Source organism: Mesorhizobium sp. ISC15 (genome assembly GCF_037162615.1).
Classification (GTDB): domain Bacteria; phylum Pseudomonadota; class Alphaproteobacteria; order Rhizobiales; family Rhizobiaceae; genus Mesorhizobium; species Mesorhizobium mediterraneum.
Map to the genome: position 1 here is coordinate 2,117,457 of NZ_JAVSPX010000001.1, position 56,032 is coordinate 2,173,488.

The window sequence follows — 56,032 nt, forward strand, 5'->3', positions numbered from 1 at the left end:
GCTGAAAAGCCCGCCGTCCCTGCCGCGCCGCCGGCCGATGTTGCGCTCCTCACCGAAATTCGCGATCTCCTCGCCAGGAAATAGCGCAGGGGCAAGATCTCTGGACCAAAACCCCGGTCGTTTTCGGCCGGGGTTTTCTATTTTCGCCTGTCGCAAAACACGCTAGCAGTCCAGAAGACGAAAACGGATCTATCCATGACCCTGATCGAGAATTTGCGCGCCGAGGCCCGGGCTGCGCCGGAAAGCGGCATTGTCGCCGTCATGAACCGCGGCCGCGACCGCGACGGCATGATCCCGCTCTGGGCCGGCGAGGGCGACCTGCCGACGCCCACCTTCATCACAGATGCCGCTTCCCGGGCGCTTGCCGGCGGCGAGACCTTCTATACCTGGCAAAAAGGCATCCCCGAGCTGAGGCAGGCGCTCGCCCGCTATTACGTCAGGCATTTCGGCAAGAGTTTCGCCGAGGAAGAATTCATCGTCACCGGTTCGGGCATGCACGCTATCCAGCTGGCGCTCGACGCGGTCGCCGGCAATGGCGACGAGGTCGTCTATCTGTCGCCGGCCTGGCCCAACTTCGCCGCTGCCGCCAGCCTAGCGGGCGCCATCCCGGTCGCTGTCACGCTCGACCAGTCCGGCAATGGCTGGTCCTGCGACGTCGACAAGATCGAGGCGGCGATCACGCCAAGGACGAAGGCGCTGTTCGTCAACACACCGTCCAACCCGACCGGCTGGACCGCCGACAGGGAGACGCTGCAGGCGATCCTCGACCTTGCCCGCGAAAGGGGCCTGTGGATCATCGCCGACGAGATCTATTCGCTGTTCCACTACGGCGATAGTCGCGCGCCTTCCTTCATCGACATCATGGCCGACGAGGATCGCATCCTGTTCGTCAACAGTTTTTCCAAGAACTGGGCGATGACCGGCTGGCGCGTCGGCTGGATCAAGACCCATCCTTCGCTGCAGCAGGTGTTCGAAAATCTGGTCCAGTATTCGACCTCGGGCGTTGCCCAGTTCATGCAGCGCGGCGCGGTCGTCGCCCTCGACGAAGGTGACGCCTTCATCGTCGAGCAGGTGGAGCGGGCGAGGGCGGCGCGTGACCTGGTCTGCGGCATCCTGGCTGCGACCGGCAGGGCACGCTTCACCGTGCCGCAAGGCGCGTTCTATCTGTTCTTCGCGATCGACGGCATCACCGATTCACGCGCCGCCGCCTTCGACATCGTCGATCGCGCCAGTGTCGGCCTGGCGCCCGGAACCGCCTTCGGCCCCGGCGGCGAGGCCTTCCTCAGGCTGTGCTTCCACCGCCGCCTCGACCAGCTCGAGGAAGCCGCGCACCGGCTGGCGAAGTGGATGAAGACTGCTTGAGGTTTGTTGAGGTTCGCGCCAGGTCGGACAGCGCGAACCGTTGCACTCCTTGGCCAACGCAATGGCATGGATCCTAGGGTCTGCGCCGCGGCGCCTCGCTCCTTGCTACGCCCTAGGATGACGAAGGGTGTGTCGCTTTTCGCCAATCTCCGAAGTCGCGATTGCCGTCAGCCACAACGCTTCTCGGTATTCGCTGTGCCAGTCGCCGCTGGTCTCCAACCTTTTGCGATTAGCCGCTGGCCACCATGCCTTCGTCATCCTAGGGCGTAGCAGTCGCGAAGCGACGTCGCGTAGACCCTAGGATCCATGCCGCGACCACTGAGCGTCGCAACACTGAAGAATAAGGCGGCACCGATGGGCAGCTACCACAATGATGCCCACGGCGGCGGAGGTCACCCGCCGGACTTCGGCACCAGCAACGGAATGACGCGGTCGCTTTCCCTCACGGCCGGCCGGCCCGCCGAGCCATAGGGTATGCCCAAAGCATCCCAGGTCTCGACGAGAGCATCCTGAAGTTCCGCGATCAGATGATCCGAATGGAACGGCGTCGGAGTGATGCGCAGCCGTTCGGTGCCGCGCGGCACGGTCGGGTAGTTGATCGGCTGGATATAGATGCCGTGGACGCCGAGCAGGCGGTCGCTGGCCATCTTGCAGAGCTCGGGATCGCCGACGAGCAGCGGCACGATGTGGGTGGCGGAGTCCATCACCGGCAGGCCGGCGGCGGTAAGAACCTGCTTGGTCCGCGTCGCCTGACGCAGTTGCGCGTCGCGTTCGGCCTGCGAGCGCTTCAGATGGCGGATCGAAGTGGTCGCCGCGGCGGCGATGGCCGGCGGCAGCGCCGTGGTGAAGATGAAGCCCGGCGCGTAGGAGCGCACGGCATCGATCACGGCACTTGTGCCGGTGATATAGCCGCCGAGCGTGCCGAACGCCTTGGCCAGCGTGCCTTCGATGATGTCGATACGGTCGGCCAGCCCTTCACGCTCGGTGATGCCGCCGCCGCGCGGTCCATACATGCCAACGGCGTGGACCTCGTCGATATAGGTCATGGCATTGTAGCGCTCGGCAAGATCGACGATCTGCCTGATCGGCGCGATATCGCCGTCCATCGAATAGACGCTCTCGAAGACGATCAGCTTGGCGCGCTCGCGGCCCGCCGCCTGCAGCAGGCTTTCGAGATGGGCAACGTCATTGTGGCGGAAGATCTTCTTCTCGGCGCCCGAACGCCGCACGCCCTCGATCATCGAGGCGTGGTTTAGTTCGTCCGAGACGATCAGGCAGTTGGGCAGGAGCCGCGCAATAGTCGAGATCGAGGCTTCGTTGGAGACAAAGCCGGAGGTGAAGACGAGTGCGGCTTCCTTGTCGTGCAGGTCGGCCAGTTCCAGTTCAAGCTCGACCAGCGGGTTGCTGGTGCCGGAGATGTTGCGGGTGCCACCGGCGCCAGATCCCATCTTGCCGGCGGCATTCTGCATCGCCGCGATGACGTCTGGATGCTGGCCCATGCCGAGATAGTCGTTGGAGCACCAGACGGTGATTTCCTGGGCGCGGCCGTTGGCGCGCCAGATGGCGCGCGGGAATTTCCCCACGATGCGCTCGAGGTCGGCGAAGATGCGGTAGCGACGCTCTGCATGGAGCTGGTCGATCGCGTCTTCGAAGAAACGCTGATAGTTCATTTCGGCTTCCCAATTTTTGCGTGGGATCATAATCATTGCCCTATTCGGCGTCCACTTGGCCTTTTTGGTCAAAATGCCACGCCCCAAGCCTGTTCCTAACGGCCACGGATCATGGCCTATTCCCTTGATGTGGATCAATTTTGTTTCAGGACGATGCCATGCGCCGATGAGACTGGTTACCGCAGACACTAATGGTACTAATGGCCTAGTGGCAGCCTTTCCAGTAAGGGGGTGTTGAGACAGTTTCCGATAAATCTTGAGCAGCGAGGACGCGGATGACGGTTTTGGTGACAGGCGGCGCCGGCTATATCGGCAGCCACATGGTCTGGGAGCTGCTGGACGCGGGCGAAAGCGTCGTCGTCCTCGACCGGCTTTCGACCGGCTTCGAGTGGGCGGTGGCGCCCGAGGCAAAGCTCGTCGTCGGCGATGTCGCCGACAAGGATCTGGTCGGCGGGATCATTCGCGACAACAAGGTCGACGCGATCATCCATTTCGCCGGCTCCATCGTGGTTCCCGAATCGGTCGCCGACCCGCTCGGCTATTACGAGAACAACACCTGCAAGACCCGCACGCTGATCGAGACCGCGGTGCGCGAAGGCGTGCCCAATTTCATCTTTTCCTCGACCGCCGCCGTCTATGGCGGCGCCGGGCTGGAACCGGTGCGCGAGGATGCCCGACTTGCGCCGGAATCACCCTACGGCCTGTCCAAGCTGATGAGCGAATGGATGCTGCGTGACGCCGCAATCGCCCATGGCTTGCGCTATACGGCGTTGCGCTATTTCAACGTCGCCGGCGCCGATCCGAAGGGCCGCACCGGCCAGTCGACGCCGGGCGCCACGCATCTGATCAAGGTCGCCGCCGAGACGGCGCTCGGCAAGCGTTCCTTCATGCAGGTGTTCGGCACCGACTATCCGACACCGGACGGCACCTGCATGCGCGACTACATCCATGTCAGCGATCTGGCGGCAGCGCATCGGCTGGCGCTGGAACGGCTGCGCGCCGGCGGGGCAAGCCTCGTCGCCAATTGCGGCTACAGCCACGGCTATTCAGTGCTTGAAGTCATCGACAGCGTTCGCCGCGTCTTCGGCCACGATTTCGAGGTGCGGATGGGCGAGCGCCGTCCGGGTGACGCCGCGGCGGTGGTTGCCAATTCGGAGCTGGCGCGCCGCGAACTCGGCTGGACCCCGGAACGTGACGACCTCGATCTGATTGTCGCCGACGCGCTCGCCTGGGAGCGCATCCTGACCGGCAAGAATTCGGCGCGGAGCTGAGACCAAGTTCTTAGGCTCGAAAGCTCTACGCAGAAGCGCTATTGAAGGAGCTGCGCGGCGAGGCGTGGACGCATTTGGTCGCGTGTGACCTTTGGGAGGCGGCATGAGAATATTGGTGCTCGGAGCTGGCGTCGTCGGCACCGCGGCCGCCTACTATCTGGCGAGCGACGGCCACGAGGTGACGGTGATCGAGCGCCACCCAGCGGCGGCGCGCGGCACCAGCCAATCGAATGCCGGGCTAATGTCGCCAGGCGACGCCACCGCCTGGGCCTCGCCCGCCGCGCTGAAGACGTTCCTGCGCGCGCTTTACAACCATGATCTCGGCATCAAGGTGCGGCTGCGCTTCGATCCCTATTTCTTTGCCTGGAGTCTGCGCTTCCTGCGCCAGTGCACGCAAGCGCGCTTGCGCGCCAACACCGACATCAAGCTGCGCCTTGCGCTCTATTCGCGCGACTGCATCAACGCCATCTCGGCCGACACCGGCATTCACTATGACGAGCGCAAGAAGGGCATTCTCTATTTCTTCCGCTCGCAGCAGAGTTTTGATAGCGGCACCGACAATTACCGCTATCTCGCCCAACACGGTCTGCCGATCGAGATCGTCGGCCGCGATCGGCTGGTCGAGCTCGAGCCCGGCCTTGCCGGGGCCAAGGACAGAATAGCCGGCGGCGTCTATTCGCCGATCGACCAGACCGGCGATTCCAGCCAATTCACCCAAAACCTCGCTGCCTATGCCGCCGAGAAACTCGGCGTTCAATTTCTCTACGGCACGTCAGTCGAAGGCCTCGACATCGAAGGCGATCGGATACGTGCGGTGATGACCTCGACCGGCCCGGTCGCCGGCGACGCCGTGGTCATATCGATGGGACCGGAAAGCGGGCTGCTCGGTCGCCGTTACGGCATCGATCTGCCGGTCTATCCGGTCAAGGGTTACACCGCGACCGTGCCGCTGGAGGACGAGAGCAAGGGGCCGACCATGGGCGGCGCCGATGAGGATCAGCTCATTGGCTATTCGCGGCTGGGCAATCGGCTGCGGCTTGCTTCGACCGCCGAATTCACCGGCTTCGACCGCACCCACAAGCCGAGCGATTTCGCCGCCATGTTCAGGACCGGCAAGGAGCTTTTCCCGGGTGCCTTCGATGAGAAAAAGGCCGAGCTCTGGGCCGGCTTGCGACCGATGATGCCGAACTCGGTGCCGGTCATCGGCCGGGCGCGCTACAGCAACCTCTATCTCGATACCGGCCACGGCCATGTCGGCTGGACCATGGCCTGCGGCTCCGGAAAATTCCTCGCCGATCTGGTCGCCGGCCGTAACCCGGAGATCGACCCGCAAGGGCTGGTCTACAGGGGCTAAAATGTCGGGACCGCAAGTCGCCATCGACCTTGGCCGCATCGAGCGCAATGCGCGCACCATCGTCGACCGCTGCGCCCTGTCCGGCATCAAGGTCTTCGGCGTCACCAAGGGCACTTGCGGTATGCCGCAGGTAGCTCGCGCCATGCTGCGCGGCGGCGTCGCCGGCATCGCCGAATCGCGCTTCGAAAACATCCGCCGGCTGCGCGACAGCGGCATCAATGCGCCGATCATGCTGCTGCGCAGCCCGCCGATGGCGCGCATCGAGGAGGTGGTGCGCACCGTCGACATCAGCCTGCAGTCTGAACTCGCCACCATCCGCGAGCTATCGCGCATCGCCGAGCGCATGGGCCGCGTTCACGACATCTTGCTGATGATCGATCTCGGCGATCTCAGGGAAGGCATCTGGCCGAACGATCTCGTGCCCACTGTCGAGCAGATACTAGCGCTCAGGGGCGTGCGTATCGCCGGCATCGGCACCAATCTTGGCTGCTTCGGCGCCATCATGCCGACCGAGGAAAATCTCGGGCAACTCGTCGCCCACGCCTACAAGACCGAGCGGCTGTCCAGTACAAGGCTCGACTGGATTTCCGGCGGAGCGTCATCGTCGCTGAAGCTGCTGCTGGAAGGCAAGCTGCCCGCCGGCATCAACAATCTGCGCGTCGGCGAGGCGATATTGCAAGGCGGCGTCGAAACCTTCCGCGACACGCCGTGGGCCGAACTCGAACCCGATGCCTGCCGCCTGACCAGCGACATCATCGAGGTCAAGTTAAAGCCGTCGCGGCCGATCGGCCAATCCGGCTACGACGCTTTCGGCAACCAGCCAGTGTTTCCCGACGAGGGCGACAGGTTGCGTGCCATCGCCAATATCGGCCGCGAGGACGTGTTGATCGAAGGGCTCACCCCGATCGCCAAGGGTGTGCGGGTGCTCGGCGCCTCCAGTGACCATCTGCTGCTCGACGTGACCGACGCCGAGCCGCCACCCGCCGTCGGCGACCGTGTCGCCTTCCGTATGAGCTATGGCGCCATGCTGCTGGCGATGACCTCGGAATATGTCGAAAAGGCCCCGATGCACGACGTCGAGGATTTTTCCGGCCGCAAGATGGTGTCGATATCAGCCGAACCGGCTGCCGCCGGCATACTGGCCCGGGAAGCGACCGGCGCCCGGCTGGAGGCAATGAATTTCGATGTGGTCGAACTGGCCGATATCGAGCGGCCACCGTCCGGCCTGATCCGGCTCACCGCCGGCAGTGATCGGCGCGTCGCCCACAGAGCGCTGACGACGACCGCGCGGGCGACACACTCCTTCGGTTTGATCTGGATCGACTCCATCGCCGCCTTGATGCCCGAGGACGAGGACGGCATCGACCTGCCGGAAGGTTCGGTGCTGGCGCGGGCGCTCGGCCTCGATCACAAGCCCGGCGCGCTGCAGCCGCAGCTGTCGCCGGAAAATGTCGTCATAGTCGGTTTGCGCCATGCCGATCCGGCCGAGGCTCGGGTACTGAAGGATTCGCGCGTCTCTGCCTTCACCATGACGGATATCGACGCCATGGGCATGCGCGACCTGATGCACGAGGCGATCCGCATCGCCACCTCCGGCACGCAGGGCTTCCATGTCAGCTATTCGCCTGAGGTGACCGAATTCGCCGGTTGGGCGGCTGGCTCCGGCGGCATCACTGTGCGCGAAACGCATCAGGCGATGGAGGCGATCGCGCTGTCCGGCGGGCTGTTGTCGATGGATGTTTCCGGCCTGACCGCCGATTTGGAATCGCGGATTGCGACAGACACCGTCAACTTCGTCATGTCGGCTTTCGGCAAGCGGATTTTGTGATCAGCCTCGCGCCTCGACCGCCGCACGCCACGAGCGCGCATAGTTTGCCCAGGCTGGACCGGCTGGCGGTTCGATCCTTTCGCCTTTGCCTTGGACCGTTCTTTGGTCGGACGCCAGCAAGGCAGCGCCGATACTGGTGCCGGTCGCTGCCTCGGACGCAATGACGGCACGCGCCGTTGCTGCCGCCAGCATGCTGACAAAAAGCCGGTTGCTGGCGAATGGGCCTTCGACGATAGCAGGGCCGTCGGCGCCGATCAGATCGAGGCACGTCGCGGTCATCAGCGCCAGGTAGAAAGAGATGGCGGCAAAGCGCTGGCCGCTGTTGATGCCGTCGGCGTTGAGCCATGCGGCAGTGTGGTGCGGAAACGGCCCCGAACCCTGTTGCGTTGCCGGCAGCAGCAGAGCTGTCCTGGCGAACACCGCTTCAACATCCTCTTCGCTCCAGTCTTCCGGTTGGCCTTCGGTCAGCAGCGAAAACTCGCGGCCGCCCATGAAGCGCGCCGACGGCACCGGATCGCCGAGCGCGTTGACGTTGACCAATGTGTCACGCGCCGGGTCGAGCGTGACTTTGTTGCCGCCGACGGCCATCGACACCACCCAAGTGCCGGTCGAGACGACGGAGAAAGGCGGTCTATCCGACAGGAGATGCGGCAGCAGCGATGCGTTGGAATCGTGCAGGCCGCAAAACACCGGCGTTTGCGCGTCGAGCCCGGCTAGCTTGGCAAGCGCGGGCAGGATCGGGCCGAGCCAATCCTTCGCCGGCCGCACCGGCGCCATCAGCCGGCGCCATTCCATCCGGTCAACCAGCGATGAAAAATCCGCTTTCCACGGGCTCCACAGATCGGTGTGGCAGCCGAGCGAGGTCACCTCGTTGGCAGCGACACCGGTCAGGCGCAACGCCCAATATTGCGGATACATCAGCATCGCGGCGGTCTTGGCGAACTCCGCGGGGAAGCGCTTCTGCTGCCAGAAGAATTGCGCGCCGAGATTGAGGCCGACCGGCAGGCGCGGCGTGCCCGTCTCCGTGAAGGCGGGACGGACCGCGTCATAGTCCTCGGCGAGGGTGTCTGGTCCGGCGAATTCATAGTCGAGCACCGGCAGCGCCAGCTCACCGGCAGCGTCCACCAGCACGCCCGTCGCGCCATGGGTGGTGATCGATATCGCGTCGATGCGCTGTTCGCGATTAATCCCGGCGAGGCTGTCGAGGATGAACGACCACAGCAGCGCGACATCGTGGTGCGGGTAGGAGGGACCGTCAGTGACGGGCGCGTTCGCCATGCGGCGCAGCGCGACTTCGCGCATGTCGGCGAGATCGACCAGCGCCACCTTGGCGTTGGTCTTGCCGATGTCGATGACGGCGACGTGGCGGGTCATTCCATATGGAACATTGTTTCCAGCGGCACCGCCACCGGCTCGTTATCAGGCTTGGTCTCCATGATGTCGGCCATCTCGGCCCACCAGCGTTGCATCACCGGGTGCTTCGGCAATTCGTCCATGCCGTGGGCGTCGAGCCGCCACAGCACGCCGAATAAGGTGTTGGTCTCTTCGTCGAGATGGATCGAGTAGTCGGAAACGCCGGCCTGTTTGAGCAGGGCGACCAGCGACGGCCAGATGTCGTCGTGGCGCCTTTTGTATTCGGCCTTCATGCCGGGATTGAGCTTCATCTTGAACGCGTATTTCTCGGGCATCAGGTGAAGCGCTCCCGCCGCACGCGCCGCCAGACGATCGGCAGCGCGATGACGATGATCAGCAGCAGCCCGATGAAGATCGACATGACGATGCCGGGCACGTTGAGCAGGCCGAGGCCGAAGGTGACCAGCCCCATGATGAAGGCGGCCAGCACCACGCCCACTATACTGCCGGCGCCGCCCAGGATGCTGACGCCGCCGAGCACCACCATGGTGATGACCTCCAGTTCGTAGCCTTGCGCGATCGACGGCCGGGTCGAGCCGAGGCGCGAGGTGATCAGCACCGAGGCGATGCCCGCCATCAGGCCGGTCAGGCAAAACAGGATGAATTTGATGCGGCCGACGCGCACGCCGGAAAACTGCGCCGCAACCGGGTTGTTGCCGATGGCGAAGACGCGGCGGCCGAAGCTCGTCCGGTGCAGCAGGAACCAGTAGATGACGGCCGCGACGAGGAAGAGCGTCAGTTCGAACGACACCACCCACCAGACATAGCCCTGGCCGAAAAAGGCGAAGCTCGAGGGATAGCCCTTGTAGGCCTGGTCGCCGAGGACGATGAAGGCGACGCCGCGAAACAGGCTCATCGTGCCGATGGTGACGACGATCGACGGCAAACCCAGCCTTGTGACGAGCAGCCCGTTGAAGGCGCCGCAGCCGAGCCCGACCAGGATGCCGATCGCCACCAGCACCGGCGTGCCGGCGCCGGCCTGCACCGCCATGCCCATCATCGTCGAAGCCAGCGCAATGATGGCGGCGACCGACAGGTCGATCTCGCCGGAAATGATCAGCAGCGCCATGGCAAGCGCGATCAGCGCCTTTTCGGTGAAGTTGAAGGTCAGGTCCGACAGCGACCACGCGTCGAGAAAATAGGGCGAGGCGAAGCTGTTAACGGCGAAGATGGCGACCGCCACCGCGACCAGCAGTGCCTCCCATGAGAAGATCGCCGAAGTGAATGGCTTGTCGAGCCGGTCGGGAATGTGGCGTGGGGCTGGGGTGTCGGTCATGCCGCTTCCGCCTTTTTGAGGATGATGCGGCCTTGCCGGCGTTCGCCGCGCGCGTTGAGCACCACGGCCAGGATGATGGCGCTGCCCGAAATCGCCATCTGCCAGAACGGCGAGATGTTGATAACCGGCAGTGCGTTGGAGATGATGCCGAGGAACAGCGCACCGAGAACCGCGCCGCCGACCGAGCCGATGCCGCCGGCGATCGAGATGCCGCCGATGACGCAGGCTGCGATGATGTTGAGCTCGTAGCCGTTGGCGACCTCGACCGAGGCGATTACGTAGCGCGAGATCCAGAGATAACCGCAGAGACCGGCGGCCATCCCCGAAATGCAGAAGACGACGAACTTGGTCCGGCCGACATCGATGCCGGCATAGACCGATGCCGTCGGGTTGACGCCGATGGCGTAGATCGAGCGGCCGAGCGCGGTGCGCGTCATCAAGAGAAAGAACAGGGCAATGACCAGTATGGCGATCCACGACAGGACGGGAATGCCGAGGAAGGCCGCGCGCTGCAGGCCGATGAAATCAGGGCTCATCTGATCGGCATTGACCCAGGCGCCGCCTGAAATGACGAAGGTGGCCCCGCGATAGATGGTGAGCGTCCCGAGTGTCACCACGATCGAGGGAATGTTCAGCCGCCATACCAGCAGGCCATTGATGGCGCCCAGCACCAGGCCGACCAGCAGTGCGATGACGATCAGCAGCGGGATCGGGATTGCGGGATGCGCGGCGTTCAGCATCGCCACCACCATGCCGGTGAAGCAGAGATTGGATGCCATAGACAGGTCGATCGAGCGGGTCAGGATCACCACCATCTGACCCAGCGCCAGGATCATCAGGATCGAAGTGTCGTTGAACACCTGGCGCAGATTGGCCGGGTTGGCAAAGCCCGGAAAGCGCATCGAGATCAGCCCGATCAGCACGACGATTGCCGCGAGCAGCCAGACTTCGCGATATTTGAGAAGAGCCTTCATGCCGCGATCCCCGCTGCCGTCTTGACCAGCGTTTCCGCGTCGAGCCCTTTATTCTCGTAGACCGAGGCGATACGGCCCTCGCGCATGACGACGACCCGGTCGGACATGCCGAGGATTTCGGGCAGTTCGGACGAGACCATGATCACCGACAGGCCTTGCGCGACGAGCTCGGCCATGAAGCCGTGCACGGCGGCCTTGGAACCGATGTCGATGCCTTTGGTCGGCTCGTCGAGGATGATCACCTTGGGTGCGGTCGCCAGCCATTTGGCGATGACGATCTTCTGTTGGTTGCCGCCGGACAAAGTGCCGACATCCTGGCTGAGCGAAGAGGCGCGCAGGTCGAGCCGCTCGGTATAGGAACGAGCCAGCGCGAACTCCTCCGCCAGCCGCAACACGCCCGATTTGGACGTGCGCTTGAGCGAGGGCAGCGAGATATTCTGGAAGATCGGCAGGCCGATCACCACGCCTTGCTTGCCGCGTTCTTCCGGCACATAGACGATGCCAGCGTCGATCGAATCCGCCGCCGATTTCGGCGCGATCGCCTTGCCTTCCAGCGCGATCGTGCCGCCGCTGGTGCGGGTGATGCCTGATATCGCCTGCATCACTTCGCTGCGGCCGGCGCCGACAAGGCCGTAGAAGCCGAGGATTTCGCCTCTATGCAGCTCGAAGCCGATGTCGTCGAACTCGGTCGGATGCGACAGGCCGGAGACAGTGAGCACCTGCGCACCGATCTCGGCCGTGCGTTGGGGAAAGATATGATCGACGGCGCGGCCGACCATCATGCGCACGATCTGGCTCTGGCCGGCATCCCTGATCAGGCCTTCGCCGACCATCTCGCCATCGCGGAACACCGTATAGCGGTCGGCAATACGGTAGATCTCGTCGAACTTGTGGCTGATGAACAGGATCGCCTTGCCTTCGCTCTTCAGGAACTCGACCAGCAAGAAGAGCTCCTCGATCTCCTTCAGCGAAAGCGCTGCGGTCGGCTCGTCCATGATGACGATCTGCGCGTCGATCGACATGGCGCGGGCGACTGCGACGAGATGCTTGTTGGCGATGCCGAGATCCTTCAGCCGCGCGTCGGCGTCGATGTGCCCGGCACGCATCGTGTCCAGCACCTCGCGAGCGTTCTTGCGCATGGTGCGCCAGTCGATGGTGCCGAAGCGGGTGCGCGGCGCATGGCCGAGAAAGATGTTCTCGGCCACCGTCAGGTCGTCGAACAGCACGGTTTCCTGATGGATGGCGGTGATGCCGTGCCCGAAGGCGGCATGGGCGCTGGGCAGGGTGACGGCCTGGGCGTCGATACTGATGGTGCCTGCGTCGGGCTGGTAGATGCCGGTCATGATCTTGACCAGCGTCGACTTGCCGGCGCCGTTCTCGCCGATCAGCGCGGTGACTTGGCCGGGGTAGAGCGACAGGCTGACATCGTGCAGCGCCCGCACGCCGGGAAAACTCTTCGAGATGCCGGACAGGGTCAGGCGCGGAGCCGGAGCCAAAGGCTGCTCGGTCGTCGGGTTGAGTTGGGCTGTCGTGTCCATAGTCGTATCAAGCCCTGAAGCAAGGTTCGTTTGAAGGCGCGGCGGGACCTGAGGTCCCGCCGCACCGGCTTGAAGGGCTCCAGGATCAATAGATCTTGGAGAACTCTTCGATGTTCGACTTGTCGAACTTGAAGGGCGGAGCCATCGCGGCCGAGTTGGTATCGTCGAGCGTGACCTTGCCGACGCGGCCGATCGACAGCGTGGCACCTGGCTTGGCTTCTTCCTTCTTCACCGCCAAATCATGGGCGAGGTAGACGGCCGAATAGCCGAGATCGATCGGGTTCCACAGCGCAACCGCTTGGCTGGCGCCGTTGTCGATGAACTTCTTGAACTCGGACGGCAACGCCAGGCCGGTGACGTTGACCTTGCCGATCAGGTTCGCGTCAGTCACCACCTGGGCGGCGGCGACAACGCCGACCGTGGTCGGTGCGATGATCGCCTTGAGGTTCGGATAGGATTTTAGCAGGCCCTTGGCCTCGTCCGTGCTCTTGGCCGAGTCGTCGTCGCCATAGACGGTGGCGACGAGGTTGATCTTCGGGAATTTCTCCGGCAGCACCTTCTTGGCCGCGTCGATCCAGGCGTTCTGGTTGGTCGCGGTGGACGAAGCCGACAGGATGGCGACATCGCCGCCTTCCGGCAGGTAGTCGGCGGCAAGCTTGATGATGGTCTCGCCGATCAGGTTGGTGTCGGACGGGTTGAGGTGGAGCTGGCGGCCTTCCGGAGCGACGCCGGAATCCCACGAGATGACGGTGATCCCGCGATCCATCGCCTTCTTCAGCGCCGGAACCAGCGCGTCGGCGTCATTGGCCGAAATGGCGATGGCGTTGACCTTCTGGGCGATCAGCGAATTGATCACTTCGATCTGCGCTTCGGCGGTCGCCTTGGTCGGGCCGGTGTAGATGATGTCGACGCCGCCGAGTTCCTTGGCCGCCTCTTCGGCGCCCTTGTTGGCGGCATCGAAGAAGCCGTTGCCGAGCGACTTGACCACCAGCGCGATCTTGACGTTCTCGGCATAGGCGGCATTCACGAACATGGCGGCCGAAAACGCCGCCGTAACCATCAATTTCCTAAGAAAGCTCATCGAATATCCTCCCTTGAGCGTTGCATTCCATCGCCGCTGCGGGCCTCAGGCCTGCAGCGAAGATTCTTCCTTATTGCTTGCCGCTGTGCGGGCGACGATCAACGTCACACCAGCGGCCTCCAACATCTTGGCCTCGCGATCCTCGATGCCGTCGTCGGTGATGACGGTGGCGATGCGCGACAGGCCGCACAGGATCAGGCTCGAGCGTTTGCGGAACTTCGACGAATCGACCAGCACCACCAGCTCGTCGGCCTGGTCGATCAGTTTTTGCTCGGCCTGGATCAGCAGCGGATCGCCTTCCATCAGGCCCAACGGCCCGAGCCCTTGCGCGCCCATGAACATGCGGCGGGCATAGAAATTGCGCGTCACGTCATTTTCGAAGGGCGACAGGATGATGTTCTGCTCGCGGTAGATGGTGCCGCCCGACAGCATCACCGTGTTCTTGGAGTGCTTGAGCAGGTGCTCGGCGATTTGGAAGGAATTGGTGAAGATCGGCATGCGGCGGCCGGTCAGGAAATGCACCATCTGGAAGGTGGTGGTGCCGCCATTGATGATGATCGGCTCGCCCTCCTTGCACAACTCCACGGCTTCCCGCGCGATTGCCCGCTTCTGCGAAGCGTTGATCGTCTCGTTGACGGAAAAAGGCCGGCCGGCAAGGCCAATGAACTGCGGTGGCGAGATTGCCTCGGCGCCGCCGCGCACGCGGCGCAGGCGCTTTTGCACATGCAGCGCCGCGATGTCGCGCCGGATCGTCGCCTCGGACGAGTCCGTTAGGTCGACCATTTCCTGCACCGTCACCACAGGCTTTTCCTGGACGGCGGACAAAATGATCCTGTGGCGCTCTTTCTCGTGCATGGTTCCTCCCTGCCTGAGCATCTAGGCACCCAAAAAGCGCAGTGTCAATCATTTCCGATCATATAATTCCATTGTGCGGTGCAATATGATCAATCTTGATCGTTTATGATTGACAATGCCGCCGCTTCCGTGGACATTCGACCAAAGCTGACCCGCTATGCGGTGGCTTGACCGCACCGTTTTGCGCGTCTCACGTCACGGGAGGATTACCTATGCTCGACAAGCGCTCCGGCACGCGCCTCGCCAATCTTTGGGATGACGCGAAAGCCCAAGCAATGAGCGAGCCGGAACGTCTCGTCTATCGCTCGAATGTTCTCGGCTCCGACAAGCGCGTCACCAACTATGGCGGCGGCAACACCTCCTCCAAGATCTGGCAAAAGGATCCGCTCACCGGCGAGGACGTCGAAGTGCTGTGGGTCAAGGGCTCGGGCGGCGACAGCGCCTCGATCAAGCTCGACGGCTTCGCCACTCTCTATATGGACAAGCTGCGCGCGTTGAAGGGCCTCTATCGCGGCGTCGAGCATGAGGACGAGATGGTCGGCTATCTGCCCCATTGCACGTTTAATCTTAACCCACGCGCGGCCTCGATCGACACACCGCTGCACGCCTTCGTGCCGAAGCCCTATGTCGACCATATGCATCCCGACGCCATCATCGCCATCGCCGCCGCCAAGGATTCGCAAGCGCTGACCAAGGAGATCTTCGGCGACACGATCGGCTGGCTGCCATGGAAGCGTCCGGGCTTCGAGCTTGGCCTCTGGCTGGAAAAATTCTGCATCGAGAACCCCAAGGCCAAGGGTGTCGTGCTGGCGAGCCATGGCCTGTTCAGCTGGGGCGAGACGCCTCGGGAATGCTACGAGACGACGATCTCGGTGATCAACCAGGCGATCGACTGGTTCGAGCGCAAGTCTGAAGGCAAGCCGATTTTCGGTGGTGAAGTGGTCAAATCGCTCGACGCGCCGGCGCGTCGCGCCGTGGCGGCAAGGCTGATGCCGAGGATCCGCGGCCTGATCTCGGAGAAGAGCCACAAGCTTGGCCATTTCGACGATTCGCCCGCCGTGCTCGAATTCGTCAATTCGAAGGATTTGCGCCCACTGGCGGCCCTCGGCACCTCCTGCCCCGACCATTTCCTGCGCACCAAGATCCGGCCGCTGGTCATCGAGTTCGATCCCAAGAATCCCGATGTCGATGCCGTCATCGCCCGTCTCGCCGACGACGTGGCGGAGTATCGGGTTGGCTATCAGGCTTACTATGACAGGTGCAAGCATGCGGATTCGCCACCCGTGCGCGATCCGAATGCGGTGGTCTATCTGATGCCCGGCGTCGGCATGTTCACCTTCGCCGGCGACAAGGCGACGGCGCGCATATCGGGCGAGTTCTACGTCAACGCCATCAATGTCATGCGCGGCGCCTCGACGGTGTCGGCCTATGTCGGCCTGCCCGACCAGGAGGCTTTCGACATCGAATACTGGCTGCTCGAAGAGGCAAAGCTGCAGCGTCTGCCGAAGCCGAAAGCCTTGGCCGGCCAGATCGCGCTGGTCACCGGTGGCGCCGGCGGCATCGGCCGGGCGACGGCCAACCGGCTGCTGCGCGAAGGCGCCTGCGTCGTGCTGGCCGATATCGACGAAGCCGCCCTTGCCAGCGCCAATGGTGAGTTGGCCCAAGCTTATGGCAAGGATTTCGTGCGGCCGCTGGTCATCAATGTCACCGCTGAAGACCAGGTGATCTTCGGCTTCGCCGAGACCGCGGTCGAGTTCGGCGGCATCGATATTCTGGTGTCGAATGCCGGCCTGGCAACCTCGGCGCCGATCGAGGAGACGACGCTGGCGCTGTGGAACAAGAACATGGACATCTTGTCGACAGGCTATTTCCTCGTTTCGCGGGAAGCATTCCGGTTGTTCCGCGCGCAGAAGATCGGCGGCAACGTCGTCTTCGTCGCCTCCAAGAACGGCCTTGCAGCCTCGCCCAATGCCGCTGCCTATTGCACGGCCAAGGCCGCCGAGATCCATCTGGCGCGTTGCCTGGCGCTGGAGGGCGCGGAAGCGCAGATCAGGGTCAATGTCGTCAACCCGGACGCGGTGCTGCGCGGCTCGAAGATCTGGACCGGCGAGTGGAAGGAACAGCGCGCCGCCGCCTACAAGATGTCGACCGACGATCTCGAGGAGCATTATCGCTCGCGCTCGATGCTGAAGCGTTCGGTGTTCCCCGAAGACATCGCCGAGGCGATCTATTTCTTCGCCTCCGACATGTCGGCCAAGTCGACCGGCAACATCGTCAATGTCGACGCGGGCAACGCGCAGAGCTTTACGCGCTAATAGTTTGAAGGCGGCGCTGCCCCTCACCCTTACCCTCTCCCCGTGAAGAACGGGGAGAGGGGTCGCCAGCGGCGGAGCTTCACCTTCTCCCCGTCTCCATACGGGGAGAAGGTGCCGGCAGGCGGATGAGGGGCAGCGCCAACCGAACGCATTTTGGGAGGAAACGCAGTGTCCGAAACCATCATCTCCGCCGATATCGTCGACAAGGACAATGCCGCGCGCGAAGCCGACCTCAAGCGCGATTATGGTTCGCTCGGCGCGCGCCTCGACCGCCGCGGCATCGCCATCGACGCCATCCGCGGCAAGGTCGAAAAATTCGCTGTGGCGATCCCGTCCTGGGGCGTCGGCACCGGCGGCACCCGCTTTGCCCGCTTTCCCGGCGCCGGTGAGCCGCGCGACATTTTCGACAAGATCGAGGATTGCGCCGTCATCCGGCAGTTGACGCAGGCAACGCCGACCGTCTCGCTGCATATTCCGTGGGATAAGGCCGATCCGAACCGGCTGAAACAGGCGGCCTCCCGCTTCGGCCTCGGCTTCGACGCGATGAATTCGAACACGTTTTCCGACGCCCGAGACCAGGAGCTTTCCTACAAATTTGGCTCGCTGTCGCATGCCGATGCCGCAACGCGCCGGCAGGCGGTCGAGCACAATCTCGAATGCATCGAGATCGGCAAGGCGCTGGGTTCCAAGGCGCTGACGGTATGGATCGGCGACGGCTCGAATTTCCCCGGCCAGGTCAATTTCGCCAAGGCGTTCGAACGCTATCTCGACGCGATGAAGGAGATCTACGCTGGACTGCCGGACGACTGGAAGCTGTTCACCGAGCACAAGATGTACGAGCCGGCTTTCTATTCCACCGTCGTGCAGGATTGGGGCACCAACTACATCATCGCCAAAGAGCTCGGCGACAAGGCCTTCTGCCTGGTCGACCTCGGCCACCATGCGCCCAACGTTAACATCGAGATGATCGTGTCGCGGCTGATCCAGTTCAAGAAACTCGGCGGCTTCCATTTCAACGATTCGAAATATGGCGACGACGATCTCGACGCCGGCTCGATCGATCCTTATCGGCTGTTCCTCGTCTTCAACGAGCTGGTCGATGCCGAGCTTTCCGGTGCCGAAGGTTTTGATCCGGCCCACATGCTCGACCAGAGCCACAATGTCACCGATCCGATCGAAAGCCTGATGCTGTCGGCGGTCGAGGTGCAGCGCGCCTATGCGCAAGCGCTGCTGGTCGATCGCAAGGCACTGGAAGGCTATCAGGACGCTAACGACGCGCTGATGGCGACGCAGACGCTGAAAGCCGCCTATCGCACCGATGTCGAGCCGATCCTCGCCATGGCGCGGCTGAACACGGGCGGCGCCATCGATCCGGTTGCCGCCTACCGGGCGGCCGGCTACCGGGCCAAGGTCGCGGCGGAACGGCCGGCGGTTGCCGGCGGCAGCGGTGGGATTGTTTGATGTCGGCCTGAAACGAAAAACCCGCCAGTGGCGGGTCGCGGCGCAAATCAGCACCGTATAGAAATCAATAGCACAGTTGCCGGCACAAAGCAAGAACAGATTGCTTGCTTTCAGCCTTGGAGGTTGGCGAAAACCGAAGGTGAAGTCCGATCTCCCCCCTTGCGGGGGAGATGTCCGGCAGGACAGAGGGGGGTGCTGTCCCTCCGACTGTCAAACAATCGTAGTCAAGTCCTCAGACTTGTTTCCGGTTGGGAATAGCTGAAATCGAAAGTTGGCGATCCTTCCCACCCCCCCTCTGCCCTGCCGGGCATCTCCCCCGCAAGGGGGGAGATCGGCAGCTTCGCCGACGGGGCATGACGGCATCCCCGAATCTTTCCCTCACAGCCATGGACTCGTCCCCTCCGACAGGGTCTTCTAGGCACATCCAACGCCCCTCGGAGAACGGCCATGCACCACACCCGCCGAACGTTGATCGCCGTCAGTCTTTCCCTCACCTTGACCTTTGCGCCGCTGGTGGCCGCATTCGCCGCCTCGCCACAGCCGGCGAAGGGCGAGCATGGCATGGTGGTGACCGCCCAGCATCTTGCGTCGGAAGTCGGCGTCGAGGTGCTGAAGAAAGGCGGCAACGCCGTCGATGCGGCGGTTGCCGTCGGCTACGCGCTGGCTGTGGTCTATCCGAACGCCGGCAATATCGGCGGTGGCGGCTTCATGACCATCCGCTTCAAGGACGGCCGCTCGACCTTTCTCGATTTCCGCGAGCGGGCGCCGCTCGCCTCGACGAAGACCATGTATCTCGACAAGGACGGCAAGCCGGTGAAAGGCGCCAGCCTTAACGGCTATCTCGCGGTCGGCGTGCCGGGCTCGGTGGCCGGCTTCGAGATGGCACGGGAAAAGTACGGCACGCTGACGCGGCAGGACCTGATGGCGCCGGCGATCGGCTATGCCAAGGACGGCTTCGTGCTAGAGCAGGGCGATGTCGCCTCGCTCGAAGGCGGCGCCGAGCGGCTGGCCAAGGACCCAGCGGCCGCTGCCATCTTCCTGAAGCCGGACGGCAAGCCGTATGCCATCGGCGAGCGCCTTGTTCAGGCCGACCTCGCCGCGTCGCTTTCAGCCATTTCGGAGCAAGGTCGCGATGCCTTCTACAAAGGACCGATCGCCGACGGCATCGTTAGGGCGAGCGCGGAGAAGGGCGGCATTCTGGCCAAGGCGGATTTCGAAACCTACGCGGTCCGCGAGCTCGAGCCGGTGACCTGCAACTACCGTGGCTACGAGATCACCTCCTCGCCGCCGCCGAGCTCGGGCGGCGTCATCATCTGCGAGATCCTCAACGTGCTGGAAGGTTACCCGCTGTCCTATCTCGGCGCCGGTTCCGCCGAAACCGTCAAAGTCATGGTCGAGGCGATGCGCTATGCCTATGTCGATCGCAACTCGGCGCTCGGCGACCCCGACTTCGTCGACAATCCGGTCGAAAAGCTGCTCGACAAGAATTATGCGAAAGAAATCCGCGAAAAGATCGATCCGTTCCGGGCCGGCGTGTCGCAGGAATTGATGCCGAAGGGTTTTGGCGAGAGCCAGGAAACGACGCATTATTCGATCGTCGACAATGACGGCAACGCCGTTGCGGTGACCTATACGCTGAACGGCTCGTTTGGCGCCGGCGTCGTCGCCGACGGCACCGGCATCCTGCTCAACAACGAGATGGACGATTTCACCCAGAAACCGGGCGTGCCCAATCTCTACGGCCTGGTCCAGGGTGAGGCGAATGCGATCGAGCCGAGAAAGACGCCGCTGTCGTCGATGAGCCCGACCATCGTCGCCAAAGACGGCAAGCCGTTCATGGTCATCGGCAGCCCCGGCGGCTCGCGCATCATCACCATCACGCTAGAAGCGATCGTCAATGTCGTCGATCATGGCATGAACATCCAGGAGGCGATCGACGCGCCGCGCATCCACCACCAGTGGCTGCCCGACACGGTCTACATCGAGCCGTTTGGCCTGTCGCCGGACACCGAAAAAATGCTTGCCGGCATGGGCTACCACCTCGATGTCACCGAGGCGACCTGGGGCCAGGCGGCCGGCATCCTGGTCGGCGGCAAGAGCCTAGCCGAGATCGAAAAGGGCGGCGGCGCCCGCTACAATGGCGCTATCGATAGCCGCGCCGCATCCGGCGAGGCAATCGGATATTAGGTTTCGTGCGCCCCGGGGTCTGTTGAGATTCAGGTCAGGCCGGCATCACCTGAATATCGGCAGACCCGTCAGATGACCAAGGTGACGGTGGACGCAATCAGCATCACCGCCGCCACGCCGACGAACAAGGCATAGATACGCGGCCGATCGAGCAGAAGCGCATTTCCGGATATCCACGCCGCGGTGGCGCCGCCAAGCGCGTACAGGAAGCCGTTGCGGTGCCCCAAGGCCAGGGATGCGGCCATCAGCCCACCGATGATAAGGGCGCCGAACACGATGATCACGGCGACCGCGTATTTCTCGAAATCGTTGCTGGCCACACCCGGACCCATTGCGTTCAACGTCGACAGGTCGTCCGGGTCGAAGGGGTTGGCCGACCCATATTCGTCTTGACCGACAGGCTCGCGCATCATTCATTCTCCTTGAAGCGGCAACAAATCATCAAGCCTTGCCGAGCGCAACTGGATCGCGCCGCGTGGAATACGATCGGCACGGTCTTCAACACTTTCTGGCGGCGGCTTGCTACCGGTTTTTTGGATTTATGTCGGGTCGTCCTGCCGTTCCAGGCGATCTGCCCGGCTGGAATCGCAGGTCGGAGCCGTTTCAGCATGCAATGCGTTCATGGAGGAAAAATGATGCTGGAGGCCGCCGCCGCTGCCCCTAGAACCTCATGCTGAGGCTGCCCTTGATGACGCGGCCTTCGCCATAGATGCAGCTGAGGTCTTCATTGCTGCCGGCCCTATAGCAAGTCGAGTAGTAGGTCTTGTCGAACAGGTTGGAGACATTGATCGCGGCCTGCCAGCCGTTCTTCTGGTAGCGCAGTGCCGCATCGACCAGCGTGTGGCCGGGCACGTTGGTTGCATTCGCGTTGTCGCCGAAGCTTGCGCCGATGTAACGCACGCCCGCGCCGACGCTCAAGCCCTCAAGCATACCGTTGCCGACCTCGTAATTGGCCCACAGCGACGCTTGGTGTTCAGGCACCAGCGACGGGCGGTTGCCGACGACGGCGGGGGCATCCTTGGTTATCTCGGCGTCGAGATAGGTGTAGGCCGCAGTCATGCTCAGGCCGGACGCGAGGTCGGCATTGGCCTCGATCTCGAGGCCGCGATGCCGGACTTCTCCAGTTTGAACTTGAAACTGACCGATAGAGGTCACAACATTGGTCTTGCGCAGGTCGAACAGCGAAGCAGTGATGAAACCAGGGAAGAAGCTCGGTTCGTACTTCACGCCGACTTCGTATTGCTTTCCCAACGAAGGCTGGAACGCGTCTCCGGACTGGGACTGGCCGATATTGGTGGTGAAGGATTCGGCATAACTGGCATAGGGCGTCAGGCCATTGTCGAAGAGATAACCGACGCCGGCATTGCCGGTGAAGGCATGGTCGTTCTGGTCGTAGCTGCCCCCGTTGCCGCTGCGGTCCTCATTGGTGTGGTCGATCCAGGCCTGTCGGCCGCCGAAAGTCAGCACCCAGTGGTCGGCGATCCTGGACTGGTTCTGCGCATAGAGGCCGACCTGTCCGATCGTCTCCACGCGATCCACAAGGATGCCGGCGGGTGGCGTGATCGGGATCGAGTAATCCGGGTTCAGGATGTCGAGGTCTGGCCCTTGCCCATAGTGGTTTATACCATCGACGGACTGCCTGTTGTAATCGAGACCGAACAGCAGCTTGTTTTCGACCAGCCCGAAGTCAGCCTTGTATTCGGCCTGGTTGTCGACGCTGAACAGCCGTGCCGTCTCGTCCACCGTGAACAGGGTGCGCGCCATCGTGTGGTCGTCGATCATCGCCGGGCCGCCGAGCCAGTCTCCAAAATAGAGTTGCCGGTAGTCGGTATCCTGCTGGGAGTAGCGCAGGTTCTGCCGCACCGTCCAATGGTCGTCGAACTCGTGACTGAACTGGTAGCCGATCGAGCCGTGGTTGGCGTCGAAGCGGTCGAAGTCAGGCGAGCCGGTGAAGAAGCTCCGCGGCAGGCCATAGCCCACGGGAAGGAACTGACCGGGCGCCAGCCTGTCCCACTGGTAGTTGGCGAGGATGGTGAGCGAGGTCTGCGCGTCCGGCTGCCATGTCAGCGCCGGTGCGACGAAGATGCGGTCGTTGCGCGAATAGTCGGTTTCGATCGCGCCGTTGCGCACCAGCCCGGCCAGCCGGTAGGACCACACGCCGGCGTCGTCGACCGGCCCGCCGATGTCGAGCCCGGCCTCGACCGTGTCGAAGCTGCCATAGCTGAGGAAGCCGTCATAGATCGGCGTGTCCGTCGGTCGCTTGCTGATGGCGTTGACCATGCCGCCGGCTTCGTTCTCGCCATAGAGCACCGAGGACGGTCCCTTCAGCACCTCGACGCGCTCCAGCCCGTAGGGCTCGATCTTGAAGCCGGAGAAGTCGATCACCTTCTGCGGCAGCCCGTCGCGGTAGATCGCCGAGGTGCAGAGGTCGAAACCGCGGATCAGGCACTGGTCGAAGCGGTTGTCGACGCCCCAAGGCGAGGTGGTGACGCCGGCAAGATAGGATAGCGCGTCCTCAAGCTGCCCGGGCTGGCGGTCGTCGAGTTGCTTGCGGGTCACCACCGACACCGACTGCAGAATTTCCCTCAGCGGCGTGTCGGTCTTCGAGCCGGTGGTGGTGTTCTTGGCGATATAGCCGTCATCCGGGCCGATCGGGCTGTCGGTCTGTCCCTCGATATTGATCGGATTGAGCTCGACCGTATTTTCCTGCGCGAAGGCGTGGGTGCAGAGCAGGGTCAAGAGGCATGTCGCAGCGATCAGGGAGCCTTGGCTTGGAATGCCGTTTCGCCGACCTGCCGCACGATATGCGCTCAACCTCGATCACCCTCACTGTCTGCGAAGCGCGGCATCGATTCGGCCGGCGCAATAAATGTTGACTCTTTTAGTCATCTTCAATGTTGACTATTAAAGTCATGTTTCATAGTCAACCGGTATCGACCGCCGGCAGCCAAATTCCGGAAATGCCCACACCTTGATTGAAGAGAGACCAGGGACCGTGCCTGAGCGTCACATCCAGACGGCCATCCGCCCTCGCAACCGAATGACCCGGCGCGCGGCGCTCGGACTTTTCGCGCTGCCCTTCGCCGGCATTGTGCCCTCGATGGTCGAGGCGAAGATGCTGCGCATCGTCTGCCTAGATGACGGGCTGGCCGAGACATTGCTCACGCTCGGCGTCAACCCGGTGGCCATTGCCGGTCGCGACGTCTGGGAGAACTGGGTGGTCGAACCGCCGCTACCGCCGGAGATCGCCGATGTCGGCACGTTGCTGGAACCTAATCTCGAACTGCTGCAGCAGCTTGCCCCGGACATCATCCTGTCCATGCCGTATCTCGACGGCATCAAGCCGCTGCTCGAACGCGTGGCGCCGGTAACGACGATCGGGCTCTATACCGAAGCGGGACAGCCCTATCAGCGCGCCATAGAGGCAACCCGCCAGCTGGCCAAGCTTGTCGGCAAGGAAACGGAAGGCGAAGCGCTGATCACAGCGACGGACGCCTATTTTTCAGAAGTTCGCCGGGAGCTGGCGCCGCTTTCGGCGCGGCCGATCTATATCGTCAGCTTCTTGGATCCGCGCAATGTGCGCGTCTACGGCAGGAAAAGCCTGTTTCAAGAGGTGTTCGACCGTATCGGACTGCGCAATGCCTGGGCGGGCGAGACCAATTATTGGGGGTTTTCGACCGTCGGCATCGACGGCTTGGCGACGTCGAGCGACGCGCGCCTTGCCTATCTCGAACCCTTGCCCGAGGGCGCCGGCGGCACGCTGACCGAAAGCCCGGTCTGGAATGCGATGCCCTTCGTGCGCAACCGCTCGATCATACGTCTTCCCGCCGTCCTGATGTTCGGCGCGCTGCCGTCCGCCACCCGTTTTGCCCGCGTCCTGGCCAAGGCGATGACTGGGGAAGCTGCCCGTGGCTGAGGACGCAACAGCCTTGGCGGAAGACGGCAGCCTGACTGGCCGGAGAGGGTCGCGCCGCATGTTGGGCAAACAGCCGGCGGCCGCGATCCTGCTCTGTGCGGTGCTGTCAGCGGCAGCGGCGGCGGCAACTGCCTCCAATCTCACCGTGCAGCTGCCTTCGGCACTTTGGCTGCAATCGCTCACCGCCCCTGATATCGACGACATGCGGCAGGTTCTCGTTCACTATGCCTTCCTGCCCAGGCTTACGGTCAGCCTTTTGTGCGGTGCCGCCCTTGGCCTTGCCGGAACCGTTCTGCAGCAGGTCTTGCGCAACCCGCTGGCCTCGCCGGAAACCGTCGGCGTCTCGGCCGGCGCCTATCTGGCTCTGGCATTGGCGACGCTTCTGGCACCCTCCCTGCTTGCCTACGGCCGCGAATGGGTGGCGCTTGCCGGCGCTTTTGTCGCCATATCGGCCGTCTTCGCTCTGTCCTGGCATAAGGGCCTGTCGCCGCTTTCCGTCGTGTTGGCAGGGCTGGTCGTCAGTCTCTACGCCGGCGCGGTTGGAGCAGCCCCCATCGTGCTCCGGCACGAATGGCTGACCAGCCTGTTTATCTGGGGCGCCGGGTCGCTCGGCCAGCAGGACTGGACGACGACGCTTTGGCTGTTGCCGCGCATCGGCGCTGCGGCTTTGGTGATCGGCCTCATGGTGCGGCCGCTCACCCTGCTTGGCCTCGACGATGAAGGCGCGCGCAGCCTCGGCGTTCCGCTTGGCGTGTATCGTTTCGCCGGGCTGGCTGCTTCCGTCGCGCTCATCGCTTTCGTCGTCGCTGCTGTCGGCGTGGTCGGCTTCGTCGGCCTGGCGGCGGCGTCCCTCGCCCGCATCGGCGGTGCGCGCCGGCTGAGCCAGCGGCTGGTCATGGCGCCGCTCATCGGTGCAGCGCTTCTGTGGGCCGCCGACCAGGCGGTGCAATTGGCGACCGGGGCGCAGGGCGACCTGCTGCCGACCGGCGCGATCACAGCCCTTCTCGGCGCGCCGCTGCTGCTGTGGCTGCTGCCACGCCTGGCGCTTCGCCTGGAGGTCCCGGCGCTCACCGAGGAGCGCCTGCCCAGAACAGGCCGGCCCGGCCTAGTGCTGGCGACGATTGGCCTGTCCCTGCTTCTGCTGCTTGGGCTGGCGTTGCTCTATGGGCCAGGGCCGGACGGCTGGACGTTCGCCTTCGGCGACCAGTTGCAGCCCTTGCTGTCATGGCGCTGGCCCCGCGTGTCCGCCGCGTTTGCCGCCGGCGCGATGCTGGCGCTTGCCGGGCTGATGATGCAGCGGTTGACCGGCAATCCGATGGCCAGTCCCGAGGTGCTCGGCATCAGCGCCGGTGCGGCGCTCGGCATGATGGTGGCGCTGTTTTCGCTCTCCGATGCGGGCCGCCCGGCCCAGACTGCGTCGGCGACCGTCGGCGCCTTCGCCGCTCTGCTGGTGACGCTGGCGATGGGGCGACGCGCCGCCTATGCGCCGGAGCGCTTGCTGCTCGCCGGCGTGGCCCTGACGGCGCTGTTCGATGCGCTGATCCTGATGCTGACCGCCACAGGTGATCCGCGCGCCGTGAAACTCCTCAACTGGCTTACCGGCTCGACCTATGGCGTCGATGCCGGTGCCGCGCTTCTGACCGGCGCCATCGCTTTTTGCCTGTTGCTGCTCGCGCCGCTTTTCCTGCGCTGGCTGGATATGCTGCCGCTTGGGTCCTCCACTGTCCAGTCGCTTGGCGTCGATGTGCCCAAGACCCGGCTTCTCGTACTGCTGATGGTTGCTGTTCTCACCGCCGCATCGACGCTGATCGTCGGCCCGCTGACCTTCATCGGCCTGATGGCGCCGCATCTCACCCGCCGCCTTGGGCTCGCCCGTGCGCTGCCGCAAGCCGCCGGCGCGGTGCTGGTTGGGGCTTTGATCATGGTCGCCGCCGACTGGATCGGCCGCACTGTCATCTTCCCGCGCCAGGTCCCGGCCGGGCTCGTCGCCACGCTGATCGGCGGCCCGGTGCTGATGTGGCTGCTGCGCCGCCGCTGACTTTTGTCCCTGTGGAGATATCCATGCCCAAGTCGATGGAGGCATTGATCGCCGACACCACCGTCCACGATCTGGCTCCCGCGCATGGCAGCGATCCCTACCGGATATTCCTGCATGTGCCGGCAAAGCCAGAGCCACGGGCTGGCTGGCCGGTGCTCTACATGACCGACGGCAACGCCGTGATCGCCACCGCCGTCGATGCCATGCGCGCCCAGGCGGGTTACCCGCTCGGCACCAATGTCGAGGAGGGGATCATCGTCGCCATCGGCTATCCCGTGGCGGGCGCCTACGACCCGCTCAGGCGGTCATGGGATCTCGGACCGCCGCCTGGCGAGATCTATCCGCCATTCCATGATGGTGGCCCGGAGGTCAGGACCGGCGGGGCGGAAGAGTTCCTCGCCTTCATCGAGGACGAATTGAAGCCGTGGGTGGCGAACCGCACCAGGATCGACAGCGGCCGGCAGGCGCTTTACGGCCACTCCTTTGGCGGGCTGTTTGCGCTCTATACCCTGTTCACTCGCCCTCTCGCCTTCCAGACCTGGATTGCTGCCAGCCCGGCCATCTATTGGGAGGATCGCCTCATCGACCGCTTTCTCCAGGCGTTCGAAGCCGCCGTGCCGGATGGCTTGATGACGCAGGTGATGCTGTCGGCCGGCGAATACGAGACCGAAAAGCTGGCGCCGTTCCAGATCGGTGCTGCGGATGAGGCAAAGCGCCTGGAGCACAAGAAGCTGACGCGCACCGACGAATTCGCGCGGCAGATGGCGGAGCGTCTCGGCACGATCCCTGGCCTGAGCGCCGGTTTCGAACTGCATGCCGGCGAAAACCACATGTCCATCCTGCCGGTCACGGTCAACCGTGCCGTTCAGGCGGCATTCGCGGTGCATCGTCCCTGAACGCAGGTGCTCGGGGCGCGCCAACGCGGCGCCGAGGGCGCCTCTTCCGATCGCAGATCCGTGTGTGCCCGATATGAGGTCCGCTCGAGGTGACTATCGGGCCTGGCGACGGTGGCGCGCAAGTCTCGCCCTCGCAGGGCTTGCTGGAGATGTCGGTGGCGAAGATTGGCCGGCGCCACTTGGGGGGGCGTTGGGGTAGGTTTGCCTGATGGGCGCCGGCCAGGCGGAAATCAGGTCCACCGCAAGGGAATATAGCAGGCGTGGCAAGCGATGGCAGTGGTGTGATCGCGGAAGGTCGTTCGCGCTTCCCGGATGCGGTGACCCATTATGGGTCAACATGTCTGGCACCTGAATTGCACCGTAGGCAATGCCGGGTAACACCCCGGCATCGTCCCCGAGTATGGGGCCTCGCCGCTTCGCAAATGGAGCGGCGGGCCTTTTCGGCTAAGGCAACAGCTGCGAATTGCAAAATCACACTTCAGTTGGATTCAACCATCCGCGCGCCGCTGTGAGCGCGTCGCCACCGGATCTCCAAGGTAGCGTTTGTTATTCGGCGCGAGCCGGCGGTAGTTCGAACAGGTTGGCGCCATTCTCCTGGCCTCGCTCGACATAGCCGATTATTCGAAACCATTTTGCGACATCCGGTCTCTGGAGCCAGCTGCGCGAGTGAATGGGGAGGTTACCGGCGAGCGCCTGGATATGGCGAATGTGCCGCTTACAGAAGCGAACCGTTGCGGCGCTGAAGAAATCCTCCTGTGCGGCGAATAGCGTATCGGCGGCGTCGCTATGCTCGTGCCACGCGATGATCGCCACGGTCTTTTCACCCTGGACAAGCGCATGAGCACGGCCCTCTTTCAAATTCATCATCAGATTGTCGTACGCGATCTTGCTGTCCTTGCCGGCCGCGGCGTACTCGTCCGATATCCGCTTGGACAGATCACGGAAAAGAGCTTCCAGATCTCCAACCGTTGCTGCGCGTGCTCTCATTTCTCCTCCTAGAGCCCAGAGGTAGTTTGCCCTAAGGATAGGGGATCACCAAGCAAATCAAATCCGTCATCGGCCCAAAGCGAGCAAAGATGTTTCGTCGGGCGAGGCCGGCTGTGTTGGAAAATGGTGCCCTGAGGTGGAATCGAACCACCTCCGGGGTCAAATTTCTCCAGGCAGCGAGGGATATGACGCGCCAGGGGCCAGCTTGGGATCCGTCACGCACGCCGCGGTTCGTCCTTTGCACGCGGGGCGTTGCCCTCAGCCTTTGCGCCGCTTGGACTTATCTTCTTCCGACATGGGCTTTCCTTGTTCGGTGCTCTCGCCAATCCCGGACTTGGCTGCCAAACTATAAAGAAGGCCTGCCACGACAAGCACCAAAAGCGTGCCGAGGGCCGCCACCTGCCACAGACCGAGCCCGCACGCCACGCCAATTGCGCCGGACAGCCACATGCCTGCACCGGTCGTCAGCCCGTGGATCTCGCCTCTCGAAAACAAAATCGATCCGGCGGCAAGGAACGCGACGCCAGCGGTAACCGCTTCGACAACACGAATCGGATCCACCTTCACCGATTCCTGCAGAAACATCGGCGCGTGAACGATTTCAATCGTCAGAATACCGAAAGTAGCCGCTGCCACGCAGATCAGGATATGGGTGCGAAGGCCAGCAGGCCGATTTCGCCATTCGCGTTCGAAACCGATCGCAGCACCGAAGATCGACGCCAGTAGAAGCCTGGCCGCAATAACCGGAAACGGGACGTATGTCGGATGGCCGAATTCTTGGAGGAGTTGTTGCATGAGTAACCCGGGCTGACCGGACACAACGTGCTCGGACCGGCCAGGTTCCCCAAGGTTTGCCGGAGGGAGCGCCGGCCTCCACCTTATGGCGCACGATCCGATCGACACGCTGGGAAAGGCCCGGCACAATATGCTCATCAAGGCGGAATGCAGTTGCGGCAATGTCCGCTATTGCCGTTCGGCCGACCTGACGATGGTGTATGGCGGCGGGTTCGGTCCGCTAAAGCTGGAGTTCGATTGCAGCCGGTGCAAGCCGGAGATCAAAGTCACGCTGCTCGAAGTTCATCCCGAACCACAGCTTTTTCATAAGTTTCTGAATTTATTTGGGAAAAATTGGTGCCCAGAGGCGGATTCGAACCACCGACACGCGGATTTTCAGTCCGCTGCTCTACCAACTGAGCTATCTGGGCCTGTTCCGGCACGCGGGCAGTGTTGCACACCGGATTTCTTGAAAGCGCCGCAGGCGCCCCTTGAAAGCGCGTGGGTTATAGCACGGGAATCCGGCCTGTCCAGCGCTTAAGCGTTGATTTCGAGCGGGAGACCAGCAGTTGTTCGACAGGCTGATTCATGGGCCACGGTCGGGACCAGCGGACTGCTCTGAACGGGCCTCATTTGGGAGGGTCACCGTCCGTTTCGTCCTCGTCGTCGCGGGCCGAAATGACGTAGGCGCCCTTGAGCCAGCGGTTGAGGTCGATGTCCTTGCAGCGTGTCGAGCAGAATGGATAGGTCTCGCGCGCCGACGGCTTGCCGCATTCGGGGCATGGCCGCTTGGGGCGCAGCGGCGTGACTTTGTCGTCCGAGCTCATGGCCGCCCCGAACTTATAGCCGCTCCGAAACTCATGGCCACCCCGAAACTCATGGCCGAACTGACTGCCAGTTGGCGTGCACCTTGAACCCCTCGCCAGTCAGAAGCGCCACCGTCTCATAGAGCGGCAGGCCGACGACGTTGGTGTAGGAGCCGACAAGCTTGACGACGAAGGCGCCGGCCAGCCCCTGGACGGCATAGCCGCCGGCCTTGCCTCGCCATTCTCCCGAGGCCACATAGGCGTCGATCTCGGCGCGCGGCAACCGCTTGAAACGCACCCTGGTCTCGACCAGCCGCTGGCGCAGCTTGCCGGCCGGCGTGATCAGGCAGATGCCGGAATAGACCCGGTGCGAACGGCCGGACAGCAGCCCGAGGCAATTGGCGACGTCGTCGAACGTTTCGGCCTTGGGCAGGATGCGCCGGCCGACGGCGACCACCGTGTCGGCGGCCAGCACGAAGCTGGGCGCATAGTCCTCTTCCGTCTGCAGTGAGCCCAGCGCCTTCTCGGCCTTTTCCTTCGACAGGCGCTTGGCCAGCGAGCGCGGATGCTCGGCGCGCAGCGGCGTCTCGTCGACACCGGCCGGCAGCACGCGATCCGGCTCGATGCCGGCCTGCTGCAACAGCTCGATCCGGCGCGGCGAACCCGAGGCAAGCACGAGCTTCTGCAAAATGCTCATCGCGATCCCGGCCGAACTCTGACGATCTTACTTGAAACGGTAGGTGATGCGGCCCTTGGTCAGGTCGTATGGTGTCATCTCGACCAGGACCTTGTCGCCGGTCAGCACGCGGATGCGGTTCTTGCGCATGCGGCCGGCCGTGTGGGCGATGATCTCGTGTTCGTTTTCGAGCTTCACCCTGAACATCGCGTTGGGCAACAATTCCGTGACGACACCCGGAAACTCGAGGACTTCTTCCTTCGGCATTCGATACCTTTGCTTGGATGGGGATTCCCAGCGCCCCGGCCGGAATTTGGGCGGAACCTATATGATAATCGTGCGCTTGTGAACATGCTTAATCAGCGCGGTTTTTTTGCTTCCGGCGCCAGAAAACGGCCGCCGATCCGCGCCTTTAGCCGTTCGCGCACTTCACGATAGGCGGCCATGATCTGCTCACGCGTGCCGCCCACGCCGGTCGGGTCCGGCATCGGCCAGTATTCGACGTCGACGGCAAGCGAGCGGGTAAGCTCGAGCGCGGTGTGATGCGCCTCCGGCGACAGCGTGACGATCAGGTCGAAATAGTCGTCCTCAAGATCGTCCAGTGTCCTCGGGTGTCGTCCACCCAGCGAAAGCCCGTCCTCGGCCAGCACGGCGTCGACGAATGGGTCGCGTTCGCCGCCGCGCACCCCGGCCGACGCCACGAAAGTGGTCGCCGGAAGCATTTGGCGCGCCAGCATCTCGGCCATCGGCGAGCGCACGGCGTTCATGCCGCAGACAAACAGGATCGAGCGGGGCAGGATCGAGCGGGGCAGAGGGGCTGGCAGTTCAGCCTCGCCAGTGCAGCACGCAGACCAGCGTGAACAGCCGGCGCGCCGTGTCGAAATCGATATCGATCTTGCCGGCCAGCCGGTCCATCAAAGTCTGCGAGCCATCGTTGTGCAGGCCGCGCCGGCCCATGTCGATCGCCTCGATCTGGCTGGGGGTCGAGGTGCGGATGGCGTCGTAGTAGCTTTCGCAAATCATGTAATAGTCCTTGACGATGCGCCTGAGCGGCGTCAGCGACAGGATGTGGGTGACGACCGCCGTGCCGTCCTCGCGCGTCACCGCGAAGACCAGGCGGGATTCGGCCAGCGACAGTTTTAGCCGGTAAGGCCCGGCGCCGTCGTCATTGACCGGCTGGAAGCGGTTCTCCTCGATGAGGTCGAAGATCGCCACCGCCCGCTCATGCTCGACATCGGGCGTCGAACGGCCGATCGATTCGTCGAGTTCGACATCGATCAGCCTGCCATGGGTTCGATCGTAGTCGGACATGTCAGTCTACATGTTCAGCCGTATGGCGACGGAGCGTCCATGCGCGTCGAGGCCTTCCGCCTTGGCCAGCGCGATGGCCGCCGGCGCCAGCGCCCGCAACTGCTCCGGCCCGAGCTTCAGGATCGAGGTGCGCTTGACAAAATCGAGCACCGACAGCCCGGATGAGAAGCGCGCCGAGCGCGCCGTCGGCAGCACGTGGTTGGAGCCGCCGACATAGTCGCCAATCGCTTCCGGCGTGTGGCGGCCGAGAAAAACAGCACCTGCATTGCGCATCCGCGCCAGGAAGGCTTCCGGCTCGTCGATCGCAAGCTCGACATGTTCGGCCGCGATGCGGTCGACCAGCGGCAGTGCTGCCTCGATTTGGGGAACGAGGATGACGGCGCCGAAATCGCGCCAGCTCGCCGCCGCCGTCTCGGCGCGCGGCAGGCTTTTCAACTGGCGCTCGACCGCCTGTTCGACCGCCGCGCCAAAGGCGGGATCGTCGGTGATCAGGATCGACTGCGCCGACACGTCATGCTCGGCCTGGGCAAGCAGGTCGGCGGCGATCCAGTCCGGATCGTTGCTGCCGTCGGCCACGACAAGCACTTCCGAAGGCCCGGCGATCATGTCGATGCCGACCGTGCCGAAGACCTGGCGCTTGGCCGCGGCGACATAGGCATTGCCGGGGCCGACGATCTTGGCGACCGGCTTTATCGTCTCGGTGCCATAGGCCAGCGCCGCGATCGCCTGCGCGCCGCCGACGCGGTAGATTTCGGAGACGCCGGCGAGGTCGGCGGCCACCAGCACCAGCGGCGGCACCCCGCCGCCGGAGGCAGGCACAACCATGGCGATGCGCTCGACGCCGGCGACCTTGGCTGGGATGGCGTTCATCAGCACCGAGCTCGGGTAGCTCGCCGTGCCGCCCGGCACATAGAGCCCGACCGCTTCGACCGCCGTCCAGCGCGAGCCGAGCTCGACGCCGGCGGCGTCCGTATAGCGGTCATCCTGCGGCAGTTGCCGCTGGTGATGGGCGCGGATGCGCTCGCGCGCGAATTTCAGCGCTTCGATCGTCTGCGGATCCGCTGCGTCGTACGCCTTGGCAATGTCATCCTCGGAGACGGCAATGCCGAGCTTGATCAGGTCGCCGCCGCCGAATTTTTGCGTGTAGTCGACCAGCGCCGCGTCGCCCTCGGCGCGCACTCGTGCGATGATCTCGCGCACCACGGCATCGACATCAGCCGAGACTTCCCGCTTGGTCAAAAGGAACGCGGCAAAACGCTGCTCGAAATCGGCATCGGACAGGCGAAGGGTGATGGCCATCTTGCGCTGCTCAGGCTCTGTGGAAGGGGCGCGAGGTCGCTTCCCAGGCACCGCCGATGTCGGCGAGCCGCGCCTCGATGCACTCGACATCGAGCATGATCGCGCCACCGCCTGAAAAGATCAGCTCGACAATGCCGGCCGGCTTGTCGAGGGCGAGAAAGCTGATCGCCAGCAGCGACAGCACCTCATCGGGCTTGTCGCGGGCAATGCCGCTGGTCTTGGCGCCCAGCACCCGGTCGAAATGCAGCACACTTTGCCGCCGCTCATTGTGCTGGCGGAACAGGCCCGATTTCGCCTCCCAGACGAAGCGGTTCATGGTCACCACGAAGCGCTTGGCCGCCGGCATGTATTCGAGGTCGCCGACCTTCAGCACCGCGTCCTGGACATGGGCCGAGACGATGCTCAGATCCTGATCGTCGAGCGCGACAAGCTTGAGAGCCATGCGGATTTCACACCTGAAAGTTGACAATTCAACCTTCTGTTAGGCGGTCTTTTCGGTCCGCGCAACCGCGCCGCAAACCTTGCGAAATCGCCTAGCCGGAAATCCGCTCGATCACCGCGCCGCAGCCGGACAGCTTTTCTTCCAGCCGCTCGAAGCCGCGGTCGAGATGGTAGACGCGGTTGACCGTGGTCTCGCCTTCGGCCGCCAGGCCGGCGATGACCAGCGACACCGAGGCGCGGAGGTCGGTCGCCATGACCGGGGCGCCCTTCAGCTTCGAGACGCCGTCGACGATCGCCGTCTGGCCGGAAAGCGTGATGTGGGCGCCGAGCCGGGCAAGCTCCTGCACGTGCATGAAGCGGTTCTCGAAGATCGTCTCGGTGATGCGCGATTTGCCCTTGGCCATGGTCATCAGGCCCATGAACTGCGCCTGCAAATCGGTCGGGAACGCCGGGAAGGGCGCCGTCGCCACGTCGACCGGCGCAATGCCGGCGCCGTTGCGCCTGACGCGGATGCCGGAATTGGTCTGCGTGATCTCGGCACCCGTCTGGGAAATCACGTCGAGCGCGGTCTGCAGCAGGTCCGCGCGCGCGCCTTCGAGCACGACGTCGCCGCCGGTCATCGCGACGGCCATCGCATAGGTGCCGGTCTCGATGCGGTCGGGTATCACCCGGACGCGCGCACCCGACAGCGCTTCAACGCCGTCGATGGTGATGGTCGCGGTGCCGGCGCCGGAAATCCTGGCGCCCATGGCGTTGAGGCAATCGGCGAGGTTGACGATCTCGGGCTCGCGGGCGGCGTTTTCGAGCACCGTCTCGCCTTTGGCCAGCGAAGCCGCCATCATCAGCACATGGGTGGCACCGACCGATACTTTCGGGAAGACGTAGCGGTTGCCGACAAGACGGCCGTTCCTGGTCTTGGCGATGACATAGCCGGTGTCGACGTCGATATCGGCGCCAAGCACCTGAAGGCCTTCCAGGAAAAGATCGACTGGGCGCGTGCCGATGGCGCAGCCGCCGGGCAGCGAGACCTTGGCCTCGCCCATACGGGCAAGCAGCGGCCCGATCACCCAGAAAGACGCGCGCATCTTCGACACCAGCTCGTAGGGTGCCGTGGTGTCGACAATGTTGCGGGCGGAAAAATTGATGGTGCGCGAATAGCCTTCTTGCTGCTTTTCGCGGCGGCCGTTGACCGAATAGTCGACGCCATGATTGCCGAGGATGCGGATAAGCTGCTCGACATCGGCCAGGTGCGGCACGTTTTCCAGGGTCAGCGTGTCGTCGGTCAAAAGCGAGGCGATCATCAGCGGCAGCGCGGCATTTTTCGCGCCCGAGATCGGAATGCTTCCGGCAAGCTTGTTGCCGCCGACAATTCTGATGCGATCCATGGAAGAAACGTCCCCTCGGCCGAAAGGCCGGTTTTCAATCGGTTGAGTCTGTTGTGGCCGGTCTAGACCATTGGCCGGCTTGGTTCAAGAAACAGGATTTCGGGCTTGGGCCCAGCCTGTTGATATAGGTCAATCCTTTTGCGTTTCCCTTAAGGCATCGAGCCCGTCCGGCCGCTTGTCGGCGTCGCCAGTGCGCCGCGAGCGCGACTGCGCCTTGCGCTTCTGCAGATTGGCGCGCAATTGCTCCGCGAGCCGGGTCTTGCGGTCGGTCTTTTTCGATGGACCGCTTTTGTCAGGTGGAATTATCGTGTCGTTCATGGTTCCGTCCCGGCTGACGCTTAAAGCGACGTGCGTCCGCCTGGACGCACAAAGTACGCTTTAATACTTTTTATCTCGCCAATCCGTTCTCAAGGGATAGCCAACATTGTGGCGCCGCCATGTCCGGAAAACCCGCCGGAGCGGGCTTTCACAGATGACTTGCGCTTGGCCTTGCGCTTGCCGGTTCGATATGGCAGAAGCCCCGCCATCAGCGGCTGCGGTAGCTCAGTGGTAGAGCACTCCCTTGGTAAGGGAGAGGTCGAGAGTTCAATCCTCTCTCGCAGCACCAGTTTTCCTGAAGACTCTCAATAGTGTGCTTCGCCTGGTCATTTCTTCTTTCCGGCACCAGCAGGCGAACGAAGGCGCAACACGGCACCAGTATCCGTGGATTTTCCGTGGACTTTATCCCCGTTGCATTTACGAGTCGTGCGGAAATTCAAGCCGTCGACGAGGAGTGACGATGTGTCTCCCGTCGGCTAAAAGACGCGATGCCTGTTGTGGTCTTAATCGGATTGTTTGCGCTCTTGGCGATCGGCAAATTGTTTGAGCCGCTGATCGGTGGGATCGGTTTCTTTTTGTTGATTGGTATCGGGCTGCCCTGCATTATGGCCGCCTACTATTATGCTTGGGACCTTCGGAACCGAGACAAGTTTCGCAGAAAGTGACGGGCAGCCTGCCGAGCGCAAGCTGATGCTGGGTCAAACCTAAGCTGGATCCTGCTACAATCCCCTATGGCCGCTCGATTAGTGGTTATCCTGGTGCTGCTTTTCGCCTTCGCCTACGGATTCGCAAAACTCGTGGAACGTTATGGCGACGCTGGCGACAAGCCCTCTCCGTGTGAACAATGGCCGCATCCTGATTGTCCAGTCCCAAGCGCGCCTCCTCAGGAAGAAACTAAGCCTTGAGCGGGCGCGACCTCAAACGTCAGCGTTGATATGCCGTGGCAGCGGGTTCGCGCCGCGCCACCGGAACAAGAATTGCTCCGCCCCGTTTTAGATAAGTAAGCAACCCGTGGCGGCAGCAATCAAGCACCGCAGCTGAAGGTTGCTCGGAGGCTAATATGGGTAAGCAACTTACATCGGCTGCGGCAGGCATCCTTCTGCTCGTTGGTGTCAGCGCCGCCGCTGCTCAGGACGTCATCATTCAACCCGAGCAGGACACTGTGATCCGGGAATACGTGAAAAAGAAACCGTTGGCATCCCTCAGCCTTCCCGGCGTGGAGCTCAACATCGGCACTGCTCTGCCCGAGACAGTCGAGCTCTACGAGGTGCCGGACGTTCAGTACCGCTACGTAGTCATCGACGGCCGAACCGTCCTGGTCGATCCAGGTACCCGCAAGATTGTGAAGGTCTACGATTGACTTGACCCCTCCCGCTGAAGCCCGTCATGCCGAAAGGTGCGGCGGGCTGGCGCCTTCTCAGGCTCGGCTTGGACTTCTTCTGTGATGACTTCGAAGCGAGTAAGCCGGGAAAGACCGAAGCTCGTTGAGATGGCGACGTCATTCGCATCGCATCCCGTCGCCATCAGGATTCTGCCGATACGAGGCTGGTTATGCCGTGCATCAAAGGTGAACCAATGGCCGCTGAGATAGGCTTGGAACCATGCGTTGAAATCCATGGGATACGGCATCGGCGGTATCCCGATGTCGCCGAGGTAGCCGGTGCAATATCGCGCCGGAATGTGCATGCAACGGCACAGCGTGATTGCCAGATGCGCAAAATCACGACAAACGCCGGCCCGATCGGTTAGCGCGCCGTAGGCGGTCCGCAGCGTGTCCGCGGCCTGGTAGTTGAAGGCGATGTGTTCGTGAACGAAATCACAGATCGCCTGGACGCGCGCCCATCCGGGTGCGGTGTTGCCGAAATTGGCCCAAGCGAAGTCGCCAAGCCGATCGGTATCGCAATAGCGACTGCCGAGAAGAAACCTGAGCACGTAGTCGGGCAGCTCTTTGATATCGTGCTGGATGGCGTCGGCGACCACAATTTCTGGCTTACCGGTGTCATAGATTTCGAAGTTCGTTGATATCGTCGTCAGCCCGGCGGGCGCTTCTATTCTCGTGCATAGATTGCCGAAAGCGTCGATATAGCCGCGGGCCTCGCTCGGGCGATCGAAGCCGATGATTTGTTCTGTCAAAAGATCGATGCGACGTGAAGGATGGATCTCAAGGACGAGCAGCATCGGTGTCGGCTGCGGACATTCGTAGGCAAGCTTGAAACCGGCGCGGATACGCATGGCAGCTCCAACGCGTTGATTTCAGCAAACTCCAGACTGTCCGAACAGTTCCGCAAAACATTAGGGTTCTCTAATTTCCATTGGTGCCGGCTTCCTTCACCACCTTGACCTCCACCGTCATGCCGAGAAAACTCGACGCGCTGCCGGAGTAGCTTCCAGAAAGAGGGATGGCTTGCTGCGGGTGCCTGGCGACGGCCACCCTGATCAGATCCCGGTTGCCGACAATGCCATTGGTGGGATCGAACTCGACCCAGCCCGCGCCAGGCAAATAGACCTGGCACCAGGCATGCGTCGAACCGCCGCCGAGGACAGAAGCACTATCGCGGTTCGGCACATAGACATAGCCAGTCACAAAACGCGCGGCAAAACCCAGCGAACGAACTGCTTCCATCATAAACAGCGCAAAGTCCCGGCATGTGCCTCGACGCAGGTGCAACGTCATGAGCGGCGGTTGCGTCCCTGGTTCAGTTCGACGGGAATACACAAAGCTCTCGTGGATGGCATAGCAAAGCGTCATCAACAATTTGCCCGTCTCGGTATGCCCTCTGGCACTCACGAACTGTCGTGCCCATTTGCCGATCTCGTCGCCGTCATCGAGATGATGGCGCTCCATGGTTTGAGTGAGGTCGGTTGCCTCGTCGGGATCATAGGAGAAGGGATAGCTGAGTGCCGCTTCATCGATCCGGAAATCAGGCGCATGCTGCGGTGTGTGATCGAGCCGAATGTCTGTCACGAAACGCAGTTCGTCTTCGGAGCCCTTGAAGTCGACTACCGCAACGCAGTTTCCGAAAACGTCGTGGATCCAGCGAATCTCTTTGGGCTCGGGGTTCACAAACAGCGCGTGATCGAGAAGTCGCTGATCGAAACTATCGCGCGGCCTGAACATCAGCCGGTGCTCGCCAAACGTCACCGGTTGCGTGTAGCGATAGACGGTCGTGTGCTTGACTGAAAAAATCGGCATTGGCTTGCGTCGACCACCTGCGATATCAGCGCAATCATATAATCTTTTTCGATGTGCAGCGGACAAAATGGAGGTCCTCCGCCTCGACCGGATCGCATCAGGCGCCGTAGGCCTAAGCCTTTTGCAATCTCCAATTGGTAGACTCTCTCAATGCCCCGGAACTTAATCTTTGCGCCAAGGAGGGGCCAAGGCGAGGAACGTCGCAAACGGGAGGAAGTAATGAACGAAGACTACGATCTGGCCATAGGTCACGACAAGCCCTACGAAATAGCTGCTTTCGCTGAAAAGCATGGCCTTACGATAGGGGCTGCCGAGCTGATCCTTTTCGCCTATAGCCCGTCCCGAGCGGCGTGCGATACTGCCGCAACCGCTTTCCTCACGGCAGTCGCCGCACAAGCCAACAGACAATCGGCGCGCTAGCTCTCGTTCCGAACATCCTGAAAGCGACGGTGGCGTAGATCACCTCGCCACCATCGCATACACGTCGCCCGCCGCTCATTTCGGAGCGGCAGGCTTTGGACGGTGCCGAAGGCTGCGCCGATCGACGGCGCAGCCTTCTGAACGCTCAGGTGAGGCTTCTGGACCAGTCGTCTATCTGGCGCTCTGCCTCTTCCTTGGCAATTCCATACCGCTCCTGAATACGTCCTGCGAGTTGGTCACGATTGCCCTCGATGCGATCAAGGTCATCGTCCGTGAGGTCGCCCCATTGCTCCTTGGCCTTGCCTTTGAACTGCATCCATTTTCCCTTGATTTGATCCCAGTTCATGGATTCCTCCTTTGTTGTCTGGAGGAAATGCAAATGGACACCACACGTTCCCGAACGGCGGATCGCCCATGACGATTATTATGGGCGACGCAGCAAAAGCCGCCGGCCGGAGCCAGCGGGGCGGAGAAGGGGATCGAATGGAACCGTCCGCGTCTTGAAATCACGCTCGACAGAAAGGTTCCCCAGCGGGATCAGCTGGCGCGCGCCAATGCGATCGATATGACGTTGTCTGCATCCGCCCCCGGTAGATCGAACAACATCGGAAGTTGGCGGGTCATGGCCATTTCAACGATCAACTCTTCAATGGAAGCTGTCGGCAGGTCGGTCTCGACACTATTCGAGATCATCGAGGCAAGCTTGTGGACTGGCACTGGTGCCGACTTCGCACGGTCGTCGAGCAACCTGCTGATTTCGATTACAACGTCTGCGTCAATGCTCTTTGGCAATTCGCGCATGGCTTTTCCTCCCTGCCCGTATCATGCGCGTGCCAGAGGGCTGAGTCTCGAAAAATCGACGTATGGAACCGAAGGCGTGCGTCGGTCCGATTGCTTTGCTGCGTCAGGGCTGAGGCGAAAAAGCGAAGTGCACTGGTGTCGCATGCGGCAACGAAATCGCCCCTTTTGCGTTGGCCAATCATACATCGTTCAGCAAACGTGACCAAAAAGGAGAGTAAGCATGACAGCCGACGCGGCGAAGCTCTATCCCCGCCACCGGGATCGGATCTCCGGCAGCGAGGACTACATAGTAGCGCATTTTGCCCGGCAAAACGGTATCACCCCGGCGCAAGTCCATCAGTTGATCAAGAGATATGGAAGCAACCGCGCCAAGCTGGTGGCGGCGGCGAAGGAACTTCGCACGTCGCTTCGATCAGATGTCCCCAAGCCCCTGCTAGGCTCGGGCCGCCGCGCCGGACGTCTCAGCGCCGGTGTTGATGCCAGAAATGGCTTAGAAACGCGGTGAGGAGACTGCTGAAAACAATCCAGCCAAGGATTTCGTTTTCAGACTTTTCAATCCTGGCCGCCGTCGCCAGCTTCTGTTCGCGATCACTTGCTTTGATGGTCGCCTCCAGATCGGATCGGCTGCCATATCGAACCGAGTAGGCTCGTGTAAATTCGGCGCCCAGCAGAAAGATCTCGGACGAATAAAAGACCCACAACAGCACGACGAGCAGCGCACCGGCTGCGCCGTATGACGATGCGGTTGCGCTTGCTCCGATATACCAGCCGATCAGCGACTTGCCGATCGTGAAGAGAAACGCCGTCACCACCGCGCCGATGCCAACGTCGCGCCATCGCAGCGCGCGATCGGGCAGGACCTTGTAGATTGCCGCGAACAAAAGCGCGATCAGGGCAAACGAGACGATCCCGTTGATTGTGCTCAGGATAATGGTGCCGAAGGGCAGATATGCGTTGATGATTTCGCCAAGCGCAGAAATTGCAGCGCTCGCGACCAGGGACACCAGGAGCAGGAAGCCAAGCGCGGCGACGAGCCCAAGGCTTGCGGCGCGGGCCCGCACAAGCCCGGAAATCGATGTCTTAACCGGTTTGACTTTCCAGATTTCGTTCAGCGCAAGCTGCATTTCGCCGAACACGCCGGATGCGGTGACGAACAGCGTGACGAGCCCCAGGATGGCCGCAAGAGTGCCCGCCGTCCGATGGGAGGCATTTTCGATTGTCGCTTGCAAAAGCTCCGCGCTCTGCGGCCCCATCAGACCCGCGAGCTGGGCCGAAAGGGCAAGTTGCGCCGCATCATTTCCGAAGGCCAGGCCAGCGATAGCGACAACGATGAGCAGGATCGGCGCAAGCGAGGTTGTGGCATAAAACGCCATTGCTGCCCCGTGACTCAGGGCGTTGTCATTGATGAAGCCGACAATGCTCTCCGCAAGGAGTGCCCAGCCCTCTTTCGCCAGATTCCACATGCTAGCCTCACCTGCCTCTCAGCAAGCAATTAGAGGCAGCACGGCAACGGACCAGAGCAGCAGATGGGTAAGTCCGTTTGGATCCGGAGTTTAGGTGATGGATCTTGAGTTGTTTGACGAGGTGCCACTGCGACGACGAGGAGGTAGCAGGCGGCCGAGATTGCAGGTCTGGGAGCGGGCGTGGCGCTCTTTTGCGGCAATACGGGCCAGGTTTGACGTGATGAATGTTTTCCTGCAGCGTTGCAGTTCAGCAACAGACTTCGGGGAGATAGCCGGCTACTGTGGGGGATATTCTGGAGCCGACGAGGGGTGCCATGTTTTCTATCAGACGGACTGCTTTGACCGCCACGATGCTGCTTGCCTGGGGCGGATGCGCTCTCGCGGCAGACCCAGTGTATGAGGAGCCCGTGGTCGCTTCAGTCTATGACTGGAGCGGTGTCTACCTTGGCGTGCAAGGCGGATATGGCTGGGCTGATGCGGATGTGACGATTTTCACCAATCCACCACTTGTTGGAACGGCCGATCTGGACGGAGCATTTGTTGGAGCGCTTGCCGGCTATAATTTCCAGTCCGGAAATTTCGTGTTCGGTGTCGAGGGTGACATAAACAAGAGCTGGATCGAGCTCGACGATGACGGAGACGCCGAGATCGACTGGTTCGGGTCCGTGCGCGGACGCGTGGGCTACGCTTGGGATCGCACATTGCTTTTTGGCACGGCCGGTATTGCTTTTGCGCATGGCGAAGTGTCTACGGTTGTGGAAGATGACGATATGAGCTTCACCGGCTGGACCGCGGGGCTCGGTGCGGAACACGCTTTCACCGACAACTGGCTTGGACGGGCCGAGTATCGCTATTACGATTTCGGCACGGAAGACATCACGCGCGGGGAAGTCGACCTGACGATGCACACCGTCTCTGTAGGCCTCGCATACAAGTTCTAGTCTAAACGAAGCCAGCAGACGAACCGACTGCGGTCCCTGGACGACCCATGCCGGCCTCAGGCAATTGAGCGCAGGCTTGGGCACCGTCGTCGCTCTGACGGCAGCATGACTGCGGTGTGGGCGTGAACTCATTTTGTCATGCCAACCTCGCCTGAGACCCTGTCGGGCGCGCCGCGCCGACAAGGACGTCTCCTCATCTCCGAACAGTATCTAGGCTGAACACTATCCGGTCGTGGCGTGAGAGCCAGCCACAAGAAATTGCCGACGGCGGCCGGTTTCGTTGGCAAAAGGTTACCGTTCCCTGCTATTCCCCCTTCAAATCAAAAGCAGTGGACTTGCGCATGACCAATGTCGCCCTGACCGGGCTTGCCCGCGATCTCGCCAAGCGCGCCGCGGAAGGCCGTCCGGTGCGCATCGGCGTCATCGGCTCCGGCGAGATGGGCACCGACCTGGTGACGCAAGGCATGCTTATGCCTGGCATTTCGGTGTGCGCCGTTTCGACCCGGCGCCCGCACACGGCACGTGACGCCATCCGCATCGCCTATGGCGACGAGGCGATGGCACGGGAGGCCGATACGCCGTCGAAGGTCAGCGAGGCGATCGAAAGCGGCAAGATCGCCATCACCTCGAACGAGATGCTGGTGACCAATCCGCTGATCGACGTGGTGATCGACGCTACCGGCAAGCCGGGCGTCGCCGCCGATTTCGACCTGATGGCGATGGAGCACGGCAAGCATCTGGTGATGATGAACGTCGAGGCCGACGTTACCATCGGCTGCTATCTGAAGCAGCAGGCCGACCGGCTCGGCGTCGTCTATTCGGTCGGCGCCGGCGACGAACCGTCGAGCTGCATGGAGCTGATCGAATTCGCTTCTGCGCTGGGCTACACCATCGTCTCGGCCGGCAAGGGCAAGAACAACCCGCTCAACCACGACGCCGTGCCCGATGACTATCGCGCGGAAGCGCTGCGCCGCAACATGAACCCGCGCATGCTGGTCGAGTTCGTCGACGGATCCAAAACCATGGTCGAGATGTGCGCCATCGCCAACGCCACCGGACTGGTGCCCGATATTGCCGGCATGCACGGCCCCAAGGCCGACCGTGATGAATTGGCCAAGGTGCTCATCCCGCGCGCGGATGGCGGCATCCTGTCGAAGAAGGGCGTCGTCGACTACACCATCGGCAAGGGCGTGGCGCCCGGCGTCTTCGTCATCGTCGAGGCGACGCATCCGCGCATCATCGAGCGCATGGACGATCTGCATATCGGCCACGGCCCTTATTACAGCTTCTTCCGGCCCTATCATCTGACCTCGCTGGAAGTGCCGCTCACCGCCGCCCGAATAGCGCTCTATGGCAAACCGGACATGGTGCCGCTGCCGAGGCCGGTTGCCGAGGTCTGCGCCGTGGCCAAGCGCGATCTGGCGGCAGGAGAGATTTTCGATGCGATCGGAGAGACCTGCTACCGCTCGTGGACCCTGACTGTCGAAGAGGCCCGCGCCAACCGCGCTGTGCCGGTCGGCCTGCTCGAAGGCGGCAAGGTGCTGAGACCGGTCAGGAAGGGCGAGCTGCTGACATCAGGCAATGCCGCGCCCGACCCGACGACCAGGCTGTTCGCTTTGCGGCGGCTGCAGGACGAAATGCTGTATGGGGCTTGATGCCGTCGAGAGTGGGAGCTGTCGGACGGCTTTCGACCGAGCACGCTGGTATTGTCATGACAAACTCTCTATATTGTAGTGACAGCGAAGGCGGAGGCCGATGACATGAATCTTCAGATCAGGGACCCGCGCGCACGCGAACTGGCGCGAGAGCTTGCTGCCAAACGAAAGATTTCGATGACCGAAGCGGTCATCGAAGCGCTTGAATCCGAATTGAAGCGGGAAAGCGGACGCATTCCCCTGGCGGCGCGGCTAGCAGCCATTGCCAACGACTTCCAAGCCAAGGCAGGCCAGGGCGGTCGGGCTGTGACGAAGGATGAGATCGACGAAATGTGGGGGCATTCCTGATGTTCGTCGACACCTCCGTGGTTGTCGCGATTCTTTCAGGAGAAGAGGATGCCGGCGAGTGGAGCAACCGCATCGAGGCAGCGCCAGCAAGGATAACTTCGGCGCTGGTCGTGCTTGAAGCGGCGATGCGGCTTTCAACGATGCTCGCCGTCCAGCCGGTTGTCGCCGGGGACGCGATAGAGGCGTTTCTTCGCGAGGCTGAAATCGAAATCGTGCCGATCGACGCCGGCGATGCCGCGCTCGCGATCCAGGCGTTTTCAGACTATGGAAAGGGGCGTGGGCATCCCGCCCAGCTCAACTTAGCCGACTGCCTTTCTTATGCCTGCGCAAAAAGTCATGGCTCCGCACTGCTCTACAAGGGTAACGATTTTTCGCATACCGATCTCGCGTAATCCGCGAAGCCGCTATTACTTTCCCAACTCGATCGACCTTAGCCGCGCCGCTTCCACCGCTTCGGTGAGCAGGTGGGTCAGCCGGTCCTCGCCCATCAGCACGGCCAGCGCGGCGGCCGTGGTGCCGTTCGGGCTGGTCACCTGCTGGCGCAGCACGCCCGGATCTTCGCCGCTTTCGGCGGCGAGCGAGGCGGCGCCATAGACCGTCTGCATGGCCAGCAGCCTGGCCGTCTTGGTCGGCAAGCCGGCCTTCTCGGCCGCCACGGTCAACGCTTCGATGAAATGGAAGATATAGGCGGGTCCCGACCCGGACACCGCCGTCACCGCATCCATCAGGCCTTCGTCGTCGATATCGGTCACTTCCCCACTCGCCGAAAGCAGATCGGCGACGAAACGCTTGGTGTCGTCGGAAACCAGCCTGTTGGAAAACACCACCATCATGCCCTTGCCAATCGCCGCCGGCGTGTTGGGCATGCAGCGCACGATCGGCGCGCGATCGCCCAGAATGGCCTCGAACGTGGCGACCGGCGTTCCGGCGGCGATGCTGACGAAGGTGGTGCGGCCATCATTGAAGCGCTTGTAGGCGGCGGTCACGTCGCGGATCACCTGCGGCTTCACCGCGATGACGACGAGGGCCGGCACCGCGTCCGCCGGAATGCCGCCGGCATCTGCGGCGGCACCGCAGCCCAGCGCTTGGGCGCGCTTGCGCAGATCGGCATTGGGCTCGACCACGAAAACCGCCGCCGAGGGGAGCTTGCCCGATTTCAGCCAGCCCGAGAGCATGGCGTAACCCATATTGCCGCAGCCGGCGAGAACGAGCCTGATCGTCATGGAAAACCTCCGCTAAAAGGTTCTCCCATAGACGCTCGCGACTAGGCGGGAAAGCCCTCTTGGCACGGATGGGGTCAGGACAGACCCTGATCCGCCATAGGCCGCAGCGACACCTGCCGGAGGCCGAACAGGCCGAACACGAAGAACAGCCAGACCGGATCGGCGCGATGGAAGAAGAAGCTTTCGAGGAAGGCGTTCAGCGCTGCGAACAGCGCCACCATCATGAAGAAGTCGCCGAGATAGATGTTTTCCTTGCGCAAGGGGATGCGCATGTAGTCGCGCAGCGGTGCGATCAGGAAAGTGTAGACCGCCACGCAGAGCGCCGGGATGCCCATCAGCACCGCGATGTCGAGATAGCCATTATGGCCATGCACGATGGTTCTGATATCCCAGGCCCGGTCGAAGGGCTGGTCCTGGTTGAGCAGCAGCGGCGTGCCCCAGAAGCTCTCGTAGCCGTAGCCGGTCCACGGCCGCTTCGCCAGCATCTCGCCGGCGAACTCCCACAGCGTCGTCCGCCCGGTGTAGGTCAGGTCGGGGAAATAGAGTGCCGCCAGATGCTTCACCGGCGGCAGGAAGACGATACCCAGCGTGGCGATCGCCGTGGCGATGATCGCCAGCGCAAACAGGATCGGCGTGCCGAGCCGCATGCCGATCAGGCTCGGCAGCACGACGATCAGGATCGAGAACGGCACCAGTCCCGCGGTCGTCTTGGAACCGGTGTGCAACATGAAGATCATCGCCGCGCAGAAGATCGACGCGCCCCATAGCCGCTGTCCGCGCCGGTAGAGGTACAGCCCGGCGAAGCTGAAGCAGGCCATGACAGGTCCGGCGATATTCTTGTGGGTGAACACGCCGCGCCACAGGCCGGCATGTTCCGGCTCCAGCGAAGCGGTGGTGTGCAGTGCCTCGTGCGGAAAGACGATGAGGCCGACATAGGAAAGGCCCATGACGACGACGGTGGTAAAGATGATGACTTTCGAGAAAGCCTCGGCGTCACGGGTCAGCGCCAGGATTGTCGCCATTGTCAAAATGCCGATCAGCGTGAACGAAGCGGCGCGCATGGCCGTCGGCGGGTCGGTTGCCATCACCACCGACAGCACGAGGAAAGCCAGCATCAGCAGCCAGGACGGGCTGAGCAGCGAGCGCACCACGCGCGGGTCGGCGAAAGCCATCAGCGAGAAGATCGAGATCGCGCCAAGCGAGCCGAAGCCGAGCTGGTTGACGATGTCGCCGCCGTCGCCGGTCATTTCGGCGCCGGCCGGCTGGAAGGGGCGGAACGACACCAGGATGACGGTAAACAGCAGCGCCGCGATCGCGGTCGCGACGCCGTCGCGCGTGAACGCCGCGCTGAGCGGCGCGCGCTCAGTTCTTCTCAGGCTGCCGGTATTGCTCATTGGCATATCCGAATTCGGCAAGCACGCGGCCGAGGGCGACATGAATGGGGTATAAGGCGGCCGCCGATGATCCCGTCCGCATCAGCCTGGCCGCACCGCGAAACGGCGAGGCGGCAAGCAGCGCCAGGCTCTTTAGAAAGACCTTGGTGCCGGCAAACGGCGTGCCAGCCCGTTTCTTCTTCTCGACCAGTGTCGAGATGACGCCATTGCGCAGGCTGCGGGCGCGGATCCAGTCGGCTTCGACGCGTCGGGCCGGGACGCTTTCCCGCACTTGCGCCTCGGCGCACCAGCCAAGCACAAAGCCTCTTTGCGCGGCGCGGCTCAGGAAATCGGAATCGCCGCCGCCTATGAAGTTGAATTTCAGGTCGAGGAAGGGCGGCCCCATGGCGGTGAGCACGTAACGCCCAACCAGCAGATTGCCGGAGGAATAGAGCGCAGGCACACGCCTGGTCTCCCGGTAGGGTGGCGCAAAGACCGGGTGCTCGGCCCATCCAGCATGGGCGGCGTCGGCAAACACAGGCCTTTGCGGGCCACCGACGATGTCGGCACTGAGTGTCTCGGCCGCCGTGCACATGCGCTCGAGCCATTGCGGATCGGCGATCTCGTCATCGTCGATGACCAGCAAGTGCCTGAAATTTGGAAAGTGCAGGATCGCCGTCTGCCAGCCGGCATTATAGGCGCTGCAATTGCCGCGCTCATGCGCAATGATGACCATGCCTGATATCTCGCCGCGCTCGAACAGCGGCAGCGCCGCCCTGGCGCCGGCGCGCGCCTCGGCCTCGTTCTCAATGACGATGATTGCGAAGCGTCTGCCGGTTTGCTGGGCCTTGAGCGATGCCAGCGTCGCCAGCAGCTGCTCGGGCCGTTTGAAGGTCGGCAGCGTCACGACCGCCTCGACGGCCGTCGTGACAAGCCCCGGAGAGCGCCCCGCGATCGATACCGAATCGTCCGATGGCAATGGGATCATCCGTGTTCAGCCCGGGATGGTGAGTTTGGTTCTTGATAGCATCGCGACGATAACGTTTCGTTAATCACCTTTCGCGGACAAGCCCGCAAATCCGCGACTCCAGGCCGCCAAATACCTTCACTTAATCAACGCTTCACCGCGCTTTGCTAGCTGTATCCGCTCAGGATAGGTGAGATGCATCTGCTGTTCGCCACATCGATCGTGCCCGACGGCGCTCTTGCCTCGGGCTATGAGATTGCCAATGCCGCGATCATCGCCGCGTTGCGGCGTGCCGGCGCGCGCGTCACCGTGATCGGCTTCACCTGGCCTGGCAAGCCTGCAAGCGATCCGCAAAACACCATCGTGCTCGGTGCCGTCGATGTGCGCACCGAAAGCGCATCATCGCTGCAAAAGCTCGCCTGGGTTGCTAAGGCGATGCTCTCCGGCCTCACTTTCGCATCGGTCAAGCTGCGCGTGGTCTCCGACAGCGAGGTCCAAGCCGCCGTCGAGCGTGCCGGCCCTTTCGACGGCTATGTCTTGAATTCGGTGCAGTTCGCCGGCGCCTTCGAAAGCCTCTTCGGCGACCGGCCGTCGATCTTCGTCGCCCACAATGTCGAGCACAGTTCGGCGCTGCAGAACGCCGTTGCTGCCGGCGGTCTCTTCCAGCGCATGTTGTTTCGCCGTGAGGCCAAGCTGCTCAAGGTCATTGAAGCACGGCTTTGCCGCCGGGCACGCTTCGTCTTCACGCTGGCCGAGGAAGATCGCTCAGCGCTCGGCGTCGGCTCCGACGATCGTTCGGCGATGCTGCCGCTGGTGACTTGCGCCGAGCCGCCCGCGCAAAAAACCCTGCGCCGTATCGATTGCGACGCGGCGTTGATCGGCACCTGGACCTGGCAGCCGAACCGCATCGGCCTCGATTGGTTCCTGGACAAAGTGGTGCCGCATCTCAGGCCGGATTTCCGGGTCAGGATCGCCGGCAGCGTGCCGCCGGGCGTCATTTCCACGCATCCCGGTGTCGAATTCGTCGGCCGCGTGCCGGACGCGCAGGCCTTCGTGCGCAGTGCCGCCGTCATCCCGCTGATCAGCACCTCCGGCAGCGGCGTGCAGCTCAAGACCATCGAGACTTTCGAACTCGGCCTGCCTTCCGTCGCCACCAGCCATTCGCTGCGCGGCATCGATCATCGCCCGGTCAATTGCGTCGTGGCCGACGATCCGGTCGCCTTCGCCGGCGCCCTAGAAGCCGCGACGGCCAATGTCAGGGACGTCGACGGAAGCGCTTTCCACCGCCGGCAGGTGAAAGCGCTCGATGCCGCAATCAGGCTCGGCCTGAAAAAGCTCGATCCCATCAGGCAGGAGGTGTTCGCGTGAACATGCACACCGCCCGCGCCGCATTCGGGGTCGACAGTTTGAAATCGATCCTCGGTATATCCGTCCTCGCCATCCGCTGGGACGATGCGGTCGCTCTGCTGACCCGATTGATTGCGGAGCGACGCTTCACCAAGGTCAGCTTTCTCAATGCCCACAATGCCAATGTCGCCTACACGGAGCCGGTCTTTGCCGAGGCGCTCGACGATTTTCTCATCCTGCCTGACGGTGTCGGTGTCGATCTGGCGGCGAAACTGCTCTACGGAACGTGGTTTCCCGACAATCTCAACGGCACCGATTTCATCCCTGCTTTCCTCCAGGCGTCCGCCAGGCCGCTGACCGTGGGGCTGCTCGGCGCGACGCAGGCCAACGCCGAGGCGGCATCGAAGAAGCTGGCAGCGCTCGCGTTGCAGCACAGATTCGTGGTCATCCACGACGGCTATTTCTCCCCCGCAGAGGAGCCGGCAATCGTCGATCGCATCGCCAGATTGCGGCCGGACGTGCTGCTTGTCGCCATGGGCGTGCCGCGCCAGGAATTGTGGATCGCGCGCCACATCGATGCGCGCCACTGCACACTGCCGATCGCCGTCGGCGCGCTGCTCGATTTCCTGAGCGGCGCGGTGCCGCGGGCGCCGCTGTGGATGCGCCGGCTCAGGCTCGAATGGCTGTTTCGGCTGTGGATCGAGCCGGGCCGCCTCTGGCGCCGCTATGTCGTCGGTAATCCTGTGTTTCTGTGGCGCGTCATTGGCCAGAAATTCTTGCGCAGGCCCGCCCCTGCCAGATCAGGCCGCGGAGCAGGCTCCGGAGTGGGCCGTTGAACAGCCGGTTCGTGCCGAGCCCTGCCGCCGCCCCCGATGTCCTTCGCCGGACGCCGACGGCGGCGGTCGTGACGGCAAGCTATGCGCCGGATTTGGAGCGTTGTCGCCTGCTGTGCGAAACCCTCGACCGCTACGTTTCCGGCGTGGCGCACCACTATATTCTTGTCGAGCATCGCGACGTGACGTTGTTTCGCCAGTTGGAGAACAGCCGCCGCACCGTCGTCGACGAGCGGGACCTGTTGCCGCGCTGGCTGCACGCCTTCGACGATCCACTGAGCCTGTTCCGCCGGCGCATCTGGCTCAGCCTGAAGACCATGCCGCTGCGCGGCTGGCATGTGCAGCAGCTTCGCCGCATCGCGATATCAGCGCGTGCCGGGGAAGACGTGCTGATCTTCTGCGATTCCGACGTGGCGTTCCTAAAACCTTTCGACTGCAGCGCCTTCTGGCGCGATGGCAAGGTGCGTCTGTTCCGCCGCGACGGCGTGCTGTCCGAAGGCCATGAGGAACACCGGATCTGGTCGCGCAATGCGGGCTCGGCGCTCGGCATCGAGCCATCAGAGGTTTCCACCCACGATTACATTTCGACGCTGATCGCATGGCGCCGCGAAACAGTGACCGCCATGTGTGCCCGGATCGAGAAGGTCCATGGCCGCAACTGGGTCGAAATCGTCGGTGCGGTGCGCAAATTCTCCGAATGCATGATCTACGGCCGCTATGTCGACGACGTGCTCGCCGGTGCCGGCCATTTCCACGGCTCGGAGGAATTCTGCCGCGTCCACTGGACGGGCGAAGCGCTGTCGGATGACGAGTTCCGCCGCTTCGTCGCCGCCATGGCGCCGGAACAAGTGGCCATCGGCATGCAGTCCTTCATCGGCACGGATATCGGCCGAATCCGCCGTCTGATCGGGCTCGACTAGTCCTTGGGTCAGACCCTGAACGACCGGTTTCGACCCCTTGCCGTTTTCCCGGTAGGGGTGATGAAAGGGTGGAAGTCACCTGTTACAGACGGAAGCGCAGGTTCCGTCGCGTGAGTTCGTTGACCGAGGTGCAGCCCATCAGCTTCATGCCACGCTCGATCTCGATGTGCATCAATTCCAGCGCGCGTTCGACGCCGGCCTGCCCGGCGGCCGCCAGTGGGAAGAGATAGTAGCGGCCCAATCCGACGGCTTTTGCGCCCAGCGAGAGCGCCTTGAGCACATGCGTGCCGCGCTGCACGCCGCCATCCATCATCACATCGATTCTGTCTCCCACCGCATCGACGATCTCCGCAAGCTGGTCGAACGCGGTACGCGAGCCGTCGAGTTGTCGACCGCCGTGATTGGAAAGGACAATTCCGGTGCAGCCAATCTCGACCGCACGCCTGGCGTCCTCGTCCGACATGATGCCTTTCAGGCAGAACTGTCCGCCCCAGTGCTGCACCATCTCGGCAACGTCGTTCCACGACATTGCGGGGTCCAACATCTCCGTGAAGTAGCGGCTGATCGACATCGCGCCGCCGCCCATGTCGACATGACCGTCGAGCTGCGGCAGCTTGAACCGCTCATGCGTGTAGTAGTTGATCGCCCACGATGGTTTGACCGCGAACTGGGCGATGCCAGCGAGGTTGAGCTTGAAGGGAATAGCGAACCCCGTTCGCTTGTCACGCTCGCGGTTGCCGCCGGTGATGCTGTCGACCGTCAGCATCATCACCTCTACTCCCGCCTGCTTGGCCCGGGCCATCATCTCGCGGTTCAATCCGCGGTCCTTGTGAAAGTAGAATTGGTAGACTTGCGGCCCATTGCTGATCTGGCGCGCCTCTTCGAGGCTGACGGTGCCGAGCGAGGAGACGCCGAACATCGTGCCATATTTCGCCGCCGCTGCCGCCACCGCACGTTCGCCCTGATGGTGGAACAGGCGCTGGAGCGCTGTTGGCGAGCAGTAGACCGGCATCGCCAGCTTCTGGCCCATGACGGTCACCGACATGTCCACATTGGTCACGCCGCGCAGGACATTCGGCACCAGGTCGCAGTCATCGAAGGCAGCCCTGTTGCGCCGATAGGTGACTTCGTCATCTGCCGCGCCGTCAATGTAGTTGAAGATCGGTCGGGGAAGGCGCTGTTTGGCCATGCTGCGGAAGTCATGGAAGTTGTGGCAGTTGCTCAGACGCATCTCATCACTCTGTTGGCCCGGGCCCAACCCTATTGGCCCAGGCTCACCTGCCCGATAGCACACTGCCGCGCAATGCCTAACTGAGGCGGGCTGAACGATAAACGGCCGCAACGGGCCGGGCGTCGGCGGCCAGCTGATCGACCCTACACCGGCTTGGCCGGTTTGCGCATCGCCGAATAGGTGAGCAGCGTCGAGGCGAGGTAGAGCAGCAGGAAGACGACATTGAGCGACAACACCAGTTCCGGCATGTCCAGGATGGTGGTCAGCACATAGGTCAGCAGGACCGCCTTCAGCCCGGCAAGCAGGGCCAGGTTGATCGCCCGCACCAGCGTCTGGCCGCGCGCGAACAGAAGCTCGGCCTGATATTCGACCAGGTTGCGCAGGCCTGGCACGCAGATCGCCAGCGCCACCAGAGGGGCGGCCTCGGCAACATTCTTGCCCAGCGCGTTGGGAAAGAAATGCAGCACGATGGCGAGCGCCGCCAGCGCCAGCGTCGAGACCAGGAACACGCCGCCTTCGATGCCGCTCTTGACCGAAAGGCGCGACAGCAGTTCCGGCGCGCGCATCATGCGCTGCACCAGCATCATCGAGAAGGTGCGGATCGGGATCGCGGTCAGGTCGACAAGCCGCATGATGATGGCATAGATGCCGGCGAGGTGCGGACCGCCGATCGCCAGCACCAGCAGCTTGTCGAATTCCATCTGCAGGTAGAACAGCACCTCCGCGCCGGCCACATAGATGGAGTCGGCGAGCCGCCGCAGATAGAGTTCCAGCCGCAGCCGCAGCCTCTGGCGCGGATAGAAAAATCCGAAGGCGATGAGCAGCGAGGCGGCGTTGGCGCCGATATAATACCAGGACCAGACCCCTATGGTCGGCTGCGCAGCGAACATGAACAGCATGGCGCCGAGCGCCCGCAAGGCCGTTGCCAGGATCGTCAGCAGCGCGGCGCGGCCGAACTTGCCGAGGCCGTTGTTGACGATCAGCGCGACCTCGACCGGCCGCCATAACAGCGCCTCGGCAAAGACGATCGCCGCAAACACCGATAGCGGCACGGTGCTGGCAAAGAAGATCAGGTAGACGCCGTAGGAGGCGGCAGCCAGCAACGGCAGCGATATCACTCCGAGCAGAAGGAAGCCGGCGGTGAAGGTGCCTATCAGATTGGGGCGGATGGTGGCGGTTCGGTAAAGCGCCGAGATGAAGCCGAAGCCCAGGATGCGCGACAGCATCACGCCGGCCGCCGAAGCGGTCGCGAACATGCCGAACTCGGCGATGGACAGCGTGTTGGCCAGCGCGATGAAATAGGCGAGCGAAAACGCCAGCCGCCCGCCTGCGCCGCTGATCGCCGAGAGATAGTCGCGAACCAGTCCCCGTCGCTCGGCCACGAAAGCGCCGATCCGGGCGAGGGGCCGCCTTTGCGGGATGTTGCCAGCCTGAGTCATGTGTCGGAGACAGCATAGGTTGGAAAGTTTAACGCGCCGTTCTGAACGCTTTTTGTTGCTTCAAGAAGAACACAACCGAAGAGGGAAACCTCATCTTCAAGGCAGAGAAATTAACCTTTTGTTTCCTATGCTTGTTTAGCGTGGCTTAACGAATGGCTGACCGCGCGTCCAAGCCGCCAGGGGCAAGCTCCACGACAATGGTCGACAGGCAAAACCGTGAAGATTGGAAGCGCGAGCGATCCTTGCTGGCGCTCGGCCAGGCGATGCGCGGCGAAGATGACGCTGAACCATCGCTGGTTTCGATCGGGGACCGGGCGGACCCGTCATGGCGCGAGGATGCCGCCACGCGCCATCGTCTCGCGCGCTCACGCCGGGAGGCGCGAGCGCATCCGGAACTCTCCGCAGCTCCGGAGCCCTCGGCACCCCTGGAACGCCCGGTAGCTTCGGAATTCTCGGCAAACGATGAAACAAGCCAGCCTCGTGCCGACTATGCATCCGCTTCGGCCGCCCGGATGTCGCCAGAGGCGGACGAGGCCGTTGACGCAGACTATGCGGAAGCCAGTCCGCGGGAGGAGCCGGTTGCTGCCGGTGTTTCCGGGGACCGCCGTTTCGATGCCGATCCCCGACATGCCGCGTTCGAGCCTCGATACGCCAGCGACGAACCTCGACATGCCGCATTCGACCCTCGATATGCATTCGAGTCCGAGCAGCGGTCTTCCCGCGACGACGGACAAGAATGGAGGCCGTTGATCGATCCGATGCAGGTCGTCCGCGGCATTGCCCGGTCGAAGCTGCTGATCGTCGCCATGACCATACTGGGCGCCACGCTTGGCGTCGCGATCGCGCTGTCGACGCCGAAGAAATACGAAGCCACCGCAGAGCTGATCGTCGACCCGCGCGACCTGAAGCTCACCGACCGCGATCTCACCCAATCGGTGCTTGCATCCGACGCCACGCTGGCCATCGTCGAAAACCAGGTTCGCGTGCTCACCTCCGGTACGGTTCTCAACAAGGTCGTGGACAAGCTCAATCTCGTCAGCGATCCGGAGTTCAACGGGCAAGATTCCGGCGGCCTAGGCGTGATGACGCTCATCCGGTCGATCCTGTCGCGCAGCGACGGGGCGGGTGCCGATGCGGACCGCCGCCGTGCGCTGGCCGTCGGCAATCTGGCCGAGAGCCTTTCGGTCGAGCGCGGCGGCAAGACCTTCGTCATCTCCGTCCGAGCCACCACGCAAAATGGCGAGAAGTCGGCTCTCATCGCCAACACGATGACGGACGTTTTCCTGCAGACCTTCGGTCAGATCCAGTCCGACACCGCTGGCCGCGCGACCAACGAACTGACGGGCAGGCTCGACGAGTTGCGCAAGGGCGTGGAAGTGGCCGAGCGCAAGGTCGAGGATTTCAGGGCCGCGCATGACCTCGTCGATGCGCAAGGCCATCTGATCAGCGACGACGAGATGCTCAAGCTCAACCAGCAGCTTGCCATCGCCCGGGCGCGCACGCTGGAACTCAACGCCCGCGCGGCATCGGCGCGCTCGATCGACGTGAATTCGGTTCTGAGCGGCACCTTGCCGGAAGAGATCAACTCCAACACCATGAGCGAATTGCGCTCGCAATATGCGACGCTCAAGCAGGAGGCCGACCGCGCCGCGATCCGGTTCGGGCCGCGCCATCCCGAGCTCCAGGCGCTCAATGCCCAGCTTGCCGGCTCGCGCGAGCGTATCGCCGGGGAACTGCGCCGCATCGCCTCCTCGCTGCAGGTCGACCTGAAGCGTGCCGTGCAACTCGAACAGGATCTGGCCTCCCGGCTGGCGCAGTTGAAGGTCCGCAGCGGCAACGTCAACAGCGACCTCGTCACCTTGCGCGAACTGGAGCGCGAGGCTGCCGCCAAGCGCTCCGTCTATGAACAATATCTTCTGCGCGCCAAGGAAACCGGCGAGCAGAAGGACATCAACACCGCCAATATCAATGTGATCTCCAAGGCCTTCGCCCCGCTCGAGCCGAACGGACCGTCGCGCGCAGTAACGGTGCTTGCCGGCCTGCTGGCGGGCCTCGCTTCTGGTATCGGTCTGGGCGCCATGCGCGGCGCCTATGCGAGCCTGCGCGAAACCGCCAATTCGCGGCCGCGTCGCAGGACGGACGAGCGCCGGACACCCATTGAAGACAAGGCATACCAGGCGTCGCCGCCGCCCGCCCCGCCAGTCGAGGCCACCAGGCGTTCAGGTCCGATCAGCGCGCTGCTGTCGGCGGTGAGCAACATCGTGCCGCGCAGGGCGCGCAGGGAAGACTCTGTCAACACGCGTTCCGGCTCACCGGCCAGCGGCTCACCGGCGTATCCTTATGCGCAGCCGCCGATAGGCTATCCGCAGGCGCAGCCCTGGCAGATGCAGCCGCCGCCGGCCGCCATGACGCCCCATGCCGGACAAGCGCCATATCCGCAGCAGCA

The 56,032-nt window shown here is 62.9% G+C and carries 53 protein-coding genes and 2 tRNA genes (2 of these 55 only partly in view); 23 read left to right on the plus strand and 32 right to left on the minus strand.

Annotation, left to right across the window (positions count from 1 at the left end; translation table 11 throughout):
• Positions 1 to 84, plus strand: partial view of a large conductance mechanosensitive channel protein MscL gene (mscL, locus tag RPG13_RS10325; protein WP_337124981.1) — the 3' end only. 336 nt of this gene lie to the left of the window's left edge; 84 of the gene's 420 nt are visible here — the last part of the coding sequence; its start codon lies beyond the left edge, outside the window; the stop codon is at positions 82 to 84.
• Positions 85 to 195: 111 nt separating this feature from the next.
• A complete protein-coding gene (locus RPG13_RS10330; RefSeq protein ID WP_337124982.1) occupies positions 196 to 1,362 on the plus strand; it encodes a pyridoxal phosphate-dependent aminotransferase in 1,167 nt (388 codons plus the stop codon).
• A 392-nt stretch (positions 1,363 to 1,754) separates the two neighbouring features.
• Here RPG13_RS10330 and hemA read toward each other — a convergent pair whose 3' ends face one another.
• On the minus strand, positions 1,755 to 3,032 hold the full coding sequence (gene hemA / locus RPG13_RS10335; protein WP_095488094.1) for a 5-aminolevulinate synthase: 1,278 nt from the start codon (positions 3,030 to 3,032) through the stop codon (positions 1,755 to 1,757).
• Positions 3,033 to 3,307: 275 nt separating this feature from the next.
• Between hemA and galE the strand changes: the two genes are divergently transcribed.
• From galE to RPG13_RS10350, 3 genes are all read left to right on the plus strand, one after another.
• Positions 3,308 to 4,303 carry a UDP-glucose 4-epimerase GalE gene (gene galE, locus RPG13_RS10340; protein WP_337124983.1) on the plus strand — a complete coding sequence of 332 codons (996 nt, stop codon included), beginning with the start codon at positions 3,308 to 3,310 and terminating at the stop codon, positions 4,301 to 4,303.
• 103 nt (positions 4,304 to 4,406) lie between these two features.
• The gene (locus RPG13_RS10345) at positions 4,407 to 5,657 is read left to right on the plus strand and encodes a D-amino acid dehydrogenase (protein ID WP_292706555.1); all 1,251 of its coding nucleotides are present in this window, start codon (positions 4,407 to 4,409) and stop codon (positions 5,655 to 5,657) included.
• A gap of 1 nt (position 5,658) precedes the next feature.
• On the plus strand, positions 5,659 to 7,485 hold the full coding sequence (locus tag RPG13_RS10350; RefSeq protein WP_337124984.1) for an alanine racemase: 1,827 nt from the start codon (positions 5,659 to 5,661) through the stop codon (positions 7,483 to 7,485).
• On the opposite strand, the gene RPG13_RS10355 is transcribed toward RPG13_RS10350, so the two are convergent.
• The 7 genes from RPG13_RS10355 to RPG13_RS10385 all read right to left on the minus strand — a co-directional run bounded on the left by RPG13_RS10355 (position 7,486) and on the right by RPG13_RS10385 (position 14,622).
• On the minus strand, positions 7,486 to 8,859 hold the full coding sequence (locus RPG13_RS10355) for an FGGY-family carbohydrate kinase (RefSeq protein WP_337124985.1): 1,374 nt from the start codon (positions 8,857 to 8,859) through the stop codon (positions 7,486 to 7,488).
• The gene (gene rhaM / locus RPG13_RS10360; protein ID WP_127290361.1) at positions 8,856 to 9,173 is read right to left on the minus strand and encodes an L-rhamnose mutarotase; all 318 of its coding nucleotides are present in this window, start codon (positions 9,171 to 9,173) and stop codon (positions 8,856 to 8,858) included. The genes RPG13_RS10355 and rhaM overlap by 4 nt, the downstream gene beginning before the upstream one ends.
• Positions 9,173 to 10,174 carry an ABC transporter permease gene (locus RPG13_RS10365; RefSeq protein WP_127290363.1) on the minus strand — a complete coding sequence of 334 codons (1,002 nt, stop codon included), beginning with the start codon at positions 10,172 to 10,174 and terminating at the stop codon, positions 9,173 to 9,175. Before RPG13_RS10365 ends, rhaM begins: the two co-directional genes overlap by 1 nt.
• Complete coding sequence (locus tag RPG13_RS10370; RefSeq protein ID WP_127290365.1) at positions 10,171 to 11,148, minus strand: ABC transporter permease; 978 nt, start codon at positions 11,146 to 11,148, stop codon at positions 10,171 to 10,173. Before RPG13_RS10370 ends, RPG13_RS10365 begins: the two co-directional genes overlap by 4 nt.
• Entirely contained in the window at positions 11,145 to 12,686 is a 1,542-nt protein-coding gene (locus RPG13_RS10375; protein ID WP_127290367.1) for a sugar ABC transporter ATP-binding protein, read from the minus strand. Before RPG13_RS10375 ends, RPG13_RS10370 begins: the two co-directional genes overlap by 4 nt.
• Positions 12,687 to 12,771: 85 nt before the next feature.
• The gene (gene rhaS / locus RPG13_RS10380) at positions 12,772 to 13,767 is read right to left on the minus strand and encodes a rhamnose ABC transporter substrate-binding protein (RefSeq protein ID WP_127290369.1); all 996 of its coding nucleotides are present in this window, start codon (positions 13,765 to 13,767) and stop codon (positions 12,772 to 12,774) included.
• Positions 13,768 to 13,812: 45 nt separating this feature from the next.
• Positions 13,813 to 14,622 carry a DeoR/GlpR family DNA-binding transcription regulator gene (locus RPG13_RS10385; RefSeq protein WP_337124986.1) on the minus strand — a complete coding sequence of 270 codons (810 nt, stop codon included), beginning with the start codon at positions 14,620 to 14,622 and terminating at the stop codon, positions 13,813 to 13,815.
• Positions 14,623 to 14,834: 212 nt separating this feature from the next.
• On the opposite strand from RPG13_RS10385, the gene RPG13_RS10390 reads away from it, so the two are divergent.
• The 3 genes from RPG13_RS10390 (at position 14,835) to ggt (ending at position 20,585) form a co-directional block, all read left to right on the plus strand.
• Positions 14,835 to 16,937, plus strand: coding sequence for a bifunctional rhamnulose-1-phosphate aldolase/short-chain dehydrogenase (locus tag RPG13_RS10390; protein ID WP_337124987.1), 2,103 nt, complete (start codon positions 14,835 to 14,837; stop codon positions 16,935 to 16,937).
• Positions 16,938 to 17,105: 168 nt separating this feature from the next.
• On the plus strand, positions 17,106 to 18,398 hold the full coding sequence (gene rhaI / locus RPG13_RS10395) for an L-rhamnose catabolism isomerase (protein ID WP_337124988.1): 1,293 nt from the start codon (positions 17,106 to 17,108) through the stop codon (positions 18,396 to 18,398).
• Positions 18,399 to 18,845: 447 nt separating this feature from the next.
• Positions 18,846 to 20,585: a gamma-glutamyltransferase gene (gene ggt / locus RPG13_RS10400; protein ID WP_337124989.1), complete on the plus strand. Its 1,740-nt coding sequence runs from the start codon at positions 18,846 to 18,848 to the stop codon at positions 20,583 to 20,585.
• A gap of 68 nt (positions 20,586 to 20,653) precedes the next feature.
• Here the strand turns inward: ggt and RPG13_RS10405 are convergent, their stop codons facing one another.
• Entirely contained in the window at positions 20,654 to 20,998 is a 345-nt protein-coding gene (locus RPG13_RS10405) for a hypothetical protein (protein WP_164547040.1), read from the minus strand.
• Positions 20,999 to 21,245: 247 nt separating this feature from the next.
• Positions 21,246 to 23,324, minus strand: coding sequence for a TonB-dependent siderophore receptor (locus RPG13_RS10410; RefSeq protein WP_337124990.1), 2,079 nt, complete (start codon positions 23,322 to 23,324; stop codon positions 21,246 to 21,248).
• 256 nt (positions 23,325 to 23,580) lie between these two features.
• On the opposite strand from RPG13_RS10410, the gene RPG13_RS10415 reads away from it, so the two are divergent.
• The 3 genes from RPG13_RS10415 to RPG13_RS10425 are packed head-to-tail and all read left to right on the plus strand — an operon-like array spanning position 23,581 to position 27,435.
• Positions 23,581 to 24,501, plus strand: coding sequence for an ABC transporter substrate-binding protein (locus RPG13_RS10415; protein WP_337124991.1), 921 nt, complete (start codon positions 23,581 to 23,583; stop codon positions 24,499 to 24,501).
• On the plus strand, positions 24,494 to 26,539 hold the full coding sequence (gene fhuB, locus RPG13_RS10420; RefSeq protein ID WP_442921335.1) for a Fe(3+)-hydroxamate ABC transporter permease FhuB: 2,046 nt from the start codon (positions 24,494 to 24,496) through the stop codon (positions 26,537 to 26,539). Before RPG13_RS10415 ends, fhuB begins: the two co-directional genes overlap by 8 nt.
• A gap of 23 nt (positions 26,540 to 26,562) precedes the next feature.
• Positions 26,563 to 27,435: an alpha/beta hydrolase gene (locus RPG13_RS10425; RefSeq protein WP_126103675.1), complete on the plus strand. Its 873-nt coding sequence runs from the start codon at positions 26,563 to 26,565 to the stop codon at positions 27,433 to 27,435.
• Positions 27,436 to 27,981: 546 nt separating this feature from the next.
• Here RPG13_RS10425 and RPG13_RS10430 read toward each other — a convergent pair.
• From RPG13_RS10430 to RPG13_RS10485, 12 genes are all read right to left on the minus strand, one after another.
• Complete coding sequence (locus RPG13_RS10430; protein WP_095483500.1) at positions 27,982 to 28,422, minus strand: hypothetical protein; 441 nt, start codon at positions 28,420 to 28,422, stop codon at positions 27,982 to 27,984.
• A gap of 258 nt (positions 28,423 to 28,680) precedes the next feature.
• Complete coding sequence (locus RPG13_RS10435) at positions 28,681 to 29,217, minus strand: MgtC/SapB family protein (RefSeq protein WP_095483501.1); 537 nt, start codon at positions 29,215 to 29,217, stop codon at positions 28,681 to 28,683.
• A gap of 334 nt (positions 29,218 to 29,551) precedes the next feature.
• Positions 29,552 to 29,627: transfer RNA gene (locus RPG13_RS10440), tRNA-Phe, on the minus strand.
• A gap of 198 nt (positions 29,628 to 29,825) precedes the next feature.
• On the minus strand, positions 29,826 to 30,023 hold the full coding sequence (yacG, locus tag RPG13_RS10445) for a DNA gyrase inhibitor YacG (protein ID WP_095483502.1): 198 nt from the start codon (positions 30,021 to 30,023) through the stop codon (positions 29,826 to 29,828).
• Positions 30,024 to 30,072: 49 nt separating this feature from the next.
• The gene (locus tag RPG13_RS10450; protein ID WP_126103674.1) at positions 30,073 to 30,699 is read right to left on the minus strand and encodes a Maf-like protein; all 627 of its coding nucleotides are present in this window, start codon (positions 30,697 to 30,699) and stop codon (positions 30,073 to 30,075) included.
• A gap of 27 nt (positions 30,700 to 30,726) precedes the next feature.
• Positions 30,727 to 30,945: a translation initiation factor IF-1 gene (gene infA, locus RPG13_RS10455; RefSeq protein ID WP_006200926.1), complete on the minus strand. Its 219-nt coding sequence runs from the start codon at positions 30,943 to 30,945 to the stop codon at positions 30,727 to 30,729.
• 92 nt (positions 30,946 to 31,037) lie between these two features.
• Positions 31,038 to 31,502: an arsenate-mycothiol transferase ArsC gene (locus RPG13_RS10460; RefSeq protein ID WP_281032968.1), complete on the minus strand. Its 465-nt coding sequence runs from the start codon at positions 31,500 to 31,502 to the stop codon at positions 31,038 to 31,040.
• 1 nt (position 31,503) lies between these two features.
• Positions 31,504 to 31,989 carry a UPF0262 family protein gene (locus tag RPG13_RS10465; RefSeq protein ID WP_126103672.1) on the minus strand — a complete coding sequence of 162 codons (486 nt, stop codon included), beginning with the start codon at positions 31,987 to 31,989 and terminating at the stop codon, positions 31,504 to 31,506.
• Between the two features lie 6 nt (positions 31,990 to 31,995).
• Positions 31,996 to 33,288 (minus strand): histidinol dehydrogenase, encoded by a 1,293-nt coding sequence (gene hisD / locus RPG13_RS10470; RefSeq protein WP_126103671.1) that lies wholly within the window; start codon positions 33,286 to 33,288, stop codon positions 31,996 to 31,998.
• Between the two features lie 10 nt (positions 33,289 to 33,298).
• Positions 33,299 to 33,730, minus strand: a complete 432-nt coding sequence (locus RPG13_RS10475; protein ID WP_095483507.1) for a DUF2948 family protein — start codon at positions 33,728 to 33,730, stop codon at positions 33,299 to 33,301.
• A 91-nt stretch (positions 33,731 to 33,821) separates the two neighbouring features.
• Positions 33,822 to 35,114 (minus strand): UDP-N-acetylglucosamine 1-carboxyvinyltransferase, encoded by a 1,293-nt coding sequence (gene murA, locus RPG13_RS10480; protein WP_095483508.1) that lies wholly within the window; start codon positions 35,112 to 35,114, stop codon positions 33,822 to 33,824.
• A 129-nt stretch (positions 35,115 to 35,243) separates the two neighbouring features.
• The gene (locus RPG13_RS10485; protein WP_095483509.1) at positions 35,244 to 35,432 is read right to left on the minus strand and encodes a hypothetical protein; all 189 of its coding nucleotides are present in this window, start codon (positions 35,430 to 35,432) and stop codon (positions 35,244 to 35,246) included.
• 214 nt (positions 35,433 to 35,646) lie between these two features.
• Between RPG13_RS10485 and RPG13_RS10490 the strand changes: the two genes are divergently transcribed.
• A tRNA-Thr gene (locus RPG13_RS10490) sits at positions 35,647 to 35,721 on the plus strand.
• A 771-nt stretch (positions 35,722 to 36,492) separates the two neighbouring features.
• A complete protein-coding gene (locus RPG13_RS10495) occupies positions 36,493 to 36,792 on the plus strand; it encodes a DUF1236 domain-containing protein (protein WP_095483510.1) in 300 nt (99 codons plus the stop codon).
• Here the strand turns inward: RPG13_RS10495 and RPG13_RS10500 are convergent.
• Entirely contained in the window at positions 36,783 to 37,664 is an 882-nt protein-coding gene (locus tag RPG13_RS10500; protein WP_095483511.1) for a transglutaminase-like domain-containing protein, read from the minus strand. The two genes, RPG13_RS10495 and RPG13_RS10500, sit on opposite strands and share 10 nt — an antisense overlap.
• 70 nt (positions 37,665 to 37,734) lie before the next feature.
• Positions 37,735 to 38,625, minus strand: a complete 891-nt coding sequence (locus tag RPG13_RS10505; RefSeq protein WP_126103670.1) for a transglutaminase family protein — start codon at positions 38,623 to 38,625, stop codon at positions 37,735 to 37,737.
• A 219-nt stretch (positions 38,626 to 38,844) separates the two neighbouring features.
• Between RPG13_RS10505 and RPG13_RS10510 the strand changes: the two genes are divergently transcribed.
• On the plus strand, positions 38,845 to 39,045 hold the full coding sequence (locus RPG13_RS10510) for a hypothetical protein (protein WP_095483977.1): 201 nt from the start codon (positions 38,845 to 38,847) through the stop codon (positions 39,043 to 39,045).
• A 145-nt stretch (positions 39,046 to 39,190) separates the two neighbouring features.
• On the opposite strand, the gene RPG13_RS10515 is transcribed toward RPG13_RS10510, so the two are convergent.
• On the minus strand, positions 39,191 to 39,391 hold the full coding sequence (locus RPG13_RS10515; protein WP_095483513.1) for a CsbD family protein: 201 nt from the start codon (positions 39,389 to 39,391) through the stop codon (positions 39,191 to 39,193).
• 191 nt (positions 39,392 to 39,582) lie between these two features.
• Positions 39,583 to 39,846: a hypothetical protein gene (locus RPG13_RS10520; RefSeq protein ID WP_029348484.1), complete on the minus strand. Its 264-nt coding sequence runs from the start codon at positions 39,844 to 39,846 to the stop codon at positions 39,583 to 39,585.
• A gap of 220 nt (positions 39,847 to 40,066) precedes the next feature.
• Between RPG13_RS10520 and RPG13_RS10525 the strand changes: the two genes are divergently transcribed.
• On the plus strand, positions 40,067 to 40,351 hold the full coding sequence (locus RPG13_RS10525; protein ID WP_095483514.1) for a DUF3606 domain-containing protein: 285 nt from the start codon (positions 40,067 to 40,069) through the stop codon (positions 40,349 to 40,351).
• Here the strand turns inward: RPG13_RS10525 and RPG13_RS10530 are convergent.
• Positions 40,308 to 41,309, minus strand: a complete 1,002-nt coding sequence (locus RPG13_RS10530) for a YihY/virulence factor BrkB family protein (protein ID WP_126103669.1) — start codon at positions 41,307 to 41,309, stop codon at positions 40,308 to 40,310. The genes RPG13_RS10525 and RPG13_RS10530 overlap by 44 nt on opposite strands.
• A gap of 314 nt (positions 41,310 to 41,623) precedes the next feature.
• Between RPG13_RS10530 and RPG13_RS10535 the strand changes: the two genes are divergently transcribed.
• The 4 genes from RPG13_RS10535 to RPG13_RS10550 all read left to right on the plus strand — a co-directional run bounded on the left by RPG13_RS10535 (position 41,624) and on the right by RPG13_RS10550 (position 44,645).
• Positions 41,624 to 42,250, plus strand: a complete 627-nt coding sequence (locus RPG13_RS10535; protein WP_245458109.1) for an outer membrane protein — start codon at positions 41,624 to 41,626, stop codon at positions 42,248 to 42,250.
• Between the two features lie 341 nt (positions 42,251 to 42,591).
• The gene (locus tag RPG13_RS10540) at positions 42,592 to 43,905 is read left to right on the plus strand and encodes an NAD(P)H-dependent oxidoreductase (RefSeq protein ID WP_337124992.1); all 1,314 of its coding nucleotides are present in this window, start codon (positions 42,592 to 42,594) and stop codon (positions 43,903 to 43,905) included.
• Between the two features lie 105 nt (positions 43,906 to 44,010).
• On the plus strand, positions 44,011 to 44,253 hold the full coding sequence (locus RPG13_RS10545; protein ID WP_127290393.1) for a type II toxin-antitoxin system VapB family antitoxin: 243 nt from the start codon (positions 44,011 to 44,013) through the stop codon (positions 44,251 to 44,253).
• On the plus strand, positions 44,253 to 44,645 hold the full coding sequence (locus RPG13_RS10550) for a type II toxin-antitoxin system VapC family toxin (protein WP_095483519.1): 393 nt from the start codon (positions 44,253 to 44,255) through the stop codon (positions 44,643 to 44,645). Before RPG13_RS10545 ends, RPG13_RS10550 begins: the two co-directional genes overlap by 1 nt.
• A 15-nt stretch (positions 44,646 to 44,660) precedes the next feature.
• Here the strand turns inward: RPG13_RS10550 and proC are convergent, their stop codons facing one another.
• The 3 genes from proC to RPG13_RS10565 form a co-directional block, all read right to left on the minus strand.
• The gene (gene proC, locus RPG13_RS10555; protein ID WP_337124993.1) at positions 44,661 to 45,476 is read right to left on the minus strand and encodes a pyrroline-5-carboxylate reductase; all 816 of its coding nucleotides are present in this window, start codon (positions 45,474 to 45,476) and stop codon (positions 44,661 to 44,663) included.
• A 74-nt stretch (positions 45,477 to 45,550) separates the two neighbouring features.
• A complete protein-coding gene (locus RPG13_RS10560; RefSeq protein WP_337124994.1) occupies positions 45,551 to 46,870 on the minus strand; it encodes an O-antigen ligase family protein in 1,320 nt (439 codons plus the stop codon).
• Positions 46,839 to 47,837, minus strand: coding sequence for a glycosyltransferase family 2 protein (locus RPG13_RS10565; RefSeq protein ID WP_095483522.1), 999 nt, complete (start codon positions 47,835 to 47,837; stop codon positions 46,839 to 46,841). Before RPG13_RS10565 ends, RPG13_RS10560 begins: the two co-directional genes overlap by 32 nt.
• A gap of 174 nt (positions 47,838 to 48,011) precedes the next feature.
• On the opposite strand from RPG13_RS10565, the gene RPG13_RS10570 reads away from it, so the two are divergent.
• Genes RPG13_RS10570 through RPG13_RS10580 form a run of 3 tightly spaced genes read left to right on the plus strand, consistent with a single transcriptional unit; the run spans position 48,012 to position 50,916 of the window.
• A complete protein-coding gene (locus RPG13_RS10570) occupies positions 48,012 to 49,184 on the plus strand; it encodes a glycosyltransferase (protein ID WP_292505286.1) in 1,173 nt (390 codons plus the stop codon).
• Positions 49,181 to 49,999: a WecB/TagA/CpsF family glycosyltransferase gene (locus RPG13_RS10575; protein WP_127203589.1), complete on the plus strand. Its 819-nt coding sequence runs from the start codon at positions 49,181 to 49,183 to the stop codon at positions 49,997 to 49,999. Before RPG13_RS10570 ends, RPG13_RS10575 begins: the two co-directional genes overlap by 4 nt.
• Positions 49,996 to 50,916 (plus strand): DUF6492 family protein, encoded by a 921-nt coding sequence (locus tag RPG13_RS10580; RefSeq protein WP_337124995.1) that lies wholly within the window; start codon positions 49,996 to 49,998, stop codon positions 50,914 to 50,916. The genes RPG13_RS10575 and RPG13_RS10580 overlap by 4 nt, the downstream gene beginning before the upstream one ends.
• 82 nt (positions 50,917 to 50,998) lie before the next feature.
• On the opposite strand, the gene RPG13_RS10585 is transcribed toward RPG13_RS10580, so the two are convergent.
• On the minus strand, positions 50,999 to 52,147 hold the full coding sequence (locus tag RPG13_RS10585) for an alpha-hydroxy acid oxidase (RefSeq protein ID WP_337124996.1): 1,149 nt from the start codon (positions 52,145 to 52,147) through the stop codon (positions 50,999 to 51,001).
• A gap of 143 nt (positions 52,148 to 52,290) precedes the next feature.
• Complete coding sequence (locus RPG13_RS10590) at positions 52,291 to 53,586, minus strand: lipopolysaccharide biosynthesis protein (RefSeq protein ID WP_337124997.1); 1,296 nt, start codon at positions 53,584 to 53,586, stop codon at positions 52,291 to 52,293.
• A gap of 197 nt (positions 53,587 to 53,783) precedes the next feature.
• On the opposite strand from RPG13_RS10590, the gene RPG13_RS10595 reads away from it, so the two are divergent.
• On the plus strand, positions 53,784 to 56,032 hold the 5' portion of the coding sequence (locus tag RPG13_RS10595) for a GumC family protein (protein WP_337127005.1). Its footprint extends 157 nt past the window's final position; 2,249 of the gene's 2,406 nt are visible here — the first part of the coding sequence; its start codon is at positions 53,784 to 53,786; the stop codon falls past the right edge of the window.

What these genes read in the sequence shown, in the direction of transcription:
- RPG13_RS10330 (WP_337124982.1), top strand. Translation starts at nt 196, where the DNA reads ATGACCCTGATCGAGAATTTGCGCGCCGAGGCCCGGGCTGCGCCGGAA.
- hemA (WP_095488094.1), bottom strand. Translation starts at nt 3,032, where the DNA reads ATGAACTATCAGCGTTTCTTCGAAGACGCGATCGACCAGCTCCATGCA.
- galE (WP_337124983.1), top strand. Translation starts at nt 3,308, where the DNA reads ATGACGGTTTTGGTGACAGGCGGCGCCGGCTATATCGGCAGCCACATG.
- RPG13_RS10345 (WP_292706555.1), top strand. Translation starts at nt 4,407, where the DNA reads ATGAGAATATTGGTGCTCGGAGCTGGCGTCGTCGGCACCGCGGCCGCC.
- RPG13_RS10350 (WP_337124984.1), top strand. Translation starts at nt 5,659, where the DNA reads ATGTCGGGACCGCAAGTCGCCATCGACCTTGGCCGCATCGAGCGCAAT.
- RPG13_RS10355 (WP_337124985.1), bottom strand. Translation starts at nt 8,859, where the DNA reads ATGACCCGCCACGTCGCCGTCATCGACATCGGCAAGACCAACGCCAAG.
- rhaM (WP_127290361.1), bottom strand. Translation starts at nt 9,173, where the DNA reads ATGCCCGAGAAATACGCGTTCAAGATGAAGCTCAATCCCGGCATGAAG.
- RPG13_RS10365 (WP_127290363.1), bottom strand. Translation starts at nt 10,174, where the DNA reads ATGACCGACACCCCAGCCCCACGCCACATTCCCGACCGGCTCGACAAG.
- RPG13_RS10370 (WP_127290365.1), bottom strand. Translation starts at nt 11,148, where the DNA reads ATGAAGGCTCTTCTCAAATATCGCGAAGTCTGGCTGCTCGCGGCAATC.
- RPG13_RS10375 (WP_127290367.1), bottom strand. Translation starts at nt 12,686, where the DNA reads ATGGACACGACAGCCCAACTCAACCCGACGACCGAGCAGCCTTTGGCT.
- rhaS (WP_127290369.1), bottom strand. Translation starts at nt 13,767, where the DNA reads ATGAGCTTTCTTAGGAAATTGATGGTTACGGCGGCGTTTTCGGCCGCC.
- RPG13_RS10385 (WP_337124986.1), bottom strand. Translation starts at nt 14,622, where the DNA reads ATGCACGAGAAAGAGCGCCACAGGATCATTTTGTCCGCCGTCCAGGAA.
- RPG13_RS10390 (WP_337124987.1), top strand. Translation starts at nt 14,835, where the DNA reads ATGCTCGACAAGCGCTCCGGCACGCGCCTCGCCAATCTTTGGGATGAC.
- ggt (WP_337124989.1), top strand. Translation starts at nt 18,846, where the DNA reads ATGCACCACACCCGCCGAACGTTGATCGCCGTCAGTCTTTCCCTCACC.
- RPG13_RS10405 (WP_164547040.1), bottom strand. Translation starts at nt 20,998, where the DNA reads ATGATGCGCGAGCCTGTCGGTCAAGACGAATATGGGTCGGCCAACCCC.
- RPG13_RS10425 (WP_126103675.1), top strand. Translation starts at nt 26,563, where the DNA reads ATGCCCAAGTCGATGGAGGCATTGATCGCCGACACCACCGTCCACGAT.
- RPG13_RS10430 (WP_095483500.1), bottom strand. Translation starts at nt 28,422, where the DNA reads ATGAGAGCACGCGCAGCAACGGTTGGAGATCTGGAAGCTCTTTTCCGT.
- RPG13_RS10435 (WP_095483501.1), bottom strand. Translation starts at nt 29,217, where the DNA reads ATGCAACAACTCCTCCAAGAATTCGGCCATCCGACATACGTCCCGTTT.
- yacG (WP_095483502.1), bottom strand. Translation starts at nt 30,023, where the DNA reads ATGAGCTCGGACGACAAAGTCACGCCGCTGCGCCCCAAGCGGCCATGC.
- RPG13_RS10450 (WP_126103674.1), bottom strand. Translation starts at nt 30,699, where the DNA reads ATGAGCATTTTGCAGAAGCTCGTGCTTGCCTCGGGTTCGCCGCGCCGG.
- infA (WP_006200926.1), bottom strand. Translation starts at nt 30,945, where the DNA reads ATGCCGAAGGAAGAAGTCCTCGAGTTTCCGGGTGTCGTCACGGAATTG.
- RPG13_RS10465 (WP_126103672.1), bottom strand. Translation starts at nt 31,989, where the DNA reads ATGTCCGACTACGATCGAACCCATGGCAGGCTGATCGATGTCGAACTC.
- hisD (WP_126103671.1), bottom strand. Translation starts at nt 33,288, where the DNA reads ATGGCCATCACCCTTCGCCTGTCCGATGCCGATTTCGAGCAGCGTTTT.
- RPG13_RS10475 (WP_095483507.1), bottom strand. Translation starts at nt 33,730, where the DNA reads ATGGCTCTCAAGCTTGTCGCGCTCGACGATCAGGATCTGAGCATCGTC.
- murA (WP_095483508.1), bottom strand. Translation starts at nt 35,114, where the DNA reads ATGGATCGCATCAGAATTGTCGGCGGCAACAAGCTTGCCGGAAGCATT.
- RPG13_RS10485 (WP_095483509.1), bottom strand. Translation starts at nt 35,432, where the DNA reads ATGAACGACACGATAATTCCACCTGACAAAAGCGGTCCATCGAAAAAG.
- RPG13_RS10495 (WP_095483510.1), top strand. Translation starts at nt 36,493, where the DNA reads ATGGGTAAGCAACTTACATCGGCTGCGGCAGGCATCCTTCTGCTCGTT.
- RPG13_RS10500 (WP_095483511.1), bottom strand. Translation starts at nt 37,664, where the DNA reads ATGCGTATCCGCGCCGGTTTCAAGCTTGCCTACGAATGTCCGCAGCCG.
- RPG13_RS10505 (WP_126103670.1), bottom strand. Translation starts at nt 38,625, where the DNA reads ATGCCGATTTTTTCAGTCAAGCACACGACCGTCTATCGCTACACGCAA.
- RPG13_RS10510 (WP_095483977.1), top strand. Translation starts at nt 38,845, where the DNA reads ATGAACGAAGACTACGATCTGGCCATAGGTCACGACAAGCCCTACGAA.
- RPG13_RS10515 (WP_095483513.1), bottom strand. Translation starts at nt 39,391, where the DNA reads ATGAACTGGGATCAAATCAAGGGAAAATGGATGCAGTTCAAAGGCAAG.
- RPG13_RS10520 (WP_029348484.1), bottom strand. Translation starts at nt 39,846, where the DNA reads ATGCGCGAATTGCCAAAGAGCATTGACGCAGACGTTGTAATCGAAATC.
- RPG13_RS10525 (WP_095483514.1), top strand. Translation starts at nt 40,067, where the DNA reads ATGACAGCCGACGCGGCGAAGCTCTATCCCCGCCACCGGGATCGGATC.
- RPG13_RS10530 (WP_126103669.1), bottom strand. Translation starts at nt 41,309, where the DNA reads ATGTGGAATCTGGCGAAAGAGGGCTGGGCACTCCTTGCGGAGAGCATT.
- RPG13_RS10535 (WP_245458109.1), top strand. Translation starts at nt 41,624, where the DNA reads ATGTTTTCTATCAGACGGACTGCTTTGACCGCCACGATGCTGCTTGCC.
- RPG13_RS10540 (WP_337124992.1), top strand. Translation starts at nt 42,592, where the DNA reads ATGACCAATGTCGCCCTGACCGGGCTTGCCCGCGATCTCGCCAAGCGC.
- RPG13_RS10545 (WP_127290393.1), top strand. Translation starts at nt 44,011, where the DNA reads ATGAATCTTCAGATCAGGGACCCGCGCGCACGCGAACTGGCGCGAGAG.
- RPG13_RS10550 (WP_095483519.1), top strand. Translation starts at nt 44,253, where the DNA reads ATGTTCGTCGACACCTCCGTGGTTGTCGCGATTCTTTCAGGAGAAGAG.
- proC (WP_337124993.1), bottom strand. Translation starts at nt 45,476, where the DNA reads ATGACGATCAGGCTCGTTCTCGCCGGCTGCGGCAATATGGGTTACGCC.
- RPG13_RS10560 (WP_337124994.1), bottom strand. Translation starts at nt 46,870, where the DNA reads ATGAGCAATACCGGCAGCCTGAGAAGAACTGAGCGCGCGCCGCTCAGC.
- RPG13_RS10565 (WP_095483522.1), bottom strand. Translation starts at nt 47,837, where the DNA reads ATGATCCCATTGCCATCGGACGATTCGGTATCGATCGCGGGGCGCTCT.
- RPG13_RS10570 (WP_292505286.1), top strand. Translation starts at nt 48,012, where the DNA reads ATGCATCTGCTGTTCGCCACATCGATCGTGCCCGACGGCGCTCTTGCC.
- RPG13_RS10585 (WP_337124996.1), bottom strand. Translation starts at nt 52,147, where the DNA reads ATGCGTCTGAGCAACTGCCACAACTTCCATGACTTCCGCAGCATGGCC.
- RPG13_RS10590 (WP_337124997.1), bottom strand. Translation starts at nt 53,586, where the DNA reads ATGACTCAGGCTGGCAACATCCCGCAAAGGCGGCCCCTCGCCCGGATC.